General features: G+C 47.1%; 44 protein-coding genes, 1 tRNA gene and 1 pseudogene (1 of these 46 running past the window's edge). 38 read left to right on the top strand and 8 right to left on the bottom strand.

Annotated elements, in window-relative coordinates; genetic code table 11:
- Together gltB and QZ371_RS06350 are read left to right on the top strand one after the other, a co-directional pair.
- A protein-coding gene (gene gltB / locus QZ371_RS06355; protein ID WP_295210768.1) for a glutamate synthase large subunit crosses the window boundary here: on the top strand, window positions 1–4,478 show its 3' portion. 73 nt of this gene lie to the left of the window's left edge; 4,478 of the gene's 4,551 nt are visible here — the last part of the coding sequence; its start codon lies beyond the left edge, outside the window; its stop codon occupies window positions 4,476–4,478.
- A gap of 22 nt (window positions 4,479–4,500) precedes the next feature.
- Window positions 4,501–5,985, top strand: coding sequence for a glutamate synthase subunit beta (locus tag QZ371_RS06350; RefSeq protein WP_295210766.1), 1,485 nt, complete (start codon window positions 4,501–4,503; stop codon window positions 5,983–5,985).
- A gap of 297 nt (window positions 5,986–6,282) precedes the next feature.
- Here the strand turns inward: QZ371_RS06350 and QZ371_RS06345 are convergent, their stop codons facing one another.
- The 5 genes from QZ371_RS06345 to QZ371_RS06325 all read right to left on the bottom strand — a co-directional run bounded on the left by QZ371_RS06345 (window position 6,283) and on the right by QZ371_RS06325 (window position 10,585).
- Window positions 6,283–7,143: an amino acid ABC transporter substrate-binding protein gene (locus QZ371_RS06345; RefSeq protein WP_295210764.1), complete on the bottom strand. Its 861-nt coding sequence runs from the start codon at window positions 7,141–7,143 to the stop codon at window positions 6,283–6,285.
- 164 nt (window positions 7,144–7,307) lie between these two features.
- Entirely contained in the window at window positions 7,308–7,865 is a 558-nt protein-coding gene (locus QZ371_RS06340) for a CYTH domain-containing protein (protein WP_295210762.1), read from the bottom strand.
- A gap of 169 nt (window positions 7,866–8,034) precedes the next feature.
- A tRNA-Thr gene (locus QZ371_RS06335) sits at window positions 8,035–8,110 on the bottom strand.
- 94 nt (window positions 8,111–8,204) lie between these two features.
- Window positions 8,205–9,095, bottom strand: a complete 891-nt coding sequence (locus tag QZ371_RS06330; protein ID WP_295210760.1) for an ATP-binding protein — start codon at window positions 9,093–9,095, stop codon at window positions 8,205–8,207.
- On the bottom strand, window positions 9,080–10,585 hold the full coding sequence (locus QZ371_RS06325) for a glycosyltransferase family 39 protein (protein WP_295210758.1): 1,506 nt from the start codon (window positions 10,583–10,585) through the stop codon (window positions 9,080–9,082). The genes QZ371_RS06330 and QZ371_RS06325 overlap by 16 nt, the downstream gene beginning before the upstream one ends.
- 253 nt (window positions 10,586–10,838) lie before the next feature.
- Here QZ371_RS06325 and QZ371_RS06320 point away from each other — a divergent pair, with 253 nt between their 5' ends.
- Entirely contained in the window at window positions 10,839–11,381 is a 543-nt protein-coding gene (locus QZ371_RS06320) for a DNA-3-methyladenine glycosylase I (protein ID WP_295210756.1), read from the top strand.
- Window positions 11,382–11,429: 48 nt separating this feature from the next.
- Here QZ371_RS06320 and ppk1 read toward each other — a convergent pair whose 3' ends face one another.
- Both ppk1 and QZ371_RS06310 read right to left on the bottom strand, forming a co-directional pair.
- A complete protein-coding gene (ppk1, locus tag QZ371_RS06315) occupies window positions 11,430–13,691 on the bottom strand; it encodes a polyphosphate kinase 1 (RefSeq protein ID WP_295210754.1) in 2,262 nt (753 codons plus the stop codon).
- A 192-nt stretch (window positions 13,692–13,883) separates the two neighbouring features.
- Window positions 13,884–15,551, bottom strand: a complete 1,668-nt coding sequence (locus QZ371_RS06310) for a 2-isopropylmalate synthase (protein WP_295210752.1) — start codon at window positions 15,549–15,551, stop codon at window positions 13,884–13,886.
- A 594-nt stretch (window positions 15,552–16,145) separates the two neighbouring features.
- Here QZ371_RS06310 and galT point away from each other — a divergent pair.
- From galT to QZ371_RS06295, 3 genes are all read left to right on the top strand, one after another.
- Complete coding sequence (gene galT / locus QZ371_RS06305; RefSeq protein WP_295210750.1) at window positions 16,146–17,651, top strand: UDP-glucose--hexose-1-phosphate uridylyltransferase; 1,506 nt, start codon at window positions 16,146–16,148, stop codon at window positions 17,649–17,651.
- Window positions 17,652–17,718: 67 nt separating this feature from the next.
- Window positions 17,719–18,573 (top strand): PIG-L family deacetylase, encoded by an 855-nt coding sequence (locus tag QZ371_RS06300; protein ID WP_295210748.1) that lies wholly within the window; start codon window positions 17,719–17,721, stop codon window positions 18,571–18,573.
- Window positions 18,527–21,088 (top strand): YfhO family protein, encoded by a 2,562-nt coding sequence (locus QZ371_RS06295; protein WP_295210746.1) that lies wholly within the window; start codon window positions 18,527–18,529, stop codon window positions 21,086–21,088. Before QZ371_RS06300 ends, QZ371_RS06295 begins: the two co-directional genes overlap by 47 nt.
- Before the next feature lie 275 nt (window positions 21,089–21,363).
- Here QZ371_RS06295 and QZ371_RS06290 read toward each other — a convergent pair whose 3' ends face one another.
- Complete coding sequence (locus QZ371_RS06290; protein ID WP_295210744.1) at window positions 21,364–21,924, bottom strand: TetR/AcrR family transcriptional regulator C-terminal domain-containing protein; 561 nt, start codon at window positions 21,922–21,924, stop codon at window positions 21,364–21,366.
- A 278-nt stretch (window positions 21,925–22,202) separates the two neighbouring features.
- On the opposite strand from QZ371_RS06290, the gene glgB reads away from it, so the two are divergent.
- The 32 genes and pseudogenes from glgB to mutL form a co-directional block, all read left to right on the top strand.
- Window positions 22,203–23,993, top strand: a complete 1,791-nt coding sequence (glgB, locus tag QZ371_RS06285; RefSeq protein ID WP_295210742.1) for a 1,4-alpha-glucan branching protein GlgB — start codon at window positions 22,203–22,205, stop codon at window positions 23,991–23,993.
- A 184-nt stretch (window positions 23,994–24,177) separates the two neighbouring features.
- A complete protein-coding gene (locus QZ371_RS06280; RefSeq protein ID WP_295210740.1) occupies window positions 24,178–25,389 on the top strand; it encodes a serine hydrolase in 1,212 nt (403 codons plus the stop codon).
- Window positions 25,390–25,599: 210 nt separating this feature from the next.
- Window positions 25,600–26,931: a glucose-6-phosphate isomerase gene (locus QZ371_RS06275; protein WP_295210739.1), complete on the top strand. Its 1,332-nt coding sequence runs from the start codon at window positions 25,600–25,602 to the stop codon at window positions 26,929–26,931.
- 109 nt (window positions 26,932–27,040) lie between these two features.
- On the top strand, window positions 27,041–27,445 hold the full coding sequence (locus QZ371_RS06270; RefSeq protein ID WP_295210737.1) for a hypothetical protein: 405 nt from the start codon (window positions 27,041–27,043) through the stop codon (window positions 27,443–27,445).
- Between the two features lie 91 nt (window positions 27,446–27,536).
- On the top strand, window positions 27,537–27,980 hold the full coding sequence (locus QZ371_RS06265) for a DUF177 domain-containing protein (protein WP_295210735.1): 444 nt from the start codon (window positions 27,537–27,539) through the stop codon (window positions 27,978–27,980).
- A gap of 52 nt (window positions 27,981–28,032) precedes the next feature.
- Window positions 28,033–28,215 (top strand): 50S ribosomal protein L32, encoded by a 183-nt coding sequence (gene rpmF, locus QZ371_RS06260; protein WP_295210733.1) that lies wholly within the window; start codon window positions 28,033–28,035, stop codon window positions 28,213–28,215.
- Between the two features lie 151 nt (window positions 28,216–28,366).
- Window positions 28,367–29,698 carry a ribosome biogenesis GTPase Der gene (der, locus tag QZ371_RS06255; protein ID WP_295210731.1) on the top strand — a complete coding sequence of 444 codons (1,332 nt, stop codon included), beginning with the start codon at window positions 28,367–28,369 and terminating at the stop codon, window positions 29,696–29,698.
- A 181-nt stretch (window positions 29,699–29,879) separates the two neighbouring features.
- Window positions 29,880–30,539, top strand: a complete 660-nt coding sequence (gene plsY, locus QZ371_RS06250; protein WP_295210729.1) for a glycerol-3-phosphate 1-O-acyltransferase PlsY — start codon at window positions 29,880–29,882, stop codon at window positions 30,537–30,539.
- 22 nt (window positions 30,540–30,561) lie between these two features.
- Entirely contained in the window at window positions 30,562–31,566 is a 1,005-nt protein-coding gene (locus QZ371_RS06245) for an NAD(P)H-dependent glycerol-3-phosphate dehydrogenase (RefSeq protein ID WP_295210727.1), read from the top strand.
- 172 nt (window positions 31,567–31,738) lie between these two features.
- Window positions 31,739–32,443, top strand: a complete 705-nt coding sequence (gene pyrH, locus QZ371_RS06240) for a UMP kinase (RefSeq protein WP_295210724.1) — start codon at window positions 31,739–31,741, stop codon at window positions 32,441–32,443.
- Between the two features lie 30 nt (window positions 32,444–32,473).
- A complete protein-coding gene (frr, locus tag QZ371_RS06235; protein ID WP_295210722.1) occupies window positions 32,474–33,028 on the top strand; it encodes a ribosome recycling factor in 555 nt (184 codons plus the stop codon).
- 4 nt (window positions 33,029–33,032) lie between these two features.
- Window positions 33,033–33,764, top strand: a complete 732-nt coding sequence (locus QZ371_RS06230; RefSeq protein ID WP_295210721.1) for an isoprenyl transferase — start codon at window positions 33,033–33,035, stop codon at window positions 33,762–33,764.
- Window positions 33,765–34,595, top strand: coding sequence for a phosphatidate cytidylyltransferase (locus QZ371_RS06225; RefSeq protein WP_295210719.1), 831 nt, complete (start codon window positions 33,765–33,767; stop codon window positions 34,593–34,595).
- 98 nt (window positions 34,596–34,693) lie between these two features.
- Window positions 34,694–35,839, top strand: coding sequence for a 1-deoxy-D-xylulose-5-phosphate reductoisomerase (locus tag QZ371_RS06220; RefSeq protein ID WP_295210717.1), 1,146 nt, complete (start codon window positions 34,694–34,696; stop codon window positions 35,837–35,839).
- Window positions 35,840–36,243: 404 nt separating this feature from the next.
- Complete coding sequence (locus QZ371_RS06215) at window positions 36,244–37,284, top strand: site-2 protease family protein (RefSeq protein ID WP_295210715.1); 1,041 nt, start codon at window positions 36,244–36,246, stop codon at window positions 37,282–37,284.
- Between the two features lie 34 nt (window positions 37,285–37,318).
- Complete coding sequence (ispG, locus tag QZ371_RS06210) at window positions 37,319–38,356, top strand: flavodoxin-dependent (E)-4-hydroxy-3-methylbut-2-enyl-diphosphate synthase (RefSeq protein WP_295210713.1); 1,038 nt, start codon at window positions 37,319–37,321, stop codon at window positions 38,354–38,356.
- A gap of 15 nt (window positions 38,357–38,371) precedes the next feature.
- Window positions 38,372–42,850, top strand: a complete 4,479-nt coding sequence (locus QZ371_RS06205) for a PolC-type DNA polymerase III (protein WP_295210711.1) — start codon at window positions 38,372–38,374, stop codon at window positions 42,848–42,850.
- Between the two features lie 381 nt (window positions 42,851–43,231).
- Window positions 43,232–44,431 (top strand): ATP phosphoribosyltransferase regulatory subunit, encoded by a 1,200-nt coding sequence (hisZ, locus tag QZ371_RS06200; RefSeq protein WP_295210710.1) that lies wholly within the window; start codon window positions 43,232–43,234, stop codon window positions 44,429–44,431.
- 19 nt (window positions 44,432–44,450) lie between these two features.
- Entirely contained in the window at window positions 44,451–45,086 is a 636-nt protein-coding gene (gene hisG / locus QZ371_RS06195; RefSeq protein ID WP_295210708.1) for an ATP phosphoribosyltransferase, read from the top strand.
- A gap of 30 nt (window positions 45,087–45,116) precedes the next feature.
- The gene (gene hisD / locus QZ371_RS06190; RefSeq protein ID WP_295210706.1) at window positions 45,117–46,406 is read left to right on the top strand and encodes a histidinol dehydrogenase; all 1,290 of its coding nucleotides are present in this window, start codon (window positions 45,117–45,119) and stop codon (window positions 46,404–46,406) included.
- Between the two features lie 23 nt (window positions 46,407–46,429).
- A complete protein-coding gene (gene hisB, locus QZ371_RS06185) occupies window positions 46,430–47,008 on the top strand; it encodes an imidazoleglycerol-phosphate dehydratase HisB (protein WP_295210704.1) in 579 nt (192 codons plus the stop codon).
- Window positions 47,009–47,623 carry an imidazole glycerol phosphate synthase subunit HisH gene (gene hisH, locus QZ371_RS06180; protein ID WP_295210702.1) on the top strand — a complete coding sequence of 205 codons (615 nt, stop codon included), beginning with the start codon at window positions 47,009–47,011 and terminating at the stop codon, window positions 47,621–47,623.
- 1 nt (window position 47,624) lies between these two features.
- Complete coding sequence (gene hisF, locus QZ371_RS06175) at window positions 47,625–48,380, top strand: imidazole glycerol phosphate synthase subunit HisF (protein ID WP_295210700.1); 756 nt, start codon at window positions 47,625–47,627, stop codon at window positions 48,378–48,380.
- A gap of 5 nt (window positions 48,381–48,385) precedes the next feature.
- Window positions 48,386–48,763, top strand: a complete 378-nt coding sequence (locus tag QZ371_RS06170; protein WP_295210698.1) for an SdpI family protein — start codon at window positions 48,386–48,388, stop codon at window positions 48,761–48,763.
- The gene (hisI, locus tag QZ371_RS06165; RefSeq protein ID WP_117863226.1) at window positions 48,763–49,116 is read left to right on the top strand and encodes a phosphoribosyl-AMP cyclohydrolase; all 354 of its coding nucleotides are present in this window, start codon (window positions 48,763–48,765) and stop codon (window positions 49,114–49,116) included. The genes QZ371_RS06170 and hisI overlap by 1 nt, the downstream gene beginning before the upstream one ends.
- Before the next feature lie 2 nt (window positions 49,117–49,118).
- Window positions 49,119–49,457 (top strand): phosphoribosyl-ATP diphosphatase, encoded by a 339-nt coding sequence (gene hisE / locus QZ371_RS06160; RefSeq protein WP_295210695.1) that lies wholly within the window; start codon window positions 49,119–49,121, stop codon window positions 49,455–49,457.
- A gap of 242 nt (window positions 49,458–49,699) precedes the next feature.
- Window positions 49,700–50,449: a hypothetical protein gene (locus QZ371_RS06155; protein ID WP_295210694.1), complete on the top strand. Its 750-nt coding sequence runs from the start codon at window positions 49,700–49,702 to the stop codon at window positions 50,447–50,449.
- Between the two features lie 145 nt (window positions 50,450–50,594).
- Entirely contained in the window at window positions 50,595–51,995 is a 1,401-nt protein-coding gene (gene miaB, locus QZ371_RS06150) for a tRNA (N6-isopentenyl adenosine(37)-C2)-methylthiotransferase MiaB (protein WP_295210692.1), read from the top strand.
- Between the two features lie 17 nt (window positions 51,996–52,012).
- The gene (locus tag QZ371_RS06145; RefSeq protein WP_295210690.1) at window positions 52,013–52,423 is read left to right on the top strand and encodes a YlbF family regulator; all 411 of its coding nucleotides are present in this window, start codon (window positions 52,013–52,015) and stop codon (window positions 52,421–52,423) included.
- 147 nt (window positions 52,424–52,570) lie between these two features.
- Window positions 52,571–55,186 (top strand): DNA mismatch repair protein MutS, encoded by a 2,616-nt coding sequence (gene mutS, locus QZ371_RS06140; protein ID WP_295210688.1) that lies wholly within the window; start codon window positions 52,571–52,573, stop codon window positions 55,184–55,186.
- Window positions 55,187–55,195: 9 nt separating this feature from the next.
- A pseudogene (locus tag QZ371_RS06135) lies at window positions 55,196–55,542 on the top strand (TIGR04076 family protein).
- A 24-nt stretch (window positions 55,543–55,566) separates the two neighbouring features.
- The coding region (gene mutL / locus QZ371_RS06130; protein ID WP_295210686.1) for a DNA mismatch repair endonuclease MutL at window positions 55,567–57,671 on the top strand (2,105 nt) is incomplete at its 3' end.

Raw genomic sequence — 57,671 nt, 5'->3', positions numbered from 1 at the left:
TAGGTGCAGTTGTAAATATCAAGGGCGTGAAAACTCACGCAACTGTTGCAAATGCGCTGACTATCGTCGAGACGCTCGAACATCGTGCAGGTAAGGACGCAGAGGGTAAAACAGGAGACGGAGTAGGTATCCTGCTTCAGATATCTCATAAATTCTTCAAGAAAATTGCCGCTTCCGAACTTGGTATCACACTTGGCGGAGAAAGAGATTATGCCGTTGGTATGTTCTTCTTCCCGCAGAACGAGCTTGCAAGAAATCAGGCAAAGAAAATGTTCGAGATCATTGCCGAAAAGGAAGGCCTCGAGGTGCTGGGCTGGAGAGTTGTTCCTGCAAAGCCTGAGGTGCTTGGCAAGAGAGCTGTCGAGTGTATGCCTGCGATCATGCAATGCTTCATCAAGCGTCCAAAGGGCGTAAAGAAAGGCCTTGACTTTGACCGCAAGCTTTACGTTGCAAGACGTGTGTTCGAGCAGTCAAACGAGGATACTTATGTTGTATCCCTCTCAAGCAGAACTATCGTATATAAGGGAATGTTCCTTGTACAAGATCTGAGAAAGTTCTTCCCAGACCTTCAGGATAAGGACTATGAGTCCGCTATCGCAATGGTCCACTCAAGATTTTCTACCAACACAAATCCAAGCTGGCAGAGGGCGCATCCAAACAGAATGATCGTCCACAACGGCGAGATCAACACTATCAGAGGCAACGCTGATAAAATGCTTGCTCGTGAAGAGACGATGAAGTCTGAGCACCTCAAGGGCGATCTTGACAAAGTTATCCCTGTTGTTAATACTGAGGGCTCTGACTCTGCAATGCTTGATAACACGCTGGAATTTCTTGTTATGAGCGGTATGGATCTTCCACTTGCCGTTATGATAACAATTCCTGAGCCTTGGGACAACAACGGCACGATGAGCCAAGCTAAGAAGGACTTTTATCAGTATTATGCAACGATGATGGAGCCTTGGGACGGCCCTGCTTCTATCCTGTTCTCAGACGGTGATATGATGGGCGCTGTTCTCGATAGAAACGGCCTGCGTCCTTCAAGATATTACATCACAAAGGACGGCAATCTTATCCTTTCATCTGAGGTGGGCGCACTTCCTGTTCCTGCTGAGGATATCATCGAAAAGGAAAGACTTCGTCCGGGCAAGATGCTTCTTGTTGATACTGTTCAGGGCAGAGTTATCGACGATGACGAGCTTAAAGAATACTATGCTTCAAAGCAGCCTTACGGCGAGTGGCTTGACAGCAACCTCGTTAGACTCAAAGACCTCAAGATACCTAACATCAAGGTCGAGGAGCACGGTTATGAGGAGAGACAGAGACTTCAGAAAGCCTTCGGTTATACATACGAGGACGTTATGACCTCTATCCTGCCAATGGCAAAGAACGGCGCAGAGTCTATCGCCGCAATGGGTACTGACAGTCCGCTGGCCGTGCTTTCAAAAGAGCCACAGCCTTTGTTCAATTACTTCAAGCAGCTCTTTGCGCAGGTAACAAATCCGCCTATCGACGCTATCAGAGAAGAGATCGTTACATCGACTACTATTTATATAGGCGAGGACGGAAACATTCTTGAAGAGAAGCCTGAAAATTGCAAGGTTATGAAGATACACAATCCTATCCTTACATCGACGGATATCCTCAAGATCAAGAATATGCACATCCCAGGCTTTAAGGTAGCCGTTATCCCTATACTTTATTATAAGAACACAAGGCTTGAAAAGGCCATAAACAGACTTTATATCGAGGCTGACAAGGCGTTCAGCGAGGGTGCGAACATTCTTATCCTCTCCGACAGAGGCGTTGACGAGAACCACCTTGCTATCCCTTCGCTGCTGGCTGTATCGGCTCTTCATCAGCACCTTGTTGTTACAAAGAAGAGAACATCACTTGCAGTTATCCTCGAGAGCGGCGAGCCGAGAGAAGTTCATCACTTTGCAACTCTCCTTGGTTACGGTGCTTCCGCTATCAACCCATATCTTGCGCAGGAGACTATCCACGAGCTTATCGCTGACGATCTTCTCGACAAGGATTACTATGCAGCCGTTGACGATTATAACTCTGCTGTACTCCACGGCATTGTAAAGATCGCTTCAAAAATGGGTATCTCAACTATCCAGTCATATCAAGGCTCACAGATATTCGAGGCTATCGGTATCGGCGAGGACGTTATAAACAAGTATTTCACAGGCACAGTCAGCAGGATCGGCGGTATCACTATCTCAGATATCGAGAAGAATGTTGACAGACTTCATACATCAGCCTTTGATCCACTTGACCTTGGCACAAATGCCGAGCTTGAGTCAAGAGGCAGCCACAAGTTTAGAAGCGGCAAGGAGGAGCACCTTTACAATCCTCAGTCTATCTATCTGCTCCAGCAGGCCGCAAGAACAGGCGATTACGAAACATATAAGAAGTATTCAAAGCTTATCTCAGAGGAAATGGACCCTGTAAACATCAGAGGTCTTATGGACTTCAACTTTGCTGAAAACCCTGTTCCGCTGGAAGAGGTGGAGAGCGTTGAGTCTATCGTAAGAAGATTTAAGACGGGCGCAATGTCCTACGGCTCTATCTCACAGGAAGCACACGAGGCGCTTGCCATCGCAATGAACAGACTGCACGGCAAGTCAAACTCGGGCGAGGGCGGCGAGAGCCTTGACAGACTGCTCACAAAGGGCACGGCAGAGGACAGATGCTCCGCTATCAAGCAGGTGGCTTCGGGACGTTTCGGCGTAACTTCAAGATACCTCACATCTGCTGACGAGATACAGATCAAAATGGCACAGGGTGCAAAGCCTGGCGAGGGCGGACACCTTCCGGGCAAGAAGGTTTATCCTTGGATAGCTAAGACAAGACATTCAACACCGGGCGTATCCCTTATCTCACCACCGCCACATCACGATATCTATTCTATCGAGGACTTGGCACAGCTTATTTACGACCTCAAGAACGCTAACAAGAACGCAAGAATTTCTGTAAAGCTTGTTTCCGAATGCGGCGTTGGTACGGTCGCTGCCGGTGTTGCAAAGGCCGGCGCAGGCGTTATCCTTATCTCGGGTTATGACGGCGGTACTGGCGCTGCTCCGAGAAACTCTATCTACAACGCAGGTCTCCCTTGGGAGCTTGGACTTGCTGAGGCTCATCAGACCCTTATCAAGAACGGCTTGAGAAACAAGGTCGTTATCGAGACAGACGGAAAGCTTATGACTGGCCGTGACGTTGTTATCGCAGCTATCCTCGGCGCAGAGGAATTTGGCTTTGCAACCGCTCCGCTGATAACACTTGGCTGCGCAATGATGAGAGTGTGCAACCTTGATACCTGCCCGTTCGGCGTTGCAACACAGAACCCTGAGCTTAGAAAGAAGTTCCCAGGCAAGCCTGAATATGTAATGAACTTTATGCTCTTTGTGGCTGCCGAGCTGAGAGAGTATATGTCAAGACTGGGCGTAAGAACAGTTGACGAGCTGGTGGGCAGGATCGACCTTATCAAGCCAAAGGCAGGTATCACAGGCACAGCGGCAGAGGTCGACCTTTCTAACATCATCAATTCAGATTACGTTTCCGAAAAGATCGAATACAACAAGAAATCTAAGTACGACTTCAAGCTCGAGAGCACACTTGACGAAAAGATACTTATGAAGGAGTTCGACAAGAACTTAAAGAGCGGCGAGAAGAAGTCTATCACAGTAAATGTCAAGAACACAGACCGTTCATTCGGTACTATCTTCGGTTCAGAGATCACAAGAAAGTATTACAACACACTTGCTGACGACACATTCAAGATCGTCTGCAACGGTTCCGGCGGACAGAGCTTCGGTGCGTTTATCCCGAACGGCTTGACCCTTGAACTTGTTGGCGATTCAAACGACTACTTCGGCAAGGGACTTTCGGGCGGTAAGCTTGTGGTTTATCCGCCAAAGGAATCGACCTTTAAGGCTGAGGACAACATCATCATCGGCAACGTTGCACTTTACGGCGCAACAAGCGGTAAGGCATTCATCAACGGTGTTGCAGGCGAGCGTTTCTGCGTAAGAAACTCTGGTGCAGTTGCAGTTGTCGAGGGTGTTGGCGATCACGGCTGCGAGTATATGACAGGCGGACGTGTTGTAGTTATCGGCAAGACAGGCAAAAACTTTGCGGCAGGTATGTCCGGCGGTGTTGCTTATGTTCTTGATGAGGACAGACACCTTTACACAAGACTTAACAAAGAAATGGTGCTCTTCTCCGAGGTCAAGGAGAAGTACGATATAATCGAACTGAAAGACCTTATCCAGCAGCACGTTGACGCAACGGGTTCTGCAAAGGGCAAGGAGATACTTGATAACTTTGACGAGTATCTGCCTAAGTTCAAGAAGATAATCCCTCACGATTACCAGAAGATGATGTCGGCGATCGTATCAATGGAAGAAAAGGGTCTCAGCAGCGACCAAGCTCAGATCGAGGCATTCTATCAGATCATCAACGGCAAGCAGTAAGTAATTAAGGAGGTTCAGAGAAATGGGAAAGCCAACAGGTTTTATGGACTATAAGCGAGAGGACGCACCGGCGTTCTCCGTTGAGGAACGTATAAAGAATTTTAACGAGTTTCACACCCCTCTTTCAAAAGAGGAGCAGCAGAAGCAGGGCGCAAGATGTATGGAATGCGGCGTGCCATTCTGTCAGTCAGGAATGAAGATCGGCAACGCATTTTCGGGTTGTCCGCTGAACAATCTTATCCCTGAGTGGAACGATCTTATCTGCAAGGGCAACTGGGAACAGGCTTATTACAGACTGCATATGACGAACAATTTCCCCGAGTTCACATCGAGAGTTTGTCCTGCCCTTTGTGAAAAGGCCTGCACTTGCGGAGCTAACGGCGACGCTGTCACCACAAAGGCCAACGAGTACGGCATAATCGAGAACGCATACGATCACGGCTATGCTGCCGCAAGAGTGCCTCAGGTGAGAACGGGCAAGAAGATCGCAGTTATCGGCTCGGGTCCTTCGGGACTTGCCGCTGCCGATCAGCTCAATCAGAGAGGTCACAGCGTAACAGTTTTCGAGCGTGAGGATAGAGTTGGCGGACTGCTTATGTACGGCATTCCGAATATGAAGCTTGAAAAGCAGATAATCGACCGCAAGGTCAACATTATGAAAGAGGAGGGCATTGAGTTCCGCACGGGGGTCAATGTTGGCAAGGACGTGAAGGCGGCTGAGCTGCTCAAAGAGTTTGACAGAGTTATCCTTTGCTGCGGCGCTTCAAATCCAAGAGATATCAAGGCAGAGGGCAGAGACGCAAACGGCATTTACTTTGCGGTGGATTTCCTCAAGTCAACCACAAAGGCGCTTCTTAATGGCGGCCTGACGGACAAAAACCACATTTCCGCAAAGGGCAAGAACGTTATGGTCATCGGCGGCGGTGACACAGGCAATGACTGCGTTGGTACAAGCATAAGACACGGCGCAAAGAGCGTTTTGCAGCTTGAAATGATGCCAAAGCTCCCCGACACAAGGGCGGCTAACAATCCGTGGCCGCAATGGCCAATGGTCTGCAAGACAGACTACGGTCAGGAAGAGGCTATCGGCGTATTCGGTCACGACCCGAGAGTTTATCAGACGACTGTCAAGGAATTTCTCAAGGACAAGAAGGGCAACCTCAAGGGCGCTGTGCTTGTAAAGCTCAGCCCAGAGAAAGACCCTAAGACAGGCAGGACGATTATGAAGCCAGTTGAGGGCAGCGAATACAAGGTCGAGGCTGAACTTGTGCTTATTGCGGCAGGCTTCCTTGGCTCTGAGAGCTATCTCACAAAGGCGTTCGGCGTTGAAGTGGACGGCAGGACGAACATTGCCACGGCTGAGGGCACCCACAAGACCAATGTTGAGAACGTATTTGCGGCAGGCGACGTTCGCAGAGGTCAGTCGCTGGTGGTATGGGCTATCAGAGAGGGCAGAGATGTTGCCCGTGAGGTGGATAAGAGCCTTATGGGGTATACCAATCTTTAATTGGATAATAACACGATATAAAGAAAAGCGGACGGTTTTTGATCGTCCGCTTTTTTGTGTGCGGTAGGGGCTGACGTTGTGATTTCATCAATTGACAAGACGAATGACGTTGTTGATATTTTCGAACGTGCAGAATAATTAAGACGTTCGTGCCTTGAGCGGGACGTCAATTTATCTGCGAGTAACGGTGAGCAGATAAATTTCGCCGTCCCCTACACACATATTATTTTAGCGTTGTGATTAACAAAAAAACGGACGATATTGAACCGCCCGTTTTGTGGTATATTCTGTTTTGTTTTATTCGATCGTTGTGATATCGCTGCCGAACCAGTTTGTTGATATCTCAGCGAGCTTGCCGTCAGCCTTCATTTCGTGGAGGATCTCCTCGATCTTGTCGCAGAGAGCCTGATCGCCAAGTCTGAAACCGATCGCATATTCCTCTGGATCAAGTCCGTCAGGGAGAACCTTGTAATCCTTGCCCGATGTGGATATCTCATAGTTTGCAACAACTGAATCAAGGAATGCAGCGTCCACCATATTGAGTTCAAGCTGCTGGAGAGCCTCAACGTTTGTTGCAAGCTCAGTCGTTGTTGCGCCGTTTACTGTTACAACGTCGGAAGCAAGGAGAGTTTCCTGTGCTGTTGAACCGTTCTGAACGGCGATATTCTTGCCTGCGAGGTCAGTCTGTGAAGCGATATCGCTTGAACCATTGACAACGAAAACCATTTCGTTCTTCATATAAGGCTCGCTCATAAGCATAACTTTCTTTCTCTCGTCGCTGACTGAAAGGCCGTTCCAAATGCAGTCGATAGTGCCAGCGTTAAGGTCCTGCTCCTTAGTATCCCAGTTTACGGAATAAGTTTCCAGCTCGATGCCGAGACGTGAGCAAACTTCCTTAGCGACGTCGATGTCGAAGCCGACGATGTTGTCGTTCTCGTCAGTATAGCCCATTGGCTTGAAAGTAGGGTCAAGGCCGAGGACGAGCTTGCCGGAATCGAGAACTTTCTGAAGCGAATTATCCTCACCGCTTGCTGTGCTTGTGTTATTTGCGCCTGCTGTTGTTGACGATGAGTCAGAAGTGCTTCCGCAGCCAACTGCGAGAAGCATCATAGCGGCAGCTGAAAGTGATGCGATCGTTTTAAAGATAGATTTTTTCATTTTAAACTTCCTTTCGGGTATCCATAGCGACACCATATTAATACTTTACTATAATAACACATAAAATCATCTTTGTCAATACGAGCTTGTGAACCAACAACGAACATAATTTGAAAACTTAGCGCATTTGTAAAAAAAGACAGCGCTTCAAACGCTGTCTTACTTCAACCATTTTGTTCTTTAGCCCTTTGCATAAATCTTGCGTACTTGCCGGTAACAGGCTCGTCAGAGGGCTCAATGCCAGCCTTTGCGAGGATATCCAGCGCTTCTTGGGGATAATCGCCCGTATATTCAAGCTCCAGCTCAAAGTCGGTCTTGCCGAGATATTCGCTCTTGTCGAGACAAATTTCGGTCTGAGCAAAAGTCCTGCAAAGCCTGCGCTGAGTGTGTAGCGCACCTGCAAGGTCGGCGGTAGGGAAGTCCATTCCCGTGAGCGCTGATAACTCCTCAGCCGAAAGCCTGTCGGGCAGCGCCGTGAGCTCCTGCTCGAACTCTTTTTTGATATGCAGCGCACCGTCCTCAGAAACGGGCACTTTCATTTGCAGAAACAGCCTTTCGCCGATCTGCCGCACACGGATACTTGTCATACCCGTATCGCCGCAGGGAATATAGTAAAAATTGGTCTGCTCGATAGTCTCCGCCCATTCAAAAAGTTTTTCGGCGGTGTCGTACTGGGCCTCGGTGAGGGGTATCTTTATTTCTTTTTCGATGTTTGGGGTCATAGTTTAGGTCTCCGATCGTATGTTATTTTTTATATTATACCACGCAGGCGGCATTTGTCAAGCGGCGAAATTGTTGTCTTTTTGTTGCACTTTTTTCGTTGTTGCTCAAACTAATAAACATCACACAAAACAAAAAAGCCCTTAAACACGCAGTTTAAAGGCTTTCCTGTGGAGCTGCTAACCGGGCTTGAACCGGTGACCTCGTCCTTACCAAGGACGTGCTCTACCTACTGAGCCATAGCAGCGAACCAACTAATCACAGTTATTTATTATACACTATGTCAGTCGGTTTGTCAACCCCTTTCGGGGACTTTTTTCAAACTTTTTGTGCCGCCTTAGCTACTCTATCTCGTCAATGTCGTCGTCCGATGATAGGTCAGTCGGGTCATAATCATCATAAGCGTCCATAAAATTGTACTTCTTGCCCTTGTATTCGTACTGTATCACCGTGCGGAGATTGACGTTGTAAACGCTCTTGAAAATGTTGTTTTCGATGTTCGGGTTGGTGGCACGGAACTTTGCGATAAGCTCCTTCATCTCCTGCCGCTTGGAGACCTCGCCCTTCTTTTCAAGCCCCTCGTAACTCTCCGTAAATCGGCAGGCGCAGCGGATAAAGTGCAGATCATTGTAGTTCACCCAGTCCACAATGTCTGCCTCTTTTACCATATAAAGGGGTCTGATAAGCTCCATACCCTTGTAATTTCTCGAGTGCAGTTTCGGCATCATCGTCTGAATTTGTCCGCCGTAAACCATACTCATAAGTATCGTCTCGATGATGTCGTCAAAATGATGACCCAGTGCGATCTTGTTGTAGCCCAAGTCTTGCGCAAATTTGTAAAGCCAGCCACGGCGCATTCGTGCGCAGAGATAGCAGGGGTTGCGCTTCTGATTGTAGGCGATGTCAAAGACCTTTGTCTCGAACATTTTTATGGGTATTCCCATAAGCTGGGCGTTGTCGATTATCCGCTGACGATTGGCGTCGCTGTAACCGGGGTTCATCACGATGAATTCCAGCCCGATATCCATTCCTTGGTACTTTTGCAGGTGCTGCATACACTTCGCAAGCAGCATTGAATCCTTGCCCCCCGATATGCACACGGCGATCTTGTCCCCAGGCTTTATCATATCGTAGCGTTCATAGCCCATTACAAATTTGTTCCATATATTTCTGCGGAAGTCGGTGACGATACTGCGCTCGATCTTCTGCTGAGGCGTTAGAGTTCTTGACATAATTTACGTTTCCTTTTTGTTATAAGTTTACAAAGCTGACAGAAATACCTGTTTCCCGTGGAGCAGAGGATCATTATCACAGGGATAAAAGTGACGATATATCTTGGTGGATTTTCCCATATGAGGAAAAACATTATCACACCTGCAAGGGTGACAAGACAGAGGAAAAAGGTTGGTCTGCGGTGCTTTCCTGCGGCGTATAGCGCACCTAACGCCATACCAATGAGCATTGCGCTGTGGGAGCCGTCAACAAAAAATCTCAGCTGCCAGCTTTTTAGTATTGCACAAAGCTGACCTGTTGGCTCTGAACGTGATATGTACTTGCGGTATGAGAATCCGCCGCCGCTCCAAGTTATCGCTATCTTGTGATAGACCTTTTTGCAAAGCTTTTGCGGCGTGTTTATCTTGCCAAGCCTTGCCTTTATCTCACGGATATTCGCTTGTTTTTTCTCATCATATGTCTTAAATGACATTGTGAAGTCAACGTCCTCGTCAACGTGGGTCTTGTCCTTTTCGTTAAGGCTCATCATGATCCAGTGGGTGACAGGAAAGCGGTAGCGGTCGATCATTTCTTTGTTGGATATGCCCATTGCGATACCGCCGTAATAGGCGCATTTTGATACACCTATGAACAGCATTACTGCTGTAAGACTGAGGATAAGCCCTCTTTTGACGCCGATCTTCAGTATGAAAAATATCACCGCCGCCACAAGCATTAACGCAATGCTGCCCTTGACCGTGTTGCCAACTGCGATGAATAGACTTGCGATAAGACCGAAAATAATGCATTTGCGTAGGCTTTTTGCCTTGACCGCAAGGGTGAGAAAATACAGCGCACAGCTCACAAATATCATTCCTGCGGTATCGGAATGAAAAAACGGCGTGTATAGCAGCATAACGGGCAGCGTTGTGGTGATAATGCCGCAGAAAAGCTGCTGGCTGTGGCTTGCAAATATCTTTTCGCCTGTGAGAAATGTGAGTATGGCGCTCAGCTGGATAAGAATTATGTTCAGCGTTTCGCCTGCATAAATGCTCACACCGCCTGTAAAAAGCTTCCAAACAGCGTAAAATGGTATCTGTAAGTATATCATACCCCAAGCATTTGGATATTTTGCGGCGTAAATGCGATAGCTTTCTTTGACCTTGCTAAGGTCGTCACCCATAACAAAGCTTTTGGCGAATTCGCCTGTTATTTTCGGATCGACCATTTCATAGTTGTAATTTATATACCGCACAAGAAATATCTGCTCCACAAGCAAAATTCCGCAGAAAATGGCAAAGATGATCCGCACACGCTTCTTTGTCAGCTTGCCTTCAAATTTTTTCAGCAGCAGCCAAATCACTGTGAAAATGCCAAATACTAAAAGCCCCAGCACGATCATTCCGAACTTTCGCCGATTGAGATAAGCCCCGAACACAGTTGCGGAGCACATCAAACACACCAATGCGCAGATGATCGCACACAGGCGGCTTAATTTTCCAAGTTTCATTGTTGTCACCTTATTCTGTTGTAAAGTCGTTCGTTTGTTCTGTTCGTTTTTTATGTTTTTTTCTACAATGAATTATAGCATTGACTTAAAATAGTGTCAATGTGTTTATCAGCGAAATTAACATAAGTATTTTTTGTAATTTTAGTGAAAAAAACAACAGTTAGGGCGGCATTTGACGGTTTGTATATTGACAATGGCGCAGATAGGTGTTATAATAAAATCAAACAATAGTTCATATTGAAAGGCGATAATTATGACACGCTGTAAATGGTGCAATGAGAATAATCCGGCATATGTAAAATATCACGACGAGGAGTGGGGCGCACCAAACTTTGACGAGGGCTACCTCTTTGAAATGCTGGTGCTGGAGTCCTTTCAGGCAGGGCTTAGCTGGGAGTGTATCCTCAACAAGCGTGAAAGCTTTCGGGCGGCATTTGACGGTTTTGACCCTGAAAAAGTCTGCGCCTATGACGGGGCAAAGCAAGCCCAGCTTGCACAAAACAAGGGGATAGTCCGCAATCGGCTGAAAATCAAAGCCAGCGTGACCAATGCCCGAATTTTCCGTGACATCGCCGCAGAGTTCGGCACTTTCGGCAAATATCTTGAAACTTTCACAGGCGGCAAGACCTATTTTGAGGTCGGCAAGACCACCAGCCCCCTGTCCGACCGCCTTTCCGCCGACCTTAAAAAGCGTGGAATGAAATTCGTGGGCAGCACCATAATTTACTCATATTTGCAGGCCATAGGCGTGATAAATTCCCACGATGAGGGGTGCTTTTTGCACGTTGGAGAATAATAAAAACGAGCAGAAAATTCTCTGCTCGCTTTTTATGCCTATTTTTATTCATCCCCTATGGAACAACCTCTTCAACCAAGCGAAAAAGCCCTTTTTCTTAGGCGGTTCAGCCTTTGGTTCAGCCGATGTCTCCGCAGCAGTTTCCGCCGTATCTGCCTTGACCGCTGGGGTATCTTGCGCAGGGGTCGGCTCTGGCTTTGGAGCTTCCGTGATCGGTGCGCTGGCGGCTTGGGCTGGCTGGGCTGGCTGGACTGGCTTTGGTGCTGAATGGGTGTTGGCGTAGGCTTCATTGAAAAACCTGTTCTGAGCGTCGCAAGGCACGTCGCCTATCTCCGCACGGGCGTATTTGCCGTCGGGCTGCATGATCCTTGCTTTCACGTTGTCCTGCATTTGGGTGGCGAAAATGTCGAGCACTCGCTTTTTAACGTCCTCGTCAAGTATTGGCGCTGCCACCTCAACTCGCCTTGTGGTGTTTCGGGTCATATAATCTGCGCTGGAAATATACACCTTTTTGCGCACTCCCGAACCGAATATGTATATCCTTGCGTGCTCGAGATATCTGCCCACTATGGAGCGTATATGCACGTTTTCAGTCACTCCTGGAACGCCTGCGACTAGGCAGGAAATACCTCTTATAACAAGCTCGACCTTAACGCCTGCCTGTGAACACTCGATAATTTTATCCATAAGTACTTTGTCGGTGAGGGAATTGAGCTTTGCGGCAACATAGCCCTCGCCGCCTGCCATTGCAACCTTTATTTCGTCCTCCATAAGCTCAAGCACATTGTTTTGCAGGCAATGTGGTGCGACCATTAGGGCTTTGGAATTTTCCACAAGCTCGCCCATAGAAAGCGTTCTGAAAACCTCGCAAGCGTCCTCGGCGATAGTGCGGTCGGCGGTCATAAGGCAGAGATCTGTGTAAAGTCCTGCGGTCTTTTCGTTATAATTGCCTGTTCCGACCTGCACGGTATACTTCACCTGCTTATCCACCTTTCGTGTGATAAGGCAAAGCTTTGAATGGACTTTCAGACCTTGCGGACCATACATAACGTGGCAGCCCGACTCTTCCAGCAGCTTTGACCAGCCAATGTTGTTTTCCTCGTCAAAACGTGCTCTAAGCTCCACCAGCACAAGGACTTCCTTGCCATTTTCTGCGGCATTGCAGAGGGCTTTTATGACCTTTGAATTTTTCGCAACTCTGTAAAGTGTCATCTTTATTGACGTGACGGTCTCGTCCTTTGCCGCCTCGTCCAGCAGTCTCAAAAACGGCTTTATGGACTCATATGGATAATGCAGGAAACGGTCTTTCTCGTCAATCTGCTCAATCATCGGGCGGTTTGGGTCGATACTTGCAGAGGGCTGCGGCTCTTGCTTCGGGAAAAACATTAACTTTCTGTCCTTGGCCTTGTCAAAAACTGCGAACACATAGGACATATCCAGCGGCGCTTTTTCAACGAACACCTGCTTTGAAGAAAGTTCCAGCCGTGAAAGCAGCTCGTCAAGGACAAGCTCTGAGAACTGTTTTGAAAGCTGAAGTCTGACAGGGCAAAGGCGCTTGCGCTTGCTGATGAGGACGGACATATTCTGCCTTGCGTCAAGCTCGTCGTCAAAGCCCTCGTCCACGTCGATATCGGCGTTTCGTGTCACACGGATAAGGGAGCGCTCCTCAATTTTATAGCCCGAGAAAACGCTTTCGGCATAGTGGAGGATAACGTCCTCGACGAGGGTATAGCAAAGCTCGCCGTCCGCAGATGGCAGGATTATGACACGCTGAAATTTCTCGCTGCAACCAACGATACCAAGCATAACCCCAGCCTTTGAGCTAAGCTTAGCGACCGCATAGATCGCCCCATTTGCGAGGAAAGGGAAGGGGTGGCGCTTGTCAATGATGAAGGCGTTGAGGAACGGTTTTATCTCGTATGCGTAATATGCGTCGAGAAATTCCCTCTGCTTTTCGTCGAGATTTTTCACGGAGATATGCGAAATTTTCGCAAGCTCCAGCTCCTTTGAAATGGCACGGAAGGTCTTATCTTTCAGCGGCACAAGCTCGTGAACTCTCGAAAAGATAGCGTTGAGCTGCTCCGACGGGCGCATTTTGGACTTATTGTCCTTATGGCTGTCGTCCACCAATGAAGCGTCATAAAGCGAGCCCACACGCACTCTGAAAAACTCGTCCAGATTGCTTGCGAATATGGACTGGAACAGCAGCCTTTCAAGCAGCGGCGTGCGGCTATCCCGTGCCTCTTCAAGCACTCTTTCATTAAATTTAAGCCAGGATAACTCTCTGTTATCATAGACTTTCAAACTCATATTCTTTCTCCTTGATTGTTATATAGATTGAAATTATTTGTGTTTTCTCTCGTCACAATACATCTATTATATTATACCTGTAAATCCTTTCAATGTCAACGCCGCCAGCGTAAAACCCAAGTAAAATAAATAAGGACAGGCAAGAAATTTATCTCACCTGTCCTCATATGTGTATTTTATATCGTCCTGTAATTATTTGTCTGCAAAAGCATTATTGATAGCCGAAACCAGCGCTTTGATAGACGATACGATGATATCGGAATGTCTGCCAACGCCCCAGTATGTGTGCTCGCCATAGGAAATGCCGACGTATGAAACGGCTTCTGAGGTGGACTTTCTTTCGAGAGCGTGCTCTGTGTAAGTCTCTACTGTGAAGTTCTTGCCCAGCGCTGTCTTGATAGCGTTTGCTACTGCGTCAAGACGGCCGTTGCCCTCTGCTGTGTAATCGGCGGTTTCGCCGTTGATAGTCGCTGTGATAGCAGCGCAGATAGTGCCGTTCTTCTTCTGAACGTAATGTGCCTCTGGGATATCAACAGGGTCGCACTTGTTGAGGTATTCGTCCTTGAATATCTTGTAGACCTCGTCAGGCATAAGCTCTTTGTGCTTGTGGTCGGAAACAGCCTTTACCTTGTAGCCGAAGTTCTCTCTCATCTTCTTTGGCAGGTCGTAGCCGAACTGGTTCTGAAGAATGAAGCCGATACCGCCCTTGCCCGACTGTGAGTTTATTCTGATAACGTCGCCGTCATACTCTCTGCCGACGTCGTGTGGGTCGATAGGCAGATATGGAACTGTCCACTTGTCGCAGTTCTTTTCTTTTCTCCAGTTCATACCCTTTGCGATAGCGTCCTGATGTGAGCCTGAGAATGCGGCGAATACCAGCGAACCGGAATATGGGCTTCTTTCATAGACCTTCATTCTTGTAACTCTCTCATAGAGCTCAACCAGGGCTGGCATATTGGAGAAGTCCAGCTTAGGGTCAACGCCGTGGGTGTACATATTCATTGCTACTGTAACGATATCGGCGTTGCCTGTTCTTTCGCCGTTGCCGAAGCAAGTGCCTTCAATTCTGTCGGCGCCTGCAAGCAGACCCATTTCGCAGTCTGCAACTGCACAACCTCTGTCATTATGTGGGTGGAGGGAAACTATAACGTTCTCTCTGTTGTGGAGAGTATCGCACATATACTCTATCTGTTGAGCGTAAACGTGGGGCATTGACATCTCCACAGTTACAGGCAGATTGATGATGACCTTGTTGTCAGGTGTTGGCTGCCAAATGTCGATAACGGCGTTGCAGATATCTCTTGCGAACTCCGGCTCTGTGCCTGTGAAGCTCTCAGGAGAATACTCGAATGTGATGTGTCCCTTAGCCTGCTTCTTGTACTCGTTGCAGAGTGTAGCGCCGTCTGTTGCGATCTTGATTATCTCTTCCTTTGACTTGCGGAATACCTGTTCTCTTTGTGCAACGGAAGTTGAGTTATAGAGGTGAACGACTGCGTGCTTAGCGCCGTCGATAGCCTCGAATGTTTTCTTGATGATATGCTCTCTTGACTGAGTGAGCACCTGTATAGTAACGTCGTCAGGTATCATATTCTTTTCGATAAGTGTGCGGCAGAACTCATACTCTGTCTCGGAAGCGGCAGGGAAGCCTATCTCTATCTCCTTAAAGCCGATCTCCACCAGCTTTGTGAAGAATTCCAGCTTTTCTTCAAGGCTCATAGGGATAATGAGCGCTTGATTGCCGTCTCTCAGGTCAACCGAACACCAAGCAGGTGCGTGGTCAACATATTCCTTTTCAGCCCACTTCATACATTTTACAGGTGGCATATAATAGCCTCTCTGATACTTTTCAACATTTTTCATCTGGGTTTCCTCCTTATAATATTATATCAACTGCGATTTACGATAGTCAAGGCGATAAGCGCAGGCATAAAAAAATCGCCGCTCCTAAACTTAGGAGAGACGAGCATTAGCCGTGTTACCACTCTCATTCACATACGGCTCACACCGCATATCTCAGCCGCATCTATCAATGCGTATCTCTATAACGGGAGACACCCGTGAGCGGCTAATATGATTTCACCGCACAGGCTCGGGGACGAGTTATTACAAAACCGAAATACCGCCTCGCACCGACCGACGGCTCTCTGAAAAATTCTGCGCTTTGCTTTTGTTCCTGTCAAAGCCTTTTCTATATTGATTTTATTATACTCACACTTCCCACATTTGTCAATAGGGGTCAAGGCGATTTAACAATTTGTTAATATTACTATCCCGTACAAAAATCTTAAAATATTCTTATTTCCCATTTCAAATGCTTAAAAGTCTCTTAAACAGGGGGGCGTTTGGTTGACATTGTGGGCGTGATGTAATATAATAAATATGTCGACAGGAAATTATTAAAGTAGTGTCTAGTGATAAGGCGCTGCAACTTTTGTACAAAAGGGGATCATTATAATGATATTTGACAGTATAAAAAAGCTTGTGACCTATGGTCTTGAGAGCGGACTTATCAAGGAGAGCGACAGGGTCTATGCCACAAACAGGCTTCTTGAAGCCCTTGGTCTTGAGGAGTATGAAGAGCCTAGCGAAGAGTTCAAGGACGTTGACCTTGAGAGCACGCTGAAAGAGCTGCTTGATTATGCGGTGGAGAAAGGGCTCACGGAAAATTCTGTGGTTTACAGAGACCTTTTCGACACAAAGCTTATGGGTCTGCTCACGCCGAGACCTTCCGAGGTGGACACGATGTTCTGGGGGCTTTACGATCACCAGTCACCAAAGGCGGCAACGGAATATTTCTACAAGCTTTCGCAGGATACAGATTACATAAGACGTTACAGGGTAAAGAAAGATATGCGCTGGATAGCTCCAACAGAGTACGGCGACCTTGACATCACCATCAATCTTTCAAAGCCGGAGAAAGACCCTAAGGCCATTGCGGCGGCTAAGCTTGCAAAACAATCGGGCTATCCAAAGTGTTTGCTTTGTTATGAGAACGTTGGATATGCAGGCAGAGTAAATTCTCCTGCAAGACAGAACCACCGTGTTATCTCGCTGAAGATAAACGGCGGCGATTGGGGACTTCAGTATTCGCCGTATGTTTATTATAATGAGCATTGTATCCTTTTCAACAAGAAGCATACGCCTATGGTCATTGACCGTTCGGCTTTTGAGAAGCTTTTTGACTTTGTGGGACAGTTCCCTCATTACTTCATCGGTTCAAATGCTGACCTGCCTATCGTTGGCGGTTCGATACTTTCTCACGAGCATTTCCAGGGCGGACATTACACATTCGCTATGGAGAAAGCACCTGTTGAAGAGAAGATAGTTTTCAAGGGCTATGAGAACGTTGAGGCAGGCATTGTAAAGTGGCCTATGTCTGTTATCAGGATAAACAGCGAGGACAAGGACGCTCTTGTTGATTTGGCTGACAAGATACTAAAGGCTTGGAGAGGCTACACCGATGAGGTGGCATTTATCTTCGCCGAGACTGAGGGTGAGCCGCACAACACTATCACCCCTATCGCACGAATGAGAGAGGGCAGATTTGAGCTTGACCTTGTGCTTAGAAACAACATCACAACGGAAGAATATCCTTTGGGCGTTTATCACCCACATCAGGAGCTTCATCATATAAAGAAAGAAAACATCGGTCTTATCGAGGTTATGGGACTTGCAGTTCTGCCTTCAAGACTTAAAGGTGAAATGGAACAGCTTTCAAAGGTGCTAGTCACAGCAGGCGTTGAGGGCGTTAGAGCAGATCCTGTTATCGAGAAGCACGCCGACTGGGCTGAGGAGATATCACAGAGGAACAACATCACAGCCGAGAACGTTGACGATATCATAAAGAAAGAAATAGGTATCGTATTTGCAAAGGTGCTTGAGCACGCAGGCGTTTATAAGAGAAATAAAGACGGAAAGGCTGCATTTGAAAGGTTCATTGCCTACGTTAATGGCATTTAAAGACTATGTGAACGATATATAGAAAGCAGGTGAACGCCCGTATTCCAATGGGGTGCGGGCTATTTTTATGCTTAGTTTTGCTAAGAGACATTTGAGAGAGATAACGATATTTATTATAGCGGCGGTGCTTATTGCGGCGCTGTCGGTGTTTGGTTATAGGTGGCACGTCCGCAATGTGGTGAACCAAGCTTATGCGGTGAACCCTATTTCTACGGCACAGCTCCAGCAGGCGGCGGCTTCATCGGCGGATAAGCTTATGATAGTCGCTCACCCTGATGATGAAGTGCTTTGGGGCGGCGGACATCTTTATGAGAAAGGCTATCTTGTTGTATGTGTGACGAATGGCAGGAACGAGGTGCGCTCGAAAGAGTTCAAGGACGTTGTGAAGGCTTCGGGCAACGACTGCATTATGCTTGAATATCCCGACAAGGTAAGGGGTCAACGTGATGATTGGCAGCTTGTGGAAAATGGTATCAAGTCAGACCTTGAGAAGATCATGACCTGCAAGAAGTGGAAGCTCATCGCTGTTCACAACAAGAAGGGCGAGTATGGTCACATTCATCACATCAACGTGCATAGATACGTTACGGACGTTTATGACAGCGAGGATATCGACTGCGACCTTTACTGCTTCGGCAAGTATTACAAGAAGTCGCAGATAGACGCTGTTAAGGACAGCATACCGAAGATATCGCAGGAGCAGTATGACTTTAAGAAGAAGCTTGCGGATATGTACACCTCACAGAAAAAGACCGTTGACAAGCTTTGGCATATGGCTTGGTTCGAGGACTGGACCCTTTACAAGCGTTACAGCGAAAACCCCGAATACGACCCTGCTGACAAGGCTGACAATAACACAATAGGAGCGGCTATAAATGAAGCAAAGACCATCACAAACAGTACAAAGAAAGACAAAGCTTAATAAAAAGAACGCCATACACCTCTGTATACTTATAGGGGTGTATCTGTTGTTGGTGCTGGCGCTGACGAGGTTCAAGTATGCTTACGGCTCTGAGCTTGACTGGGGCGGACAGCATTACGCCATTCCCGATTATTTCAGAAAGCTTTTTTACAAGACAGGGGACTTTTTCCCTTCATTTGCGCCAAACATCGGCGGCGGTGAGAACATTTACAATCTGTCCTATTATGGGCTTTATTCGCCTATAATACTGTTCTCCTATCTTCTGCCGTTTGTTAAGATGTCAACATACATTCAGATAGTTTCCATAGCAGGCGTTATGGCGAGCGTGGTGATATTTTACATTTGGATGAAAGGCAAGTTCACGGACAATGCGGCATTTGCGCTGAGTATCGTGTTCTTATTTTCTGCGCCCCTTATTTTCCACAGCCACAGGCACATTATGTTTGTGAATTATATGCCCTTTTTGCTGCTGGGATTTATCGCTATCGAGGGATATTTCGAGGGCAGGCACAAGTCTTTGGTGACATTTTGGGCGTTTATGATGATACTGACAAGCTATTTCTTTGCGGTATCGGGGCTTGCGGCAATGGCTGTTTATGGCGTTTATCGCTGGCTGAGGATAACGGAGAAGCCCACATTCAAGCAGTTTGTGAAGGACGGCGCAGGCTTCGGAGCAAGGCTGATACTTGCGGCGCTTATGGCTTGCGTGCTCATACTGCCGACCTTGAGCTGTATGCTTTCGGGCAGAGACAAGGGAACAAGCGACATAAGCCTGACCTCGTTTATCCCCGGTGTGAACCTCAAGTTCCTGCTTTATTATCACTACTCAATGGGCTTGTGCCTGTTTACTGTGATGAGCATTGTGTCGGCGTTCTTTTCAAAGCAGCGTTGCAGGCGCTTTCTCGGCATTACAATGGCTGTGATAGCAACTTGCCCTATCATCGTTTATCTGCTCAACGGCACGCTTTATATCGACGCAAAGGTGCTTATACCGTTCCTGCCGCTGGGTATGCTGCTGTTCGGACACACATATTTCGACATTATCAGAGACAAGCTTAGGTTAAAGCCTTTGATGATACTGACGACTATCGTTGCCGTTGCTGGGCTTTTGTATTTCAACACCACAAAGAAGATAGAGATATACGTCATTGCGGACTTTATCGTGCTGATGAGCTGTTTGTTTGCATACAAGAAATGGAAGAAAGAATATCTTGTCAACATCGGAATGTCGCTGTGCTTGGTGGTATCGACTGTGCTTGTCAATTTCGGCGACCAGCTTGTGCCGCTTAGTGAGCTTGAAAAAGACGGCGGTAAGGATATAAACGCTTTGGCGGACTATATCGCAAAGCAGGACGACACGGTGAGGACGTCGAACTTTGTTGATGAAGTGAACACGGTGAATATGATCTACAACGCTGATTATTACACCAACACAATATATTCGTCCCTCCACAACAAGAGTTACAACCACTTTTATTTCAACGAGATATACAACGAGAACGCTTACCGCAATCCTGCGCTGACAACTCAGTCACACAACATCATAAGCAATATGTATTTTTCTAACAGGTATCTTATTACAGATGATGACAGCAATGCGCTGACGGGTTACAGCAAGATTAGTGAGAGCGGAGGCTTATCGCTTTTTGAGAACAAGAATGTTCTGCCGCTGGGGTATGCGACGGACAATGTTATGTCGCTGGAAGAGTACAAGGGGCTGAGTTATCCTTACTCTATCGAGGCGCTGTTCAATAACATCATCGTTGAGGGCGACAGTGAAAAGACATTCTCATCGGATATCGAGCGGATAAAGAGCATACAGTTCAAAGAGAGCGACCGCATTACCAACATTGGCGGAAAGTACACTATCGACAGCGACAAGGTGATAAAACAGCAGATAGCTCTGCCAGAGACCTTGACCCAAGACCGGCTTATGTTCATATCCTTTAACGTAAATAATGACATCAAGGGCGGCAAAAAGGACGCTTGGGTGAAGATAAACGGGGACAAGAACAAGCTCACCGCACCGGGCTGGAAATATTACAACAATAACCGCACCTTTGAATACGTTCTGACCCCGAGACAGGGTTACAGCACGGACTATCTGACGGTGGAATTTTCCGCAGGCAAGTACGAGATAACCAACGTGCGCTGCTATATGGTGGACAGGAGCGAGCTTATAAGCGATGTTGACCCATTGCAGATAGACAAGTCGAAAACTGGCGGAGATGTAATAGTTGGTGAGATAGATGTAACAAATGACGGCTATTTCACTATGTCGATACCATACGCTGAGGGCTTCAAGGCATACGTTGACGGCTCAGAGGCAGAGGTAGAAAAGACGGACACGGCGTTCATCGGCTTCAAGATATCAAAGGGCGAGCACGAGATAAAGATAGTTTACACGGCGCCTAGGCTGCATTTAGGCATTGTTTTGTCGGGGGTCGGGGTTATGCTGTTTGTTATCTTGTTGGGGGTCGATTTGGTGAAGAAGAGACGTGCTGATAGACAATGAGGTCGAACCTACAAACATCGTATACCAACGGGCGAACGCAAATTGTTGTGAGCCTTGTCGAACAACAATTTTCCCCTACACATTGGCAGGTTCAAAAACAAAATAAAACAAAGGCTATGGTTTTTATCCCATAGCCTTTGTTGTTTCCTCAATTTCTCAATTAATCCGACATAAATCAACATTTGTCGTAAAACCCGACTGTTGCTTGCTGTTGTCTGTTTACTTTTTCAATAAAATATGATAAAATAATTATGTGATTTTTGTCAAAGATACTATTATAGGTTCTGACGGAAGCCTTCGCCGATGTTGACGTTCTCAAGCGCCAAGTCTTTCATTTGGAGCATTACGTCGTGTGGGGAATCCTTCATTCCGCTGGTCGCCCAGTCGATGATGATACCGCAGAAGCCGTGTGAATAGAAATCGGCAAAGAATTTCGCCTTGTCGCTGCGCTTGCGTGTGGTGGCGACGGCGTGATAGAAAAAGCGTATGAACAGCTTGTGCATACTCTTGAAGAGGTAGTTCTCGAATATCTTTTCGCTGCATTTCAAGGTGTTTGAATAGAACTTTTTGTCCTGCTGCATATGGTCGAGAAAGCCCTCGAGCCTTTCGTACCAGTTGTCATAATTCACGCCCTTGGTGATGTTTATGAACAGGTCGTTGAAATAGATGTATGCCAGCAGTTCATATTTATCCTGAAAATGGTAATAGAAAGACTGTCGGTTAAGACCGCACTCGCCTGTGATGTCTGAAATTGATATCTTATCAAAAGGCTTCTGCTCGCAGAGCTTTTTCAGAGCGTCGCATAGTGCGCCTTTGGTGATAGCAGAACTTGACATTTTGTTACTTCCTTTCGCTGACAAAAAGTCAGACTATTCGTATGTTTTGCCATAAATTCAGACAATTCTTTCTTTTTGCCGAAATTTCAGACAAAGTCCACTAACTTCTATTATAACACATTGATTTTATTTTGCAAGGGATAATCGCCAATTATTTTATGATTATTTATATTATTTATACAATTATCAATATTTTTGATTGATTTTGCGCATTTTTTGACAGGGTTATGTACGTTGTGCAAATATATAAATACACAAACATTAAGGAGAGATAGATAATGGGTACACTTGAGAACATCGCCGATTTTATAAACGGCCAGAGCTGTAAAGCTTATGAAACAATGGGTGCGAACTTCACAGATGAGGGCGTTCGCTTCGTTACATATGCCCCCCACGCACGCCAAGTGGAGCTTTTTCTTGATGGGGAGTATTACCCTATGGAGCGTGATGAGCAGGGCGTGTGGAGCACTGTGAAGCCTGCAAACGAGGGGGATATATACCAGTTCGTCATTACTACGCCCACCTTTGAAAAGCACTATCGTTCCGACCCATTCGCCTTTTACAGCGAGGTCAGACCTAAAAATGCTTCGAGGGTCTATGATATGTCCGCCTATGAATGGAGCGATGAGAAGTGGCTCGGGGAGCGTGACAAGTGCTATGAGAAGCCTATGAACATCTACGAGGTGCATTTTGGCTCTTGGCGTGTCAAAGAGGGCAAGGAGGAGACCGAGCGCTTCTATGATTACGAGGAAATGGCGCAGCTTTTGATACCATATGTCAAGGAAATGGGTTATACCCATATCGAGCTTTTGCCTCTGACGGAGTATCCATATGACGGAAGCTGGGGATATCAGGTGTCGGGATATTATTCCGCTACCAGCCGATACGGCGAACCTAGACAGCTTATGCACTTTATCGACCTGTGCCACCAAAACGGCATTGGGGTGATACTTGACTTTGTGCCTGTGCATTTCGTCCGTGATTTCTATGCTTTGCACATCTATGACGGCGGATTTCTTTTCGAGAGCGATGACGAGAGCCAGCGCTATTCCGAATGGGGCACGGCGCTTTTTGACTACTCAAAGCCCCACGTCCTCAGCTTTGTTAAGTCCTCTGTAAACTTTTGGATTGAGAAATACCACGTTGACGGCTTGCGATATGACGCAGTTGCCAACCTTATCTATCGCCACGGACATACTGACGACGCTATCAATGACAGCGGCATTTGGTTCTTGAAGAATACAAATTATGCCATTCAGAAAATGCACCCCGATGTAATGCTCTTTGCCGAGGATTCCACCAACTACACAAAGGTGACTGCCCCTGTTGAGTTCGGCGGACTTGGCTTTGACTATAAATGGGATTTGGGCTTTATGAACGATACCATAAATTACATAAAAACACCTCCTTACGAGCGTGGGGGACATCACAACAAGATGACTTTTTCGATGAGTTATTTTTATAACGACCTGTTTATCCTGCCATACAGCCACGATGAGGTGGTACACGGCAAGAAAACGATGGTCAACAAAGTCTTTGGCAGCCAGCAGGAGCAAATGGCGACTATCCGTGCGCTTTACACTTTCCAGTTCACTCACCCCGGCAAGAAGCTTAATTTTATGGGCAACGAGCTTGGTGAATATCTCGAGTGGCGTGATGACAAAGAGCTTGGCTGGAATCTGCTCACATACCCGATACACGATTCTTTGCACGAGTATTTGAAGGCGCTCCACAAGCTTTATCTTGAAGAGCCAGCGCTGTATAAATACGACTACAACTCGGCTTCATTCCATTGGATAGACGCCGACAACAAGGGTCAGAGCATATACGCATACAGCCGAAACGATCTCGGCGGACGTGTGCTTTACATCGTGTTCAACTTCTCGGGAACCTATCAGAACTACTCGCTGAAAGTCGAGAAAAACGGCGTATACAGGGAGCTTTTGAACTCAGACCGAGACATATACAGCGGCTCGAACTGCCTAAACGACGGCATTTACACCACCAACTACCGCCTGCCATTGAGACTTGCTCCGCTGTCGGCGGCCATCTTTGTTAGTGAGGAGTGAGGAATGGCTGACGGGGAACCGCACTTTCTTGTTCTGATTTGATTTTGGTGATGAACCTGTCAATTGTAGGGGAGACCTTTGGTCTCCCTTTTTGTTTACCGCAACGTTTGATGGAATGTAAAAGTGTTCTAATTTCACAAAGTCGTCCATAAACTTGTACAAACCGAAAAAGGGGCTGGAAAAAATGAGAATACTTAGAAAAATATGTTCTGCCGTGCTTTGCGGAGCGGTGGCGGTGTTTGTGATATGTTCTGCGGCGGAAAATCTGTCCTCTGCGCAGGAGAGCGAGGCTGCCTTGTATGCCGAAAACGGCGAAACTACGGCGGTTAAGGACGTCCTCGATGAGTTGTCCGCCCAGTCTGTCGCAGTGGTGGAGACCACTACAGGGCGTGTACTTTTCGAGAAATCACCCGACGAGATCGCACAAAGCGGACACTTCACAAAGCTTATGACCCTGCTCCTTGCGGCGGAGAAAATAGACTGCGGAGAGCTTGAACTGGGCGATGTCACAACAGTCTCCGACCTCGCAAATGCCCAGCAGGGAAGCCAGATCTGGCTTGATAAAGGGGAGAAAATAACTATTGAGGAGCTCGTCAAGTCCGTCTCTATCGGCAACGCAAACGACGGCTGCGTCGCCCTTGCCGAGGCTGTCTGCGGCTCTGAGGATAAAGCCCTCTCCGCTATGAACGCACGTGCCAAAGCCCTTAAAATGGGCGATACACACTACTCAGACCTCACGGGAACTTCCCCCGATAACACCACCACAGCCGCCGATACCGCAAAGCTTTGTGCTGAACTTGCCAAGTATAAAAACTTTACACCATACCTCACCTGCTGGCTGGATACAGTCCGTCAGGGCAGGGCGGAGCTTGTCAACCTCAATCGGCTGGTGCGCAGTTATAAAGGGGTCACTGGTATGAAAGCTTGGGGCTCGCAGGATAGCGGCGGCTGTATCGCTGCCTCGGCTGAGCGTGGGGAAATGTCCGTCTGCGTGGTGCTCTTCGGCTGTTCGGACGTTGAGTCCGCCTGCCTTGAAGCCAAAAAGCTCCTAGATATGAGCTTTCAAAGCTACGAGCTATATACCCCCGAGCTCCCCGAGGATTTGACCCTCGAATGTGCCGTCAAAGGCGGCGAAAGCCTCTCCGTCAAGCTGAAAACTGTCGGCCTTCACCCCGTTATCATCCCCCATGGCGCTTATCGTTCTGTTTCCTGCGATTTCCAAGTCGCCGAGGAGCTGCAAGCACCCTTCAACACCAAAACCAAGGCAGGAAGCCTTATATATAAAATAGGTGACGAAGTTATCCTCGAAGGGGATATCTGCCCCGAAAACGCCGTAAATAAGATGAATTTTTATTGCGCAGTCAAAAAGCTTCTGTATAATCTGCTGGAAATTTAACAACAACTTTGTGAGAAATGTACAAAAGATGATTTCGGACAATAAAACTCTTGAAATGTTCATAAAAATATAGTATAATTTAGCTATACGTAACGGCAGCGGCCTTTAAATACATTTAGGGCTAAAATTGTATTTTCTTCTAAGGGGATTGTTACTGCTGCTGCCGTCTGCGTATCTTGTATGGTAATGGTAAGGAAAGGAAATGATAGTATGTCATTAAAACTTAACACAAAGTATCTTGAAGGTTTTGTGAGCGAACACGAGTTTGAGGCTATGGCGCCACAGGTAACTGCTGCGCACAATACCCTCGTCAATAAGACTGGCCTTGGAAACGATTTTCTCGGCTGGGTAGACCTTCCTGAGAATTATGATAAGGAAGAGTTCGCAAGAATTAAGGCTGCCGCTGCTAGAATTAAGGAAAAGTGCGATGTTCTCATCGTTATCGGTATCGGCGGTTCATACCTTGGCGCAAGAGCTGCTATCGAGCTGCTCAAATCGCCTTTCTACAACAACCTCAAAAAGGATACTCCCGACATCTATTTTGTCGGCAATAACATCAGCTCAGCTTATCTGAACGAAGTCCTCTCAATCTGCGAGGGCAAGGATATCTGCGTCAACGTTATCTCAAAGTCGGGCACAACTACTGAGCCTGCTCTTGCTTTCAGAATTTTCAAGAAGCTCCTTGAAGATAAGTACGGCAAGGAAGAAGCTAAGACGAGGATTTTCGCTACAACAGATAAGGCTAAGGGCACTCTCAAGCAGCTTTCTGACGAGGAAGGCTATGAGACATTCGTTGTTCCTGACGACGTTGGCGGAAGATTTTCCGTACTGACAGCCGTTGGACTTCTGCCAATTGCTGCCGCAGGCTGCGATATCGACAAGCTTATGGCAGGCGCTAGAGAGGGTATGAAGAAGTATTCTGCTGATGATGATAATGACTGCTATAAATATGCCGCTGTAAGAAATATTCTTTACAGAAAGGGCAAGAGCGTTGAAATGCTGGTATCTTATGACCCTGCCTTCACAATGATGGGCGAGTGGTTCAAGCAGCTTTTCGGAGAGAGCGAAGGCAAGGACGATAAGGGTATTTTCCCATCTGCTGCAACATTCTCAACTGACCTTCATTCACTCGGTCAGTTCATTCAGGACGGCTCAAAGCTTATGTTCGAGACTGTTATGCACATCAAGACACCAAAGAGCGACCTGTTCTTGGAGCCTGATAAGGACAACCTTGACGGACTTAACTTCCTCACAGATCAGAATATGTCCGTAGTAAACGAAAAGGCTTATGAGGGAACAATACTTGCACATACAGAGGGCGGCGTTCCTAACATCGTTATCGACGTTGACAAGCTTGACGAAGAGAACCTCGGTGAGATGATCTACTTCTTTGAGAAGGCTTGTGCGATCTCGGGATATATGCTCGGCGTAAATCCATTCAACCAGCCTGGCGTTGAGAGCTATAAGAAGAATATGTTCGCTCTTCTCGGCAAGCCGGGTTATGAGTCTCAGAAGGCTGCTCTTGAAGCAAAGCTGGGCTAAGACCACGTTTTAAGCGGAACAAAAGGAAATTTTGAGTGCGGGCGGAAAGCTTTCGCCGAAGCCCCTGCTCTTAAAATAAATGCTTTTATAAGCGGAACGGAGAGTTTATATGATTAATTTGATTCCAGGTAAAAAGGGTACAGGCAAGACTAAGATACTTGTTGATTCTATCAAGAAGGCTGCCGAAAATGCAACAGGAAACGTTGTTTGCATCGAAAGAGGTATGCAGCTTACCTATGACCTTCCACATAATGTAAGACTTGCTGACGCAGAAGAGTACGGCATCAACAGCTTTGACAGCTTCTATGGCTTTGTTGCAGGACTTATGGCTGGCAACTACGATATTCAGGAAGTATTCGTTGACGGTATCCTCAAGATGGGCGGCAGAGATTATGACGCACTCGGCAATATGCTCGAGAAGCTTGCTATCCTCACAAAGGACGTAAATGTAACATTTACAGTATCAGCTGATCCTGATGAGCTTCCTGTTAAGGTAAAGGCTTTTATTAAGTAAGAGACAGGGCAGAACAAAAAATTTGAAAAAAACTATTGACAAATCACTCATTTCAAGTTATAATGGAGTTTGTGATGTTTGAGGTGCAAGTATGAATGTACAGTTGAAAGAGCTTTTCGACATTGTCGGAGAGCGCAAAGACATTGATTATTCCATAACAGCGGACGAGCTGGGGGAGTATGAAGGATATTCTTTTGCATCAGATGTTGCGGTAAAGGGCGTTATCGAGAACCGTGCCGGCGTTGTTACGCTTAAATTCAGCACAGTTTTCACGATGTCACACACCTGCGACAGATGTCTCAAAGAGTTTGAGCGTGAGTATAAGTATGACTTTGAGCACACACTTGTGCGGAGTATGCAGAGCGAGCGTGACGATTATATCGTCTGCGAGAACAATACTCTCGACTTGAATGAACTGGCTATTTCGGATCTGCTGTTACAGCTCCCTACAAAAATACTTTGCAGGGAAGACTGCAAGGGTCTGTGTTACGTTTGCGGACAAGATCTGAACGAGGGCGAATGTAACTGCTCTTGACGGGAATAGCTGAACAGACTATTAAGATATTACTTAATGAGGAGGTGCCAAAATGGCAGTACCAAAGAGAAAAGTTTCCAAGGCAAGACGTGACAAGAGACGTTCAGCTGTATGGAAGCTCAATGCACCTGCGCTGTGTAAATGTTCCAACTGCGGTGAGCTCACTTCACCACACAAGGTTTGCAAGAATTGCGGATATTATAAGGGCGTAGAGGTTATCAAGAAGGAAGCATAATTTTTGATAAGCAAAATAAAAGCAGAATGGCTTAGGTCGTTCTGCTTTTTTTGTTTTCTCTCCACGGTTGACAAAAACACAAAAATTGTGTTATACTATACAACGTATTAATGTGCAAATTTGAATTTAAAAAGAAATGAGGTCGATATATATGTCTCTGCCGATCGTTGCGATCGTGGGTCGTCCGAATGTGGGAAAATCCACGCTGTTCAATAAGCTTATCGGTCAAAGGCTTTCAATAGTCGAGGATACCCCCGGCGTTACACGAGATAGAATCTATGCCAAGTGCGAGTGGCTCGGCCACGAATTTATGCTGGTGGATACAGGCGGAATCGAGCCCGAATCTGACGATGTTATCCTCGCCCAGATGAGAAGACAGGCTGAACTTGCTATCCTCAAGGCTGACGTGACTATCCTTGTGACTGATCTGAAAAGCGGCGTTACCGCTACCGATTACGAGGTCGCTCAAATGCTGCTCAAGTCGGGTAAGCCTATCGTCCTTTGCGTGAATAAGGTGGATAATGTGGGCGAACCGCCTATGGAACTGTATGAATTCTATAATTTGGGTCTTGGCGAGCCGTACCCTGTTTCATCTGTACACGGCCACGGAACTGGCGACCTCCTTGATGAAGTCCTCAAGTATCTCCCCGAGGAGAACGAGCAGAACGATGATGACGACGCTATCAAAGTCGCTGTTATCGGCAAACCTAATGTTGGTAAATCTTCCATAATAAATAATATATGCGGCGAGGATAGAGTTATCGTATCCAATATCGCTGGCACGACCCGTGACGCTACCGATTCAGTCGTTGAGAATGAAAAGGGCAAGTTCGTCTTTATCGACACCGCTGGTATCAGAAGAAAGTCCAAAGTGCTGGAAGCTATCGAGAAATATTCCGTCCTCAGAGCCTATATGGCGGTGGACAGAGCCGACGTGGCAGTTATCGTTATCGACGCAACAGTCGGCTTCACGGAACAGGATTCAAAGGTGGCTGGATATGCCCACGAAAAGGGCAAAGCCTGCGTTGTTGCTGTCAATAAGTGGGACGCTATCGAAAAGGACACCAACACGATGAACGAGTTTCAGAAAAAGCTTGAGGAAGATTTCAGCTTTATGAGCTATGTTCCATTTGTGTTCATCTCCGCAAAAACAGGCCTCAGAATGGACAAGCTGTTCGATACTATCAAGTTCGTTGCCGAGCAGAATGCGATCAGAATACCAACAGGCAGACTTAACGACGTCCTCGCATATGCAACTCAAAGGGTTCAGCCGCCGTCTGATAAGGGCCGAAGGCTGAAAATCTACTATATGACCCAAGTTTCCACAAAGCCGCCTACATTCGTATCTTTCGTCAATAGGGCGGAGCTTTACCATTTCTCCTATCAGCGCTATATCGAAAATCAGATAAGAGAGACCTTCGGACTTGAAGGCACGCCGATCGTTTTCAAAATAAGAGAGCGTGACAAGGACGATGTTAAATAAAGGCAATCAAGCGTAATTATTGTGCTAAGTAAATTTAAGAACACTCGTAAGGGAAAATTGTTGTTCGACAACGCTCACAACAATTTATTGTTCGCCCGCTGTTCAACGCAGTTCGTTGTGTATGACGGCATATCGCACAATAGAATAAATATTGCACATACAAATTTTTGGAGGTTATTTTGTGGACATATTTCTAAGTCTGGCATTTACTGTTATTTTTTCATATCTATTCGGCAGCTTAAATTCGCCGATAATCGTATGCAAGCTTTGGAAGCATAAGGATATCAGAGATTACGGCAGCAACAACGCAGGCCTCACAAACGTCCTGCGAGTATTCGGCAAAGGCCCTGCCGCAGCAACATTGCTCTGCGACCTTGCAAAAGGCGTTCTCGCCGTTGTTATCTGCCGCCTTGTTGTCACCCACGGCTTCGGTGTGACATTCTTCCACGATGATAAATTCATCGGCTATCTTGCAGGCTTCTTCGTTATGCTGGGACACATTTTCCCTGTATTTTACGGCTTCCACGGCGGAAAGGGCGTGCTCATCGCAGCCACCACCCTTATCGCTATCGACCCGCTGACCTGCTTCTTCTCCGTTGCAGTCTTTGCGATAGTCCTTGCGGCGACAAAGTACGTTTCCGTCGGCTCTATCTGCGCAGCCGTTGCGTACCCAGCATTCACCCCGATAGTCCAGCACTTTATCCTCAAGTGCGACGGCGTTCTCGCAAACACCATAATGGCGGCGGCTATCGGCATACTTATAATCTATATGCACAGACCGAATATCAAAAGACTTATGAACGGAACTGAAAACAAGTTCGGCAGCAAGAAAAAGGCTTAAAGTCTGAAAGGAGGACAATTTTATGGCAGATATCACCATATTAGGCTCGGGCGGATTTGGACTTGCAATTGCGATCATGTGCGATAATGCAGGTCATAACGTAACAGTTTGGTCAAAATTTCAAGACGAGATCGACGCAATAAAGCGCACAGGCGAGCTAAAAGCAAAGCTCCCCGGGGTACAGGTCAACAAAACTATCACCCTGTCAACGGATATATCCTGCGTAAGCGGCAAAGACTTGGTAATTTTGGGCATACCTTCGCCATTTCTCAGAGAGGTCTGCGAAAGCGCAGCGCCGTTCATCGACGAAAAGACCATAATCGTCAACACAGCCAAAGGTCTTGAGGGCACAAGTCTTAAAACGATGTGCTGCGTTGCAAAGGAATGTTTCCCAAACAATCACGTTGCAGTCCTCACAGGCCCTTCCCACGCAGAGGAAGTGGCAAGGGGTATCCCCACCACGGTCGTTACGGCTTCGGACGATAGAGAGGTTTCTTATTATATCCAAAACACCCTGTCCAACGACACATTCAGAGTGTATGTGAACGACGACGTTATGGGCTGCGAGATAGGCGGTTCGCTCAAAAACGTTATCGCCCTAGCGGCAGGCGTGTGCGACGGACTTGGCCTTGGGGACAACACAAAGGCAGCGCTTATGACAAGAGGTATCCGAGAGATATCCCGACTTGGCGTGGCAATGGGCGCAAAGATAGACACATTCGGCGGACTTAGCGGCATAGGCGATCTGATCGTGACCTGCTGTTCAATGCACAGCCGCAACCGCCGTGCAGGAATACTTATCGGACAGGGCGTTTCCCCAGAAGAGGCAGTAAGGCGTGTGGGCACAGTCGAGGGCTATGTTTGCACAAAGAACGCTTGGGCGCTTTCAAAGAAAATGGGCATAGAAATGCCGATAACGGAGCAGCTTGCAAAGGTGCTTTTCGAGGGTGCTCCGGCTGCCAGCGCCATTAAAAATCTTATGGGCAGACCAAGCAGGAATGAGACTGAATCGGGATTTTTGTCGTAATTGACCGCAACGTATGATAGAATGACAATTGTAGGAAATGACGAAATTTAATTATGTTCGTTCTGTTGGACGGCGACAATTGTGACAATTATTTATAAAATTTCTCTTTACAATTTGCTGAAAATATTGTATAATTAATATGAAAATATGTACATAAGGAGTGCTTTGAAATATGGAACCAAAATATAAAAGAATATTGCTCAAATTAAGCGGCGAGGCTCTCGCTGGCGACAAGAAAATGGGTCTCGATTATGACGTTATCACTTCTTTTGGCAGGAGTATCAAGAAGTGCGTTGACGCAGGCGTTGAGGTCGGTATCGTTGTTGGCGGCGGCAATTTCTGGAGAGGCAGATCAAGCGGCGCTATGGACAGAACTAGAGCCGACCATATCGGTATGCTGGCAACTGCTATGAACGCTCTCGCTGTTGCTGACGGCCTTGAGAACTGCGGTCTTGAAGTCCGTGTTCAGACGGCTATCTCTATGCCACAGGTGGCTGAGCCTTATATCAGAAACAAGGCTATGCGCCACTTTGAAAAGGGCAGAGTCGTTATCTTCGGCTGCGGCACAGGCAACCCATTCTTCTCCACAGATACAGCAGCAGCTCTCAGAGCTGCCGAGATCGAGGCTGATATCTTCTTCAAGGCTACAATGGTAGACGGCGTTTATGATAAGGACCCTCATAAGTTCCCTGACGCTGTCAAGTACGATACGCTCACATTCGGCGATATCCTCGCAAAGGGTCTCCAGGTTATGGATTCTACAGCTGCCGCAATGTGCAAGGATAACAATATCCCTATCTTGGTGTTCGACCTTGCCAGACCTGACAATATCTATGACGCTTGTATGGGCGAAAATATAGGCACTCTCGTTAAATAAATTACTGATTACTGAAAGGACTTTTGTGATATGAAACAGATAAAAGAAAACGCTAAATCAAAGATGGAAAAATCCGTTAACGTTATGCTTTCCGATTTCGGAGGTATCAGAGCAGGCAGAGCTAACCCTTCCGTGCTCAACAAGGTTCAAGTAGAGTATTACGGCGCAATGACACCTGTTACACAGATGGCTGCCGTTTCCGTTGCAGAAGCAAGAGTGCTCGTTATCCAGCCTTGGGATAAGTCAACTCTCAAGCCTATCGAGAAAGCGATCCAAGCTTCCGATATCGGTATCAACCCACAGAACGACGGCACAGTTATCAGACTGACTTTCCCACAGCTCACAGAGGACAGACGTAAGGAGCTTGTTAAGGAGATCAAGAAGATGGGCGAAGAGTGCAAGGTAGCAATCCGTTCTATAAGACGTGACGCAATGGAGAAGTTCAAGGCTCTCAAGAAGAACAACGAGATCACAGAGGACGACCTCAAGGACTGCGAGGACGATATCCAGAAGATGACAGATAAGTTTGTCAAGGAGATCGACGGCCACGTTGCAGACAAGGAGAAGGAGATCCTTTCTATCTAAGTCTATGGCAGAAAAGAAAACTATCAGCTTGGGCGAAAATGTGTCCGTGCCTGTACACGTTGGCGTGATAATGGACGGCAACGGCAGGTGGGCGAAGAAAAGGGGAATGCCCCGAAAGTTCGGCCATAGGGAGGGCGCAAAGACCTTCCGTGCTATCACGAGACACGCAAAAGCTCTTGGCATACAGTATATAACCTACTATGCGTTCTCGACGGAGAACTGGAGAAGACCAAAGGACGAAGTCGACGCCATAATGGATCTCTTTGAGAAATATCTCGACGAGGTGCGTGACTTTATCGAGGAGAATATCAGAGTGCGCTTTATCGGCGACAGGTCAAGGCTCAGCGAGAATTTGCAGAAGAAAATGGCTTCCGTCGAGGAGGATTCAAAGGACTTTGATTCGATGACCCTTGTGCTCGCTATCAATTACGGCGGCAGGGACGAGATATGCCACGCCGCAAAAACGCTGGCACAGCAGGTCAAAGAGGGCAAACTTGAACCTGAGGATATCACAATGGATATGATCGAGAGAAATCTCTATACCGAAGAGATACCCCCTGTTGACCTTGTTATAAGACCGAGCGGCGAGCAGCGGCTCTCGAACTTTATGATATGGCAGGCAGCTTATGCCGAGTTCTATTATACCAATATTCTTTGGCCTGACTTCAAGGGAGCTGACCTTGAAAAAGCTGTACTTGCATACAGCGAAAGAAATAGAAGATTCGGAGGGGTGTAAATGTCGACCCGTATTAAATCTGCGGCAGTCGCTATCGTAATTGCGGTGGTGCTGCTTATCGCACACAGCACATTCCTTTTCAATATCGCAATCGGCTTTATCTCAGCTTTGGCAATTTATGAGATACTCAGAGCCACAAAAATGACCGAGCACAAGTATGAAACTATCGCCTGCTGCGCTTTCGCAGCCGTTGACGCACTTATGCCGGTGTTCCACAGACACGGCTGGCTCTATTTCGTAAGCTATAAGTTCTATATGGGACTTTTTGTCATCGCAATGTGCCTGCTTTATCTGAAAGAGCACACGAAATTCAATTATATGGATTTCTTCTTTATGCTTGGCGTGGGAATACTTATCCCATATTCATTCTCGACTATCCTGTCAATGTCGGCTATCGGATCACAGGGCGTGTTTATGATCGTGCTGTCCTTGGCAGCAGCTTGGCTTGCAGACAGCGGCGCATATTTTGCAGGAACATTTTTCGGTAAGACGCCACTTTGTCCCGAGATAAGCCCTAAGAAAACAGTCGAAGGACTGGTTGGCGGCGTTATCTCAAACGGCGTGCTTATGCTTATAATCAGCCTGTTCTATCAGTTCGTGCTCAAGGGCGCACCTGTACATTATCTTGGCGTGCTGGTGGCAGGAATGCTCAGCGCATTGATCGGACTTGTGGGCGACCTTACCGCCTCGATCATAAAGAGACAGACAGGCATAAAGGATTACGGCAAAATAATGCCGGGTCACGGCGGAATAATGGATCGCTTTGACAGCGTTCTGCTTGTTGCACCGTTTATGTACTATATGTTCTCACAGGGACTTATACTTAAATAAGAATATATCGACTTTTAGGGGCAGGCTTAGGCTTACCCCTTTTAAGCGTTATAATGGCGGCTTAAAAAAGCTGCCCAAATGGAAGGGACGCTTTGCAAATGAAAACAATGACAATTCTCGGCTCGACCGGCTCTATCGGCACACAGGCATTAGAGGTCGCAGCCAAGCATAATATAAAAGTGAAAGCCCTTGCGGCAAATTCTGACGTTGAAAAGCTTGCGGCGCAGGCGAGGGAGCTTTCCACCGATTGCGTTTGTATCTATCGTGAGGACAAAAAGGCGGCGCTTGAAAAGCTTCTTGACGGCACGGGAATAAAGATATTCACAGGAATGGACGGACTTAAAGCCATTGCGCAAATGGACGGCGTTGACATTATGCTCAATTCCGTTGTGGGAATGGTGGGTCTTGTGCCAACATTGACGGCTATTGAAAAGGGCACGGACATTGCCCTTGCCAACAAAGAGACCCTAGTTGCAGGCGGCGAGCTGGTCATAAAGGCTGCTGCTGAAAAGGGCGTGAAGATATATCCTGTTGACAGCGAACATTCCGCAATTTTCCAATGCCTCCAAGGCAACGAGGGAAACAAGCTCAAAGGCATAATCCTCACAGCCTCGGGCGGGCCATTTTTCGGCAAGACCAAGGCCGACCTCGAAGGCGTAACAGTCCAGCAGGCGCTCAATCACCCAAACTGGTCAATGGGCAGAAAAATAACGATAGATTCGGCAACGCTGATGAACAAAGGCCTTGAATTTATCGAAGCGATGTGGCTTTTCAAGCTCAGCCCCGAGCAGATCGAGATAGTCGTTCACAGGCAGAGCGTAGTTCATTCCGCTGTCGAATACGAGGACAATTCCGTCATCGCACAGCTTGGCGTGCCGGATATGAAAATACCCATACAGTATGCGCTGCTTTACCCTCAGAGGGTTGAGTGCGATGTGAAAAAGTTATCATTAACAGATTACGGCAAGCTGACCTTTGAAAAGCCCGATTACGACACTTTCGACTGTCTTAGAGCCTGCATAAAGGCGGTGACTATCGGCGGAAATCTTCCTGCGGCGGTCAACGGCGCCAACGAAGAAGCCGTTGCGGCATTTCTTGACGGCAGGATTAATTTCCTTGATATTGGTAAACTTGTAATGGAGATATGCGACACCACCCCACGCCAAGACATCACCTGCGTTGAGGACGTTCTAGAAGCAGACCGCCTTGCTCGTGCGAAGGTCAAAGCGCTCATTGCTGAATGAGGAATGAGGAATGTTTGGCAGGGCGCTGGACGTTTCTATTCTGTTTTCACTTTGTTGCTGACCCTGCGCATTTGTAGGGGCGAACAGCGTTTGCCCGTTGGGTTGAAAACATTGCGCTGGCGAATGTCAAATGTAGGGGAGACCTTTGGTCTCCCGTTGGGTTACGACTGCGCTTGATTGTGGCACGTTATCCGTTTGATATCAAGTGTTTGCGACCCAACCAAAAAATAGAAAAATAAATTGGGCTGTTGAAAAAAAACAAAAAATAACGGGCGAACGCTGTTCGCCCCTACAATAAACGATGTATTTACGTTATTTGTAGGGGACGGCGTCTTCGACGTCCCATTTGTTTGTGGCTTTTTTTACTAGCCGATAAATCTCTCTTTGTGTTTGAAAGGAAAGAAATGAGTATACTATTTGCTATCATAATTTTTGAAGTGATAATCATTATCCACGAGCTGGGGCACTTTATCGCTGCGAAATCCTGCGGCGTTAAGGTCAACGAGTTCGCTATCGGTATGGGGCCTGCTATCCTCAAAAAGCAAAAGGGCGAGACCCTGTATGCTTGGCGGCTTTTCCCTATCGGCGGCTACTGCGCTATGGAGGGTGAGGATAACGGCAGCGAGGACAACAAGGCTTTTTGTAACAAGAGCCTGCCACGGCGTATGATAATCGTGATCGCTGGCGTTATAATGAACCTTATCCTCGGCTATGTTATCCTCTGCATTTGTAACGCCACTTCTGACGCTATCGCCACGACGAAAATCTCTTGGTTTGAGGACAACGCCCAGTCGCAGGCAACAGGTCTTGAGATAGGCGACGAGATAGTTGAAATAAATGGTATGAGAATTTTCACCACAATGGATATGTCCTATCAGTTCGGCAACGATGAGGACGGCACTTTCGATATGGTGGTAAAGCGTAACGGCGAAAAGGTGGAGCTAAAGGACGTTTCATTCGCCACAACGGATAAGACTATGCACATCGACTTCAAGGTGGAGCCGCAGGCGATAACCGTTGGTTCTGTTCTGAGCCAGTCATTCAAGCAGACCTGCACCGACGGCAGACTTATCTATATATCGTTCTTTGACCTTATCAGAGGCAAGTATTCGCTGAAAGACCTCAGCGGCCCTGTGGGCATTGTTGACACTATCGACAACGTTATCGACAGCGAGCGTGACGAAGCTTCCGGCAAGATAGACTGGGCGTCACTTGCGGACACGATGATGACCCTTGCGGCGTTCATCACAATAAATATCGGAATTTTCAACCTCCTGCCCCTGCCTGCACTTGACGGCGGCCGACTTATCTTCCTTATTATCGAAGCTATCCGCCGCAAACCTGTCAAGCCCGAGCACGAGGGTATGGTGCACGCTATCGGACTTGCCGCACTTCTGCTTCTTATGGTGGTCGTGACGGTCAGCGATATCATCAAGCTTGTTTAAATGCGTAAATTTCGTAAGGAGATAATTGTAAATTATGAGAAATGTAAGACCCGTTAAAGTCGGCGATCTCACGCTGGACGGAAATAAAATATACATTCAGTCAATGCTCAACGTGCCCTCAACAGATATCGAAGGCTCAGTCAAGCAGGCGGTGGAGCTTGAAAAGGCTGGCTGCGAAATAGTCAGAGCCGCTATCCCGAATATGGAAGCCGTCAAGCTTATCCCTGCCATAAAGGAAAAGATATCCATACCTCTTGTGGCTGATATCCATTTCGATTATCGACTTGCACTTGCCGCCGTTGAGGCTGGCATTGACAAGATAAGGATAAACCCGGGCAACATCGGCTCAATGGATAAGGTCAAGGCCGTCGTAAAGGCCTGCCGTGAAAGAAATATCCCTATCAGAATTGGCGTGAACGGCGGCTCGCTGGAGAAAGAACTTCTTGCAAAATACGGCTCGCCGACTGCGGAAGCCCTTGTTGAAAGCGCAATGGGTCACGTTAGGATATTGGAGCAATGCGACTTTGAGGACATCGTGATCTCCATAAAATCTTCGGACGTTCCCACGATGATAAAGGCATATAGGCTTTGTGCCGAGACTTGCAATTATCCCCTGCACCTTGGGGTGACGGAAGCAGGAACAGAGCGAATGGGTCTTATAAAATCCTCTATCGGTATAGGTTCGCTGCTGTGTGACGGCATTGGCGAGACCATTAGAGTATCGCTGACGGACGAACCTGTGAAGGAGATCGCCGCCGCAAAGGATATCTTGAAAGCTATCGGCAAAAGCAGGGGTGTTAGGATAGTTTCCTGCCCGACTTGCGGCAGAACGAGGATAGACCTTATCGGCCTTGCCAAAAAGGTGGAAGAAGCCACAAAGGATATCGACAAGGATATCAAGATCGCCGTAATGGGCTGCGTTGTCAACGGGATCGGCGAATCGGGCGAGGCTGATATCGGTATCGCAGGCGGAGACGGCTGTGCGGTCATCTTCAAAAATGGCGAAAAGCTGAGAAAAGTCTCTGAGGAAGAGGCGCTGCCAGCGCTCCTTGCGGAAATAGAAAAACTTTAAAAGGATAAACCATAAATGAATACATACACCATTGAAAGCTTCTTTGAAGATTATAAGGAGCTTATCCCACGGGCGATCGAAAAGGGAAAAATACTGCGGCTGGGTTTTAGCGAGGATAACCGCTCGCTGACCTGTCAGGCTGCTTTTGAGAACCTTGTGCCCTTTGACAGCGTGACGGAGTTTGAGCTGAAAATGAAAGCCGCCCTTAGTGCGGACAAGTTCGTTTTGCAGCCAAAGTATACCCCCGATATGCTGTGCGCTGAATATTTTCCCGAACTGTGCAAGTTTCTCAAAAGCAGATTTCCGCTTGTGAACGGATTTTTTGACAATGCGGAAGCTGTGCTGGAAAACGGCGTTTTCACCGTTGATATCAAGCACGGCGGCGAAGCTCTGCTCAAAAAGGCAGGGATAGAGACCGCATTCCCAGCCCTTGTTATGGAGCTTTTCTCCACCAAGGCTAAGATAAAGCTCACGGGTGTTCTTGAAACTGATATGCAGCAGCACCAGCGCGAACAGGAAGAGTTTTTGAGGACACTCCCTGCGGCGCAGATAAACCCTGCCTCATTGCAGAAAAAGCCAACAGTCACCACCAATGCACCAAGCGGAGCGGCTGTTGAGTTTCGCACCGCAAATGTCGATTTCACAAGGCTTTCGCTGCTTTGTGACGACGCTCTCGTGCTCCTCGGTTCGCCAATAAGCTCTGAGGAAAGAGTAACGAAGCTTGCCGATATCGAGCCCGATTTCAGAGGTCGAGTTGTTGTTTGGGGCGATATTTTCGGCCCTGTTGAGACCAAAGAAACAAAGTCGGGTATGCTTATCGCACACCTTAATTTTACAGATTATACTTCGTCAATGTCTATCAAGATGATAGGCTCAAACAAGCAGTTTAGAAACTTCAAAGGTCTGCGCAGACCTGTCCTCGAGGCTATGCTTGAGCATATGAAGGCAGGCAAGACAATTCTTGTGTCAGGCGAAGTTGAAGAGGACGATTTCGACCACACAGTCAACCTCAAGCCCGAAAGCATTATGCTTGTAAAGCGTGAGCAGGAAAAGGATACCTGCGAACACAAGCGTGTCGAGCTTCATTGCCATACGAATATGTCTATGATGGACGCATTGACGCCGGCAGGCAAGCTTGTTGAAAAGGCTTTCTCTTGGGGACACAAAGCGCTTGCTATCACAGACCACGGCGTCGTTCAAGGCTATCCTGACGCTGGCGGCGCTTGCCAAGGCATTCGCAAGGGCGGCGGAGATTTCAAGGTGCTCTATGGTATCGAGTCATATGAAGTCAACAACGATGAAAAGATATTCCGTGGCGTTGACCACAGAGAGCTCCGTGAAGAGATAATCTGTTTCGACCTTGAGACCACGGGCACGAACCCTAACGAGGACAGGATAATCGAGATAGGCGCAGTAAAGCTCCGTGACCTTGAGATCGTGGAGAAGTTCGACCTGTTCGTTGACCCAGAAAGACCTATCCCCGAGTTCATCTCAAATCTTACCAATATCACAGACGATATGGTCAAGGGCGCAGCCAGCGAAAGGGAAGCGCTGCTGAAATTCAAAGAGTTCATCGGGGACAATCCTGTCCTCGTTGCACACAATTCACAGTTTGATACAGGCTTTATCGCCGCCTGCGCAAAAAGACAGGGTATCGAGCTTAAATATTCTTCTATCGACACAGTACCGATGTCGCAGATTATGCTGCCCGACCTAGAAAAGCACAAGCTCAATTTCGTGGCGGAGCATTTCGGTCTTGGCGATTTCCACCACCACCGTGGCTGCGATGACGCCGAAGTCCTTGGCGGCATATTTATAAATCTTTGCAAAATGCTGGAAGAACAGTTCCCTCTGCTCCTGCTGAGGGTGGATATGCTCAACAGCCTCCTTGCTAACGACAGCCAAGTGCTTGCAAAGCCCACCTATCACCAAATAATACTTGTGAGAAATAATACGGGACTTAAAAATCTCTATAAGCTCATTTCATATTCAAACCTCAAATACTTCAAGCGCCGTCCGAGAGTGCCGAAATCTGAGCTGGTGAAGCACAGAGAGGGTCTTATTTTGGGAAGCGCCTGCGAGCGTGGCGAGGTAATTCAAGCGTACCTCGAGGGCAGAAGCTATGAGGATATCAAGCAGATCGCAAGCTTTTACGACTATCTCGAGATCCAGCCCGACGGCAACAACAAGTTTATGCTCACCGCCGAAAAGCCGCCATATGACAGGATACACACCGCCGAGGATATCAAGGATATCAACCGCTTTATTGTGAAGCTTGGCCAAGACCTTGGCATACCTGTCTGCGCAACGGGCGACGTGCATTTTATGAACAAGAGCGACGCAAAGTTCCGTTCCATAATACAGGCGTCAATGGGCTTCCCAGACGCTGATAATCAGCCGCCGCTTTACTTAAAGACCACCAACCAAATGCTTGACGAACTTAGCTATCTCGGCGAGGAAAAGGCCTTTGAGGTCGTTGTGACGAATACAAATAACGTCGCCGATATGGTCGACCCCGATTTGAAGGCGTTCCCTAACGGCACTTATACGCCGTTCATCGAAGGCTCAGTTTATCAGCTCCAGTATATATGCTGGAAAAAATGCTGCTCGATCTATGGCGACTGCGACCCCGAGACAATAGAAGTCCCCGAGGGCGAGGACGTTGACGTTTCAAAATACTTTGAAGGCCATATCCCAGACCTTGTTTTCAAACGACTGAAAAGAGAGCTTGACTCTATCATCAAGCACGGATTTGCGGTGCTTTATATGATCTCTCAGAAGCTTGTTGCAAACTCCAACGAGAACGGCTATCAGGTAGGTTCGAGAGGTTCTGTTGGTTCGTCCTTCGTGGCGTCGATGTCGGGTATCTCAGAGGTAAACCCTCTTGTGCCCCATTATGTTTGCCTTAATTGTCACCACAGCGAATTTATCACAGACGGTTCGGTAGGTTCGGGATTTGACCTGCCGCCAAAGAAGTGTCCTAACTGTGGCAAGGAAATGCACCGTGACGGACACGATATCCCATTTGAAACGTTCCTTGGCTTTGACGGCGATAAAGCGCCTGATATCGACCTTAACTTCTCGGGCGATTATCAGTCAAAAGCCCATAAATATACAGAAGTGCTCTTCGGTGAAGATCACGTTTTCAAGGCGGGCACTATCGGTATGATACAGGAAAAGACCGCTTTCGGCTACGTTATGAAATATCTTGACGAGCGTGGCAAGACTGTTCCGAAAGCCGAGATCGAGCGATTGAAACTTGGCTGCTGCGGTATAAAGAGGACGACCTCTCAGCACCCTGGCGGAATGGTCGTTATCCCCAGCGATTACGAGGTTTACGACTTCACCCCTGTTCAGCACCCTGCGGAGAAAGTGGATTCTGATATGGTCACCACCCACTTCGACTTCCATTCACTCCACGATACTATCTTGAAGCTTGACGAGCTGGGTCACGATAACCCGACGATGTATAAATATCTGGAAATGTTCACGGGACGAGATATCCTCGAGTGCCCGATGTCAGACCCTGCTGTTTATTCGCTTTTCACCTCTCCCGAAGCCCTCGGCGTAACGGAGGAGGACATAATGTGTCAGACGGGAACACTTGGTATCCCAGAAATGGGCACGCCGTTCGTTAGACAAATGCTTCTTGACTGTCAGCCGAAAAACTTCTCCGACCTCTTGCAGATATCGGGACTTTCACACGGAACTGACGTATGGCTTGGCAATGCGCAGGAGCTTATCAAAAATGGCACTTGCGATATCTCCAACGTTATCGGAACTCGTGACAGTATTATGACCTATCTGCTTTATCACGGCGTTGCGCCAAAGCTGTCGTTCAAGATAATGGAGATAACCCGTAAGGGCAAAGCGCCAAAACTTCTCACCGAAGAAATGAAGCAGGATATGCGAGATCACGATGTGCCTGAATGGTATATCGACAGCTGCTTGAAGATCAAGTATATGTTCCCGAAAGCCCACGCAGCCGCATACGTTACAGCGGCGATCAGACTTTGCTGGTTCAAGGTACACGAACCGCTGGCTTTCTATGCAACATATTTCACAGTTAAGGGCGAGGACTTTGACGCAGAAATTGCGCTCAAGGGCAAATATATGGTAAGAAACAAGATCGAAGAGATCAAGAACAAGCCGAAGGACGAAGTTACGGGCAAGGACAGCGGCGTACTTGAAATACTTATGCTGGTCAATGAAATGCTTTGCCGTGGATTTGAGTTTCTGCCTGTCAACATCAAAAAGTCCCACGCAACGATCTATCAGATCGAGGACGGCAAGATAAGACTGCCTTTCTGTTCGCTTAACGGCGTCGGCGAGTCTGCGGCTATCAACATCTATGAAAAGGCGCAGAACGGCGAGTTTATCTCTATCGAAGAGTTCCAGCAGCAGAGCGGCGTTTCAAAGTCCGTTATCGAGACTCTTGAAAAGAATGGCGCTTTCGGCGATATGCCTAAATCTAATCAGATATCGCTGTTCTGATAGTTATAATGTACAATTTCACACTCCGCCCCTGCGGCACTATTGACAAACAGGGGCAGGTGTGATAAACTTATTTATGTTGATACTATGCTATCACTTTACTATGATGAAGCGAGTATGACGCTGCCAAGCGACACAGAATGTTGCTGCTGACTGTCGCAAAAGCAACATTCAATGGGCGAACGATGTTCGCCCCTACAAAAAACAACGCAATTACGTCATTTGTAGGGGAAAATTGTTGTTCGACAAGGTTCACAACAATTTGCGTCCTCGACGTCCCACTTGTTTGAGCATTCTTAAACAATATATAAAATGTTGCAATTTCAGCGTTAGCATTAAAAACGTAAATCTATAATTTATATACAGGAAGGGAAAAAGTATATGAAAAGATACGACCTTATAACCCCTGAGGGAACAAGAGACCTGCTGTTTGAGGGCTGTCTTGCAAGACGAATGGTCGAGGACAGGCTTGCAAAGCTTTTTGAAGGCTTTGGTTACAGCGAGGTAGTTACACCGGGAATAGAGTTTTACGATCTGTTTATGGGAAGCTCGAGAAACTTCCAGCAGGAGAGCCTTTATAAGCTCACCGATTCAAAGGGCAGACTTATCGTTATGCGCCCCGATTCAACTATACCTATCGCAAGACTTGCTTCAACTAGACTTAAGTCCGCAACTCTGCCCCTGAGACTTTATTATAATCAGAGCATTTTTGAGAACAATTCGCTTCTCAAAGGCCGTTCTGACGAAGTCGTGCAGGCAGGTATCGAGCTTATCGGCGGAACAAATTCAAAGAGAGCGGATTACGAAGTGCTCTGCACAGCCGTTGAAGCTCTTTCAAGTTTTGATAAGGAGAATTTCAGACTTGAGATAGGCCACATCGGCTATTTCAAAGAGCTTGTTGCAAAGCTTGACGTTGATGAAGCTGTCAGGGAAGAGATAAGACTTCTTATTTCCGCAAAGAACTATCCTGCGCTCAACGACCTGCTGGACGAAGTCGGCGACAATCAAGTTACAACGGCTCTCAAGCAGCTGCCTAGACTTTTCGGCGGCGTCGAGGTGTTCGACAAGGCTGCTGATATCTACACGGACGATAAGATAACAGGCATTCTTTACAACCTCAAGGAAGTCTACACAAGACTTTCAAGCCTTGGCTATGAGAACAATATCTCCGTTGACCTTGGTATCGTGAGCCACGCCGACTATTACACAGGTATCGTGTTCAAGGGCTATCTTTCAGAAGTCGGTCAGTCGGTGCTCAAGGGCGGACGTTATGACAAGCTTCTTGGCGAATTCGATAACGATTGTCCGGCAGTCGGCTTCGGCGTGAACGTTGATTCTGTTGCAAAGCATATCGAAAAGCTTGGCGGCGCACCAAAGCTCAAAACTGCGGACGCTGTTGTGTTCGGCGAAAAGGGCTTTGTCGTTGAAGCAATGGCTTATGCGCAGCAGCTTGTAAGAGAGGGTCTCACGGTGGAGAACTCACTCTTCAATACCGAAGAAGAAACAAAGGCCTATGCGAAAGCAAAGGGCATAAAGAAGCTCATCGTTGTGGGCAGTGAGATAAACGAGCAGGATATATAAAGCGGGAGGATAAGTGAAAATGAACAAACCCCTTAGAATAGCTCTCACAAAGGGCAGACTTGAAAAGGATACAGTAGGGCTTCTTGAAAAGATAGGCTTTGACTGTACAGCTATCAGAGAAAAGGGAAGAAAGCTTATTCTTCCTGTTCCCGACGGAAATCTTGAAGTCGTTTTGGCAAAGGCCAACGACGTTATCACATATGTTGAGCACGGCGTCTGCGATATGGGCGTTGTGGGCAAGGACACCATTATGGAAATGCAGGGCAAGTTCTTTGAGCTGGTGGATATCGGCTTCGGAAGATGTAAATTCGCCCTTGCAACAAAGAAAGGCTCAAAGTTCTATGGCGGTTATGACGTCAAGACAGTTGCGACAAAGTACCCGAACATCACAAGAAAGTTCTTTGAAGCAAAGGGTATGGACGTTGATATCATCAAGATAGAAGGCTCTGTCGAGCTTGCACCGCTCCTTGAACTTGCTGACGGAATCGTTGATATAGTTGAGACGGGCACCACCCTTAAAGAGAACGGCCTTGAAGTCATCGAGGACGTTTGCCCTATCTCTGCAAGACTTATCGTAAATATGGTAAGTATGAAAATGCGTCAGCAGGAGATCGAGAATTTTGTAAAGCTTGTTGAAGAGAATATCGACAAGTAGTTTGTATATACGGAAAGGACAGTTTTGAAAATGGCAGATATCAAGAAAATTTTCGTCAACGGCAAGGACGAAGTTGAGTTTTTCAAGCAGCTTGAAAAGAGAAGCGGCGAAACCAACAAGAAGGTAACAGCCGTTGTTAATGAGATAATAGAGACCGTCAGAGAGGGCGGCGACAATGCAGTCAAGGCTTATACAGAAAAGTTTGACGGCAAGCTCCCCGAGTATTACGAAGTTCCGAGAGACGTTATAAACGACGCACTCACGGAAGCAGATCAGGACTTTGTTGACGCTATGCTCAATGCGATCGCAAACATTACTGACTTTCATCAGAGACAGAAGTCTCAGAGCTTTATAAACGCAAAGGAAAACGGCTGTATCCTTGGTCAGAAGGTAAGAGGTCTTAACAGAGTCGGTCTTTACGTTCCGGGCGGCACAGCAGCTTATCCTTCAAGCGTGCTTATGAACGCCGTTCCTGCAAAAATCGCTGGCGTTAAGGAGATAATTATGGTAACGCCACCTCTCAAGGACGGCACGCCTAACAAAGATATCCTTGTTGCGGCTGCTCTTTGCGGCGTTGACAGAGTGTTTATGAGCGGCGGAGCACAGGCTATTGCAGCCCTTGCATACGGCACGGAAGAAATTCCAAAGGTGGACAAGATAGTAGGCCCCGGCAATATTTATGTTGCAACTGCAAAGAAGCTTCTTTACGGCGTTGTAGATATTGATATGGTTGCAGGTCCTAGCGAGATACTTGTTATGGCTGACGAAAAGGCTAACCCGAAGTTCATTGCCGCTGACCTTATGTCACAGGCTGAGCACGACAAGCTTGCTTCCGCAATCCTCGTTACGACCAGCGAGAGCATTGCCGACAGAACTATCGAAGAGATAAACAGACAGGTGCAGAGCCTTTCAAGAAAAGAGATCATCGAAAGCTCTCTTGAAAATTACGGTGCTATCCTCATCTGCAACACAAAGGACGAAGCCTGCGACCTTGCAAACAGATTTGCCCCTGAGCACCTTGAAGTGCTGTTCGAGAACCCAATGGAATACGTTGGCAGACTTGACAACGCCGGTTCTATCTTCCTCGGTCAGTATGCTTCCGAACCTCTCGGCGATTACTATGCAGGCCCTAACCACGTTCTGCCGACAAGCGGCACAGCAAGATTTTTCTCGCCGCTTTCAGTAAACAGCTTTGAGAAGCGTTCAAGCTTTACATATTATACTGAGGACGCACTCAGAGAAGCAAAGGACGATATCGTGCTCATCGCTGAAAAGGAAGGACTTACAGCTCACGCAAACGCTATCAAGGTAAGATTTTAAGCAATTTGATAAGGGTGATAAAAATGCGCACAGCGGAGATAAAAAGAAAAACTAAAGAGACCGATATTGAGGTCTTTGTTAAGCTTGACGGCGAGGGCAAGGTCAGCGTTGACACGGGCATTGGCTTTTTTGACCATATGCTCACAGCTCTCGGCGTGCACAGCGGAATAGATATGGAAGTGGAATGTACGGGAGACCTTTATGTTGACGGACATCACACAGTCGAGGACGTGGGAATTTGTCTCGGCAAGGCTTTCGCACAGGCTTTGGGCGATAAGGCAGGCATTGCAAGATACGGCTCGGCTTTCGTGCCAATGGACGAAGCGCTGGCTTTCTGCTCGCTGGATATAAGCGGCAGACCGTTCCTTGCTTTCAACGGCGAGTTCCACGACGACAGGATTGGTCAGTATGATACCTGCCTTACAGAGGAATTTTTCAGAGCCTTTGCTTTCAACGCAGGCATTACCCTGCATATCCGTGAGGAGTACGGCAAGAACGACCACCACATCGCAGAAGCAATGTACAAGGCCGTTGCACACGCCCTCAAGGACGCTGTTAAAATAACGGGAACAGGGGTATTATCGACTAAAGGAGTGCTTTAAATGATAGCAATAATCGACTACGGCGCAGGCAATATTTTTTCCGTAAAAAACGCTCTCGACTATCTCGGTTTTGAAAACAAGCTGACGGATAAGAAAGAGGATATCGAAAAAGCCGACGCCATTATCCTGCCGGGTGTGGGTGCGTTTCCTTGGGCAATGAATATGCTTAGCCTCAGCGGCCTTATCGACACTATCAAGGAGCAGGCGAAGATAAAGCCTTTCCTCGGCATATGCCTTGGAATGCAGCTGCTTTTTGACAAGAGCTATGAGTTTGAAGAGTGCAAAGGTCTCGGCCTTATCGGCGGCTATGTTGATAAGATAAACGAGCCGCAGCTTGTTATCCCGCATATGGGTTGGAACAAGCTCGTGTATAATCACGACTGTCCGCTTTTCAATGGGCTTGGCGATGATGAATATGTTTATTTCGTGCATTCATACAAGGCTTTTTGCGATAACAAAAATCTTTATGCCTACTGCGAGTATGGCTCGAAAGTTCCTGCGGTGGTATCGGACGGAAAGTACATTTTCGGCTGCCAGTTCCACCCCGAGAAGAGCGGAAAGACGGGTCTTAAAATACTTGAAAACTTTGCTAAAATGTCACAGGAGGTAGAATGATATGCTTGCAAAAAGAATAATCCCCTGCCTTGATGTTCGTGACGGCAAGGTAGTAAAAGGCGTGAATTTTGAGGGTATCAAAGAAGTCGGCGACCCTGTTGAATGTGCATATGAATACAATCTTCAAGGTGCGGACGAGATAGTTTTTTATGATATCACAGCTTCCCACGAGGGCAGAGGCGTTATGCTTGACGTTGTCCGTGAGACTGCAAAAAAGGTCTTTGTGCCTTTGACCGTCGGCGGCGGAATAAAGACTGTTGACGATATCAGAGACACTCTCCGTGCAGGAGCAGACAAGGTATCAGTCAATTCGCAGGCTGTTCAGAACCCACAGCTTATAAAGGACGGCGCTGATATTTTCGGCTGCCAATGTATTTGCGTGGGCGTTGACGCTAAAAAAGTCGGCGACAACAAGTGGACAGTTTACATAAACGGCGGCAGAGTTGATATGCGCATTGATCTTATCGACTGGGTTAAAAAGTGCGAACAGCTTGGCGCAGGGGAGATATGCCTTAACTCTATCGACACAGACGGCGTAAGAGGCGGCTTTGACCTGCCTATGCTGAAAGCCGTGTGCAGTGCAGTGAAGATACCTGTTATCGCCAGCGGCGGAGCAGGAAAGCTTTCAGACTTTGCGGAAGCCTTTCTTGAAACGGACTGTTCGGCAGCTCTTGCGGCAAGCCTTTTCCACTTCAAAGAGCTGACAGTACAGCAGGTAAAGGACGATTGCAGGAGCAAGGGTATCATTGTGAGGTGAGCATAATGCTTGTGTTCAATATCGTGTTTACGTTATTTATACCCGTGCTTATGATATTGTGCGGCTATCTGATGTATAAGCATACACCGAAAGATATCAACGGCTTGGTGGGTTACCGTACTGCTATGTCGATGAAAAATCAGGAAACATGGGATTACGCACACAATTATTGCGGACGTCTGTGGGTCAAAGTCGGAGCGGTCATGACGATAATTTCGGCATTGGTCTGTATTCCGTATTTCTTTATGGGCAGCGGCAAGGCGACTGTAATAATGTGCATAGTTGAAGTGATACAAGCAGTAATTTTGTGCTGGACGATAGTACCAACAGAACGAGCACTCAAAGATAATTTCGACCAAGACGGCAACAGAAAGGACAAATAATGAACCCAATAAAAGTTGACATAAACGATCTCGACAAGTATTTCGTAAAAAGCGAGCTCACCCCTGCGATAGCCTTTGACGTTGACACAAAGACTGTGCTTATGCTTGCTTATATGAATAAGGAAAGCCTCAAGAAAACACTTGAAACAGGCTACACTTGGTATTGGAGCAGATCGAGACAGGAATATTGGAACAAGGGTGCGACAAGCGGTCATCTGCAAAAGGTAGTTTCTATCTATGCAGACTGCGATAACGACACCCTGCTCCTTAACGTAAAGCAGACGGGAGCTGCCTGCCATACAGGCTCTTACAGCTGCTTTTTCAATGAGATATATAACACGGAGGAAGAATAAAAATGACAGTTTATCAGGAAATTTTCGAGGTAATAAAACAGCGCAAGGCTGACTATGAAGCAGGTCAGGCGCAGGAAAACAGCTATACAGCTTATCTTTTTGATAAGGGCGTTGACAAGATATGCAAGAAGGTGGGTGAGGAAGCCACCGAAACAGTTATCGCTGCAAAGAACGGCGATAATGACGAGCTGAAAAACGAGATCAACGACCTGCTCTATCACGTTATGGTGCTTGCGGCTAATCAAGGTCTCGAGTGGTCTGATGTTGAAAAGGTGCTTGATGAAAGAAACGAGAAGATAGGAAATCTCAAGAAATTCCATCAGGTAGATAAGAATACCTGATATGATAATTGCTGATTAAGCGCAACGATCAATGGGACGTCGAGGACGCCGTCCCCTACAAATCACGTTAATTTGTTATCTAAGTGGATTGTGACTACCTCAAAGCTCTGCGTTCTGCGCAGGGCTTTTTTGCTGCACGGTGAGGATTTTCACAAATTTGCGCACACAAAAGGCCATTGCTGAATAGAATATAGCGAAGTAAAAAAACTTCCGTATGAAATGATTTTATAGGAGGAACTACTATGAGCGATTTTAACAGCAAACCTTTCAAGGAAGCAATGTGTATCGAAGCAATGCGTGTGTTCGATTCCTGCTCGTCGCAGGATTGTCTTGAGGACCTTGAATTTACCTTTGAAGAAGCCGATCAGACGACGATCAATAATGCGGCGTATATCAAGAGCACCTGTATCGACGTGACGGACGTTAGCTTTGCCATATCACCTGTGGCATTCAATCACGGCTTTTATGCGGTGGACGTTACTTATACTTTCAGAGCGCAGATAGAAGCTTATGAAGCCGCAGGGGCAGCGCCGACAGTATTGTACGGCACGGCTACTTTCACAAAGAAAGTCATTCTTTTCGGCAGCGACGGCGGAACCCAGAGATTTTCCACCTGCGATGGCAATCAGACTGTCACCACATCACCCACAAGCGGCTGCTCCTGCTGTTGCTGCACGGCGGCAATGCCTTGCGCTTCCGTAAGCGTTGCAGCGCCGATGTGTCTTGACGCAAAACTTGTCGCCGAGCCTTTGCCGAGCGAGGACAAAAACGTGCTCATCACTATCGGACTTTTCGCAATTATCCAGCTTTCAAGACCTGTGCCCATTATGGTGCCTGTTTATGATTACTGCGTGCCGGGCAAGGAATGTTCAACAAACAGCGGAAGCCCCTGCGAAATGTTCGAGAAGATCGCATTCCCGACTGTGGAATTTTTCCCGAGAGGCCTTGAAGAACCTTGCGGACAGGAAGAGGTCAAGGAAAACGAAGAATAAGCGTGCCGATATATGGAGACCTTCGGGTCTCCTTTCTTTTTCCCATAACCGACAGCCTTATGCAAAATTAACAAAATAACGGTTGACAATATTAGCGAAAAGCTTTATAATTAAAAAGAATGTTTGATGTGAAATGAGGATTTTGATGACAGATAAAATTTCTGAAATGATAAGCAATGAAGAGATCACCCAAAGGCTCTGCGGCTGGTCGGAAGAGTATGAAAAGACCTGCGGTCACAAGCCGTTGGCGCTTGTCCATTCCTATGGCTGCCAGCAGAATGTCAGCGACGGCGAGAAGATAAAGGGTATGCTTTCAAAGGTGGGCTATGGGTTCACCACGGACGTGAACGAGGCTCAGTTTATCCTTTACAACACCTGCGCCGTCAGAGAAAACGCCGAGGACAAAGTTTTCGGCAGGATAGGCGATCTAAAACACCTTAAAGAGAATAACCCCGAGCTTATTATCGGTATCTGCGGCTGTATGGCTCAGCAGAAGCACGTTGCCGAGAAGATAAAAAAGACCTATCGACAGGTAGACCTTGTTTTTGGCACGTTCGCTTATAACGATATGTACAGAATGTTGTGGGATATAATCTCGAAGCACGACAGAATATTCAATCTGTCAGAAAACCACGTTGATATAAATGAGGATTTCCTCCAGCTCCGTGACGATAAGATAAGAGCTTTCGTGCCGATAATGTATGGCTGCAACAACTTCTGCACATACTGTATCGTGCCTTATGTTCGTGGCAGAGAAAGAAGCAGAAAGCCCGAATCGGTCATCGCAGAAGTTTCGGCACTTGTGAAAAACGGCTATAAGGAAATAACTCTGCTGGGTCAGAACGTCAATTCGTATAGCTATGGCTTTCCGCAGCTTTTGAGAGAGATTGACAAGATCGACGGGGATTTCCGCATTAGGTTTATGTCCAGCCACCCCAAGGACGCAAGTCACGAGCTTATTGACGCAATACTCGAGTGCAAAAAGGTCTGCAAGCATTTGCATTTGCCTGTTCAGGCTGGTTCGGACAGGATACTCAAAGCAATGAACCGCCGCTATACCGCAGAGGATTATCTCAAAATAATCGACTATGCAAGAGCGAAAGACCCCGAGTTCTCATTCACGACTGACCTGATCGTGGGCTTCCCCGGTGAGACTTATGAGGAGTTCTGCGAGACTAAAGAGCTTATCAAAAAGGTCAAGTACGATAACATCTATTCATTCGTTTATTCAAGAAGAAGCGGCACAAAGGCTGCCGAAATGGAGGATAATATCTCAGATAAGCAAAAAGGCTTGTGGCTTAGAGAGCTGCTGCTTGAGCAGAGAGAAGTGTCCTCAGAATGGCTCTCGAGATTTGTGGGCAGAGTGGTGACGGTTTTGCCGACAGGCGAGGGCAGAACTGGCTCTGACCATCTTACAGGAAAGAACGATGAGGATATCATCGTTGAGGTCAAAGCCGACAAAAAATACATTGGTCAATTCATACAAGTCCGCATTACAAAGGCAATGAACTGGGCGCTTATGGGCGAACTTGTTGAAGATAAATAAATCAAAGGAGAATTACTATGACTGTAATTGAAATGACAAGACAGCTTGGAAAAGCTATCCAGGAAGACGAAAGATACAAGGCTTATATGGAAGCCTGCACAATGAACGATACTGACGTTGAGATCCAGAACAAGATCGGCGAGTTCAATCAGCTCAGATCGCAGCTCAGCGTTGAAATGCAGAAGCCTGATAAGGACGGCGAGAAGATGAAGGAGCTGGACGATCAGATCAGAGGCCTTTATGACGAGATCATGGCAATGCCTAAGATGATCGCATTCAACGAGGCAAAGGAAGTTATGGATAAGCTTCTCGGCTCTGTAAACTATATCATCTCAATGGCTGCAAACGGCGAAGACCCGATGACTTGCCCAGAGGAAGCACCACATAGCTGCTCAGGAAGCTGTTCATCTTGCGGCGGCTGCCACTAATTTAAGGCAATATTAGGCAGGGGAACGTCTATCCCCCGTCTGCCCGAATCTGTAAGGAAAAGCTTGCGGGTTGGGGCAGATCGTTTTTATCATATCAAGACGTTAAGGCGAACACCCACAATTAATTTTAGATCGGAGTGAGTTCAAGTGGAAACCAAAGATATAGATTTTTCAAAACTGTCACCGATGATGAAGCAGTATTTTGAGGTCAAAAATAGATATAAAAATCACATACTTTTTTACAGGCTGGGCGACTTTTACGAAATGTTTTTTGACGACGCTATCACAGCTTCGAGAGAGCTTGAGCTGACCCTGACAGGCCGTGACTGCGGACTTGAGGAGAGAGCGCCGATGTGCGGCGTGCCTCATCACGCCTGCGACGTTTATCTGAAAAAGCTTATCGAAAAAGGCTATAACGTCGCTATCTGCGAGCAGACGATGGACCCTGCTTCCTGCAAGGGCATTGTGCCGAGAGAGGTAATAAGAGTTGTCACACCGGGTACGCTTATTGAAAGCAGTATGCTCGACGAGACCACCAATAACTACATCTGCGCATTTTATATGAGGGCAAAGGAAAGCGCCCTTTGTCTTGCGGATATCTCAACGGGCGAGGTACACCTGTTCGAATTTGCAGGCAAGGAAATGACCAACGCCGCTATCAACGAGCTTTCAAGATTTTCTCCATCTGAGATACTTATAAACGACGCATTTTTGTCATATAAAGAGCTTTCAAGTTTTATAAGAGAAAAGCTCAAGACCAGCGTCCAGCTTCTTGAAGAGAACGACTTTTCGCCGCTTATACATACAGAAGAGGTGTTAAAGCAGTTTTCTACCAACAGCCTTGAATCAATCGGCGTAAAGCCCGACAGCGTTTCGGCATTTGCTGTCTGCGGTCTGTTTGCATATATCCACGATACGCAGAAAGCTCTCGTGGGCAGATTTTCCGAGATAATAAGACACGACGCCGACCCTATTATGACTATCGGTTTCACAGCAAGGCGCAACCTTGAGCTTACGGAAACGCTTAGGAATAAAGAGAAAAAAGGCTCGCTGCTTTGGGTGCTCGACCACACTAAAACTTCAATGGGCAAGCGTATGCTCAAATCATTCCTCGAGCAGCCGCTTGTTAATCCTACAAAGATAATCGATAGGCTCAATGCAGTCGAACAGCTCACAAAAGACCCTGTTGCGCTGGGCGAGCTTAAAGAAATTCTTGGCGGTGTTTATGACCTTGAAAGACTTATGACAAGGGTAATGTATAAGACCGCCAGCCCGAGAGACTTGAAGTCACTTTCGCTGACAGCATTGAAGCTGCCGCAGGTGAAGGAGATACTCAAAGGCTTTGATTCAAAGCTTATCTGCGCCTGCAACTCGAAGATATCCACACTTGAAGCAATATCAAACCTTGTTGAAAACGCAATTGTGGACGAACCGCCTGTCAATGTCAAGGACGGCAATGTTATCAAGGACGGCTTCAACGAGCAGCTTGACGGATTGAGAAATATAATCTCAGGCGGCAAAGGCATAATCGACGATATCGCCGAGCGTGAAAGAGAAAAGACGGGCATAAAGAACCTTAAAATAGGCTATAACCGAGTTTTCGGATATTATATCGAGGTAACAAGATCATATTATGACCTTGTGCCGGATAATTACATAAGAAAGCAGACCCTTGCAAATTGCGAGCGTTTTATTACCGACGAGCTGAAAGTCGCTGAGAACACTATTTTGGGCGCAAGCGATAAGATAGTAACGCTGGAGCAGGAGATTTTTGCGGAAATAAGAGACTTTGCTGCAACTCAACTGCGACTTGTGCAGGAAACTGCAACGGCTGTGGCGCAGATAGACGTGCTGTGCTCATTTGCAACGGCGGCTGTGAACAATAACTACACAAAGCCTGAGATCGCTATCGACGGCGTTATAGATATCAAAAACGGCAGACACCCTGTTGTTGAGCTTATGCAAAAAGATGAGGTTTTTGTGCCCAACGACACATACCTTGATCTGACAAACAACAGAATGGCTGTAATTACAGGCCCGAATATGTCGGGTAAATCGACTTATATGCGACAGGTGGCGCTTATCACACTTATGGCGCAGATAGGCTGCTTTGTTCCTGCCGACTATGCTAAGATCTCCGTTGTGGATCAGATATTCACAAGAATCGGCGCTTCTGACGATCTCACCGCAGGCCAGTCTACCTTTATGGTGGAGATGAGCGAAGTTGCGGATATCGTCAAGCACGCAACGAAAAACAGCCTTGTTATCCTTGACGAAGTGGGCAGAGGTACCTCCACATTTGACGGTATCTCCATTGCAAGAGCTGTTTCGGAATATATCTCCACAAACAGATCAATGGGCTGCAAGACCCTTTTTGCAACACATTATCACGAGCTTATAAGCCTTGAAAAAGAACTTGACGGCGTGAGAAATTTCTCCGTTGCAGTTAAAAGACAGGGCGACAGCATTAAGTTTTTGCGTAAAATCGTTCCTGGCGGAGTTGATGAAAGCTATGGTATTGAAGTTGCCAAGCTTGCAGGACTGCCGAACAAGATAATAAACAGAGCAAAGGAGCTGCTTGAACAGCTTGAAGCCGAGAACAAAAAGGCAAGACTTGCCGCACAGCAGCTTGAAACAGATCAGATATCCTTTGACAAGATAAGCGACAGTATCGTCACCGACAGGCTGAGAAAAACTAATGTCGACGAAATGACCAACAGCGAGCTACGTGACTTTGTAAAGGACTTGCTGAGATACGTTTAGGTGAACGCAATGAAAAAGTGGTATGACGAAGAGTACGAATTTGAGATAGAGGTCACGGGCTTTCTCCGTGGCGATCATACTGAAAACTATTGCCGCAACGGCGAAGAGATAGGCGATAAATATTTCTGCACCTATGGCTGTCCTGTCAATAAGGACGGCTATGGGATATGCAGCAAAACAATGATGATGTTGTATCCAATAATGGAAGCTGTCCGCAGCGGCGGTGATCTGACCAAGATCGGCGGCGACAGCAAGTATTAAAGACTATCGTCTGTCCCGATGGCTGCGTGATATTTCGCATAACGGCAACGCCAACGGGCAAAGAGAATTTTCATACAGGCGGCTTCTGGAAATAGTAAGCCATAGAAAAGGATAGAAAAATGTCAGAAATAAAAGTTCTGAGCAAGGAAGTCTCCGAGCTTATCGCAGCAGGCGAAGTCATCGACAGACCTGCTTCAATAATCAAAGAGCTTCTTGAAAATGCAATTGATGCAGGTGCGAACGTTATAACCGTTGAGATAAAAAACGGCGGTCGTACCTATATAAGAGTGACGGATAACGGCAAGGGTATCTCAAAGGACGACCTGCCAACAGCATTTCTCCGCCACGCAACAAGTAAGATATCGGTAAAGCGTGACCTTGACAGCATTATGACATTGGGCTTCCGTGGCGAAGCGCTGGCGTCCATATGCGCAGTCGCAAAGGTGGACGTCCTCACAAAGCGTCCCGAGGAAGATTACGGCACGCACTATGTCATAGAGGGAACAGTCGAGAAAGCCTGCGAAGAGTGCGGCTGTCCCGATGGCACAACATTTGTTGTAAGGGATATTTTCTACAACGTTCCAGCGAGACTAAAATTTCTCAAAAAGGACGTTTCAGAGGGCAATTTTGCCGCCGACCTTGTGACAAAGCTGACCCTTTCACACCCCGAGATATCTTTCAAATTTATAAGAGATAATAAAGTCGAGATTTTGACCGCAGGAGACGGCAAGACCTATTCTGCGGTGTATTCGGTTTATGGCAGAGATTTTGCAAATTCAATGCTTGAAGTAGATTACACTTGGAAAGGTATGCACATTTCGGGCTATACAGTCAAGCCCCTCTGCGCAAAGCCCAACAGGCGCTTTCAGAATTTCTTTGTGAATAAAAGATACGTCAAGTCAAGAGCCTGCGCCGCCGCAATCGAAGAGGCGTACAGAAATCTGCTTATGACGGGCAAGTTCCCCGCTTGCGTGCTTTATATCGACATTCCGCCCAACACGATAGATGTGAACGTCCACCCCACAAAGATAGAAGTGCGATTTTCTGACGAGAAGCTTATGCACGAAGCGGTGTTCTTTGCGGTGAAAAATTCGCTGATGAAAAACGACAAGCCAAATGAAATGAAGCTTGAAAGCAAGCACAATTTCACACCAAGCGAGCTTTTCGGCGTTACAAAGGATAAGGGCGTTCAGCTGAAATTCGGCGTTGAGGATAACGAAAAACCGCAGAGCGTTCAGCCTGTTCAAAGGGCTGAGAATAATGCTCCTGTTAATTACCCAACGCAGCCGAAGCCTGCACAAAGCAATTTTGCTCAGCCTGCACCGAGGGAGGAGACAAAGGCTGTTCAGCCTCAACAAACGCTTAAAACTGTTGAGGAGCGAAGTATCCCACAGCAGGAAAAAGACCAGCTCAGCGGCAGTGATGATATGTTCCTTGCAAGCCTTGAAAAAGCGCAGGAGAGCAAAGCACCTGCGATGAATGAGATATCCTGCCCCAACCCTAAGCCTCACAAAATAACAGTCGAGGAGATAAACAGGGCGGTCAGCGAGATACCGCTCCCAGACGACCCCGAAGAGGAAAAGCCCGAGGCTTTCAAGTTCATCGACTCTGAAAGCTTCACAAAGAAGCGCACAGTCATTGTTGAGGAGAAAGAGCCCGAAAAGCCGAAGCCTGTTGTTATCGGCGAGCTTTTTAAGACATACGTTGTGGCACAGGTGGGCGATGAAATGATACTTATGGACAAGCACGCCGCCCACGAAAGATATATTTTCGAGAAGATAAAAAACGACGCAAACCAGCTTGAAACGCAGATGTTTTTGGAGCCCTTTATGGTTCTGCTTTCCTATGATGAGTATGACGCTCTGACCGCAAATCTTGATAAGGTCTCTCAGCTTGGTTTTGAGATAGAAGCGGACGTTGCGCCGACAGTCGCCGTCAAGGGCGTGCCAATAATCTTAGGCGATGATAACCCTGCGGATATCGTCAGCGACCTTGCTAAGAATTTTATCGAAAACAAGCTCAATCCGCAGGTTGAGATATTTGACGACCTTTATCATTCCGTTGCCTGCAAGGCGGCAATAAAGGCCAACGACACAAACAGCGGTATAGAGCTTCAAGCCCTTGTGAACGCAGTTTACGGGCAGGAAAATATTAGGTATTGCCCCCACGGCAGACCTGTTATGATAACCCTTACAAAACGTGATATAGAAAAACAGTTCAGACG

Source organism: Ruminococcus sp. (genome assembly GCF_019423705.1).
GTDB lineage: Bacteria > Bacillota > Clostridia > Oscillospirales > Ruminococcaceae > Hominimerdicola.
This window is presented reverse-complemented; position numbering and strand designations above follow the sequence as displayed.

What these genes read in the sequence shown, in the direction of transcription:
- QZ371_RS06350 (WP_295210766.1), top strand. Translation starts at nt 4,501, where the DNA reads ATGGGAAAGCCAACAGGTTTTATGGACTATAAGCGAGAGGACGCACCG.
- QZ371_RS06345 (WP_295210764.1), bottom strand. Translation starts at nt 7,143, where the DNA reads ATGAAAAAATCTATCTTTAAAACGATCGCATCACTTTCAGCTGCCGCT.
- QZ371_RS06340 (WP_295210762.1), bottom strand. Translation starts at nt 7,865, where the DNA reads ATGACCCCAAACATCGAAAAAGAAATAAAGATACCCCTCACCGAGGCC.
- QZ371_RS06330 (WP_295210760.1), bottom strand. Translation starts at nt 9,095, where the DNA reads ATGTCAAGAACTCTAACGCCTCAGCAGAAGATCGAGCGCAGTATCGTC.
- QZ371_RS06325 (WP_295210758.1), bottom strand. Translation starts at nt 10,585, where the DNA reads ATGAAACTTGGAAAATTAAGCCGCCTGTGTGCGATCATCTGCGCATTG.
- QZ371_RS06320 (WP_295210756.1), top strand. Translation starts at nt 10,839, where the DNA reads ATGACACGCTGTAAATGGTGCAATGAGAATAATCCGGCATATGTAAAA.
- ppk1 (WP_295210754.1), bottom strand. Translation starts at nt 13,691, where the DNA reads ATGAGTTTGAAAGTCTATGATAACAGAGAGTTATCCTGGCTTAAATTT.
- QZ371_RS06310 (WP_295210752.1), bottom strand. Translation starts at nt 15,551, where the DNA reads ATGAAAAATGTTGAAAAGTATCAGAGAGGCTATTATATGCCACCTGTA.
- galT (WP_295210750.1), top strand. Translation starts at nt 16,146, where the DNA reads ATGATATTTGACAGTATAAAAAAGCTTGTGACCTATGGTCTTGAGAGC.
- QZ371_RS06300 (WP_295210748.1), top strand. Translation starts at nt 17,719, where the DNA reads ATGCTTAGTTTTGCTAAGAGACATTTGAGAGAGATAACGATATTTATT.
- QZ371_RS06295 (WP_295210746.1), top strand. Translation starts at nt 18,527, where the DNA reads ATGAAGCAAAGACCATCACAAACAGTACAAAGAAAGACAAAGCTTAAT.
- QZ371_RS06290 (WP_295210744.1), bottom strand. Translation starts at nt 21,924, where the DNA reads ATGTCAAGTTCTGCTATCACCAAAGGCGCACTATGCGACGCTCTGAAA.
- glgB (WP_295210742.1), top strand. Translation starts at nt 22,203, where the DNA reads ATGGGTACACTTGAGAACATCGCCGATTTTATAAACGGCCAGAGCTGT.
- QZ371_RS06280 (WP_295210740.1), top strand. Translation starts at nt 24,178, where the DNA reads ATGAGAATACTTAGAAAAATATGTTCTGCCGTGCTTTGCGGAGCGGTG.
- QZ371_RS06275 (WP_295210739.1), top strand. Translation starts at nt 25,600, where the DNA reads ATGTCATTAAAACTTAACACAAAGTATCTTGAAGGTTTTGTGAGCGAA.
- QZ371_RS06270 (WP_295210737.1), top strand. Translation starts at nt 27,041, where the DNA reads ATGATTAATTTGATTCCAGGTAAAAAGGGTACAGGCAAGACTAAGATA.
- QZ371_RS06265 (WP_295210735.1), top strand. Translation starts at nt 27,537, where the DNA reads ATGAATGTACAGTTGAAAGAGCTTTTCGACATTGTCGGAGAGCGCAAA.
- rpmF (WP_295210733.1), top strand. Translation starts at nt 28,033, where the DNA reads ATGGCAGTACCAAAGAGAAAAGTTTCCAAGGCAAGACGTGACAAGAGA.
- der (WP_295210731.1), top strand. Translation starts at nt 28,367, where the DNA reads ATGTCTCTGCCGATCGTTGCGATCGTGGGTCGTCCGAATGTGGGAAAA.
- QZ371_RS06245 (WP_295210727.1), top strand. Translation starts at nt 30,562, where the DNA reads ATGGCAGATATCACCATATTAGGCTCGGGCGGATTTGGACTTGCAATT.
- pyrH (WP_295210724.1), top strand. Translation starts at nt 31,739, where the DNA reads ATGGAACCAAAATATAAAAGAATATTGCTCAAATTAAGCGGCGAGGCT.
- frr (WP_295210722.1), top strand. Translation starts at nt 32,474, where the DNA reads ATGAAACAGATAAAAGAAAACGCTAAATCAAAGATGGAAAAATCCGTT.
- QZ371_RS06230 (WP_295210721.1), top strand. Translation starts at nt 33,033, where the DNA reads ATGGCAGAAAAGAAAACTATCAGCTTGGGCGAAAATGTGTCCGTGCCT.
- QZ371_RS06225 (WP_295210719.1), top strand. Translation starts at nt 33,765, where the DNA reads ATGTCGACCCGTATTAAATCTGCGGCAGTCGCTATCGTAATTGCGGTG.
- QZ371_RS06220 (WP_295210717.1), top strand. Translation starts at nt 34,694, where the DNA reads ATGAAAACAATGACAATTCTCGGCTCGACCGGCTCTATCGGCACACAG.
- QZ371_RS06215 (WP_295210715.1), top strand. Translation starts at nt 36,244, where the DNA reads ATGAGTATACTATTTGCTATCATAATTTTTGAAGTGATAATCATTATC.
- ispG (WP_295210713.1), top strand. Translation starts at nt 37,319, where the DNA reads ATGAGAAATGTAAGACCCGTTAAAGTCGGCGATCTCACGCTGGACGGA.
- QZ371_RS06205 (WP_295210711.1), top strand. Translation starts at nt 38,372, where the DNA reads ATGAATACATACACCATTGAAAGCTTCTTTGAAGATTATAAGGAGCTT.
- hisZ (WP_295210710.1), top strand. Translation starts at nt 43,232, where the DNA reads ATGAAAAGATACGACCTTATAACCCCTGAGGGAACAAGAGACCTGCTG.
- hisG (WP_295210708.1), top strand. Translation starts at nt 44,451, where the DNA reads ATGAACAAACCCCTTAGAATAGCTCTCACAAAGGGCAGACTTGAAAAG.
- hisD (WP_295210706.1), top strand. Translation starts at nt 45,117, where the DNA reads ATGGCAGATATCAAGAAAATTTTCGTCAACGGCAAGGACGAAGTTGAG.
- hisB (WP_295210704.1), top strand. Translation starts at nt 46,430, where the DNA reads ATGCGCACAGCGGAGATAAAAAGAAAAACTAAAGAGACCGATATTGAG.
- hisH (WP_295210702.1), top strand. Translation starts at nt 47,009, where the DNA reads ATGATAGCAATAATCGACTACGGCGCAGGCAATATTTTTTCCGTAAAA.
- hisF (WP_295210700.1), top strand. Translation starts at nt 47,625, where the DNA reads ATGCTTGCAAAAAGAATAATCCCCTGCCTTGATGTTCGTGACGGCAAG.
- QZ371_RS06170 (WP_295210698.1), top strand. Translation starts at nt 48,386, where the DNA reads ATGCTTGTGTTCAATATCGTGTTTACGTTATTTATACCCGTGCTTATG.
- hisI (WP_117863226.1), top strand. Translation starts at nt 48,763, where the DNA reads ATGAACCCAATAAAAGTTGACATAAACGATCTCGACAAGTATTTCGTA.
- hisE (WP_295210695.1), top strand. Translation starts at nt 49,119, where the DNA reads ATGACAGTTTATCAGGAAATTTTCGAGGTAATAAAACAGCGCAAGGCT.
- QZ371_RS06155 (WP_295210694.1), top strand. Translation starts at nt 49,700, where the DNA reads ATGAGCGATTTTAACAGCAAACCTTTCAAGGAAGCAATGTGTATCGAA.
- miaB (WP_295210692.1), top strand. Translation starts at nt 50,595, where the DNA reads ATGACAGATAAAATTTCTGAAATGATAAGCAATGAAGAGATCACCCAA.
- QZ371_RS06145 (WP_295210690.1), top strand. Translation starts at nt 52,013, where the DNA reads ATGACTGTAATTGAAATGACAAGACAGCTTGGAAAAGCTATCCAGGAA.